We start from the raw sequence: 57,671 nt of genomic DNA, 5'->3' as shown, positions 1-57,671 counted from the left end.
AAACAGCACTGAGCAATGGTTGCTTGATACGGTTAAACGTTATGCGAAACAAGCGAATATTGGCATGCCCGAAGTCGCGATTTTTGAATCGCCAGACATGAACGCCTTTGCAACCGGCGCTAGTAAAAATAATGCTCTTGTTGCTGTAAGTACTGGCTTGTTACATCACATGACACAAGATGAAGCTGAAGCGGTAATTGGTCATGAAATCAGTCATATTGCTAATGGTGATATGGTGACCTTAACTTTAGTACAAGGTGTGGTGAATACCTTTGTTATTTTCTTAGCGCGTGTTATTGCTGGTATTATTGATAATGCTACTCGCAGTAATAATTCAAATGGTGGTGGCTTAGGTGGTATTGCTTATTTTGCTATTGTCTTTGTCTTAGAAATGATCCTTGGTGTGCTTGCTAGTATTATTGTTGCTTGGTTCTCTCGTAAAAGAGAATACCGAGCTGACAGCGGCGGCGCGGCTTTAGCTGGCAAAGCGGCAATGATTGGAGCCTTAGAGCGCTTAAAGCGTAGTCAAGAAAGCCAATTAGAAGGTACTATGATGGCATTTGGTATTAACAACAAAGCAAAATTTATGAGCTTGTTTGCTACCCACCCTCCGCTAGAAGATCGTATTCAAGCGCTAAAAAATAGTTAAACGAGAATTTTTCACTCGTGTTAATCATAAACGCTATTAATTACTTAAATTAATAGCGTTTTTTTATAGAAAATAGCAATGTTGGTATTATCTGCCATAATGATTTTTAAGTTTAATCATTAAGTTAGCTTAAATTAAGTGTCAAAATTATTTACAGAAATGCCATGCTTGAAAATTATTAACCCGTCAGACAGCTGTTCTTATAGGCTTTTTACTTCATGGCTTATATATTGCATTTTAATTACATTATGGGTTTATAGAGTAGTACCATGCATTCATCAGCGGTAGATTATACAAATATGGAAAGACGCCAGAGTTCTTTATCTTCATCTCAATTATGGGGTCGATTAACTTTATCTCAGCAGTTTTCTGCGAGCAGTTTAAATCAATATGGTTATGATTTAGCTTTTATTCGCAATACTGAAAGTGGTCCACTGGCTGTACTTTTGTGTGATGATAATGCGGCAACTATTGATAACCACGGTGAAATCAATACCTCACCTGATATTGTCATTAGATAAAAATATCTGGTTCAAAAAAAGCATAACAGCCTTGTTGTTATGCTTTTTTTTGTCTAAATTTTCTATTATCCCTTGCCGCCTTAAGTTAAACTCTACCTACTTCTGTTTTCTATTTTTATTATGGGTTTGAGCACATGAGCAGTTTGCTTACTTCAGCTGAATATCAAAACATTCTTAATTATGATGCTGAGCAGCGCTTACGTTATAGCCTTGAAAAAATTATTGAACATCAAACCCTTTGGATCCTGATTGATGAGCATGGCTCTGTTATGCTAAATACGGATGATGAAGATTGTGTACCAGTATGGCCTTTAAAAGAGTTTGCTGAAGCTTGGGCGACGGGCGAGTGGCAAAATTGCCAAGCTGAAGCGATTTCATTCGCTAAGTGGAAAAGCCGCTGGACACCAGGACTAATAGAAGATGATTTATCGTTAGTGATTTTTCCCAATGAGCAAGAAGAAGGCTTAGTGTTATTTCCTGATGAATTTGAACAAGAATTAACGAAAAAAGCGACTAAATTCACTAAAGTTAAAACCAAACGTCTATAAATCACCTCTGTAACCAGCTATTACCTACAATATGACGGTTGCCTAATTATGAGTCATAAAAAACCGTTTATTTCATAAAGATCTATTTTGGCGCATAGCTGCATCAAAACAAGACAAATTATCTAATGCGCACTTTCGTTTAAATACCTAACTTATTGTTTTTATTTAATTAACACCTTTGGCATAGTCCTTGTTAGTAACTGTAGTAATTAACTATAATTATTTAACTCTTGGTGTCTTTCGTTATTATGAAGCAAACCAAAAACATCACAGCTAATACGAAATTGAATGTTTTGTTAGTGGAAAATGACCATCAAAAAGCTGAAGAACTATCGGCGGCGCTGGATCATTCTAATTATCAAATTGAGCATGTTTCTCATTCTGGTATTTCATTATTAAAACAAGTAGAAAAAATTAAGCCTGATGTCATTATCATTGATATTGAATCGCCTGATCGTGACATGTTGGAAAGTTTAAATCGAATTTCTCGTTCATCGCCCAGACCGATAGTTATGTTTGCTGAGCATGAAGAAGATACCGATACTATTAATCAATTAGTCAAATATGGCGTTAGTGCGTACGTTGTTGGTGATGTTAACAAGGTTAGGGTTAAGTCCGTATTAGATATTGCGATGGCGCGTTTTAATGAGCACCAAGGGCTAAAAAAAGAGTTAGAAGTTACTAAGCAAAAATTAACTAGCCAAAAAAATGTTGAAAAAGCGAAACGTTGGTTAATGGAAACAAAAAATATTTCCGAAACTGAGGCTTATCACTCTATTCGAAAAATGGCGATGGATAATAGTCAAAAAATGGATGATGTCGCTAAAAATATCTTGTCACTCGCTGCTGTTTTAGAAGTTTAATATGACTACACATTTCAATATTGAAAAATCAGATTTAGATATCGGTTTTATGCCGTTAACCGATTGTGCGCCTGTGGTGATCGCCAAAGAAATGGGCTTTTTTGAACGCTGGGGTTTAAATGTTACTTTACATAAACAAAACTCTTGGGCGGCCTTGCGCGATAAATTACATATTGGCTCTTTAGATGCCGCGCAAATGTTAGCACCCATGCCATTAGCCAGTACTTTAGGAATTGGCAGTGTTAAGGCAAATGTTATTACTCCTTTTGTGTTAAGTCGAAATGGTAACGCCATTACTTTATCAAATCAGCTGTACCATAACATTTTGGAACAGTATCAGGTTAGTTTGCTAAGTTTACCGTTATCGTCAAGTATGCTCAAAAAAACCATTGAGCAACGCCGCGAGCAAAATAGCAAATTACGTTTTGCCACCGTATTTCCACATAGTTGTCATTATTATCAATTATTAACCTGGTTCGAACGCTGTGATATTTCATTGGATGATGTCGAAATTATTATTCTGCCACCATCTAATATGGTACCAGCGTTAAATGCTGGCGATATTGATGGTTTTTGTGTTGGTGGTCCGTGGAATGCAAAAGCTGTGCGTGAAGGGGTTGGTTTAACTTGTGCTACATCTTCCGATATCTGGCCTGATTCACCAGAAAAAGTATTAGGCTTGTTAGCTGATTGGCAAATTAAATATCCAGAAACGACCATGGCGTTAGTGGCTGCATTACAAGAAGCTTGTTGTTGGTTGGAGAATATTCCTAACCGTTTTGAAGCGGCGAGAATTTTAGCCACCTCACAATATTTAGATACCAATATTGATGTAATTGCGCCGTCTTTATTAGGTAGTTGTTTGGTTTATCATGATAAAGCTCCGCGTATCGTGCCAAGTTATAACCAGTTTACGGCGATAGGTAAAAAGTCGAGTAATAGCCCTGATATTGCTTATGGTGAATATTTACTGGAGCATATGATTAATGCTAATCATATTAATGAGCAACAAGCGCGTGAGCTATTTGTTGGTTCGGTATTTCGTGATGATATTTATCAAGCGGTTACCGATATTATTCAACCGCAGTATGATCGCCATGTTTCATTAACCTTGGCCAGCTCATTTTAACTAACCTGAACTCGGTTTAATGGGTTTTGTAACAGTCTGATTTATAATAAATAATTTAACAGTTTACGTACTTATTTTGTTGCACCTAGTTTATCTTAGACTCAATGATGAAATTTAAGTGGATATCAAGACGTTTTTTCGTACTAATAGCTGGCTATTAGAAGGAAAAATAACGTAGATAGACGCTTAAATAGCGTTATTGAGCAAAATGGCTTAAACCGAATTCAGGTTAACTACTTTTACATGACATTGGCTGGTATCAAATTATTGGCTAATAAAACCGACAATTTCGGCTTGAGTATCTAATAAATTAGCATCATTTGGTGCTAATTTTAGCGCTTGTTCAATCATCGTTTTTGCTAGGTGTTTTTGGTTGTTTTTAAATAAAGCATAAGCGTAATTATTCAGGTAATTTGTTTCTGTTAACGCTAAGGGTAAACCTTGCTCAAACCAATTCACCGAGCGCGTAATATCATGGGTTAAATAATAATTACCCAGCAAAAAATAACTTAACCACTGCTCAGGCCAAAGCTGAGTTGCCTTTTCTAAATGCGCAATGCCGGCATGTGTTTGTCCAACCAATAATAAATCTTGCGCAGCTTTTAGATAATTAAAAGCATTAAGTTCTTTGAGTGAATGCTGTGTTGGTAAAGCGATAACCGACCAAAAATTTGCCCGTTGCCAAGTTCGTTCAAATAAGGCTAAGTCTACCCGTCGATTAGCGGTATCTGCTGAATGTAAGATAATTTCTTGCGTGTTGAGGTCGTAGCCTTTCACGACCGCGTAATGCCATAACGGATACCAATCTAAGCCTAAGTTTTGTAAAACGATGATCGGTATGTTTAAATTAACCAGTGTTATCAGTTGTTCTAAATGGCTCCTTTCACTATAAGCAAGCAGACCTTGCTGCCTTATCGCTGCTATCATTTCAAGTTGTAAACTGCCTTTGCGACCAGGGATAAAAAGTTGTGGCGCTATCTCTTCAGGTGACAGTTTAATACCATTAAATTCGAATATTTCAGCAAGTGTTGTTGGCCCACAATAATAAGCTTGCTGCGGATAGAAAGGCAGATTATTGATATTAGCGCTAGCTGGTAAATGCGGCGGTGGACTGTTTAATAAGTGTTGGGTTTGTGGTGGTGTGGCACAACCGCATAACATAAAAAAGCTGACAATAATGCCAGCTTTTAAGATGCTTTTTTTCATTATAATACCCACGATTGGATAGACTGATTAATGGCAATATCGGTTAAATAGGTTCGATAAAAGTATAAGCGTCAGTAATACCTAATAAATCTAATACTGCAACAACAACTAAAACGGTAACTATGGTGCCAACAATACCACTACCGGCTGGTGCATCATTTATTTGCTGGTTTAACTGGGCTAATTCAACGTCAGTTAAGTTATTAATACGTGCTTTTGCATCTGCTGCATTAACACCTAATTCAACCAGTTTTTTTTGTACTTCAGCGCTATCAATCATCGCTAGGATGTTTTGTTTATTAATCGTTGATAATTGTTGCTCAATTACAGTTGTTGAACTGACAACACCGGCAAGAGAGGTGAATGGGATAGTGCATGTTAAAAGTGTTCCGAAAACTAATGTCGATTTTTTCATAACTGCTCCTTTTTTTATTGTCAGTATTCATCATAAAGCAAAAAGCTGTTTTACTCTATTTTGTTTTGATAATCGTATTAGGTGAGAAAAATATCAAGACGATAACGTAATGGCTCTTAATATCGACTAATCCAAAATACTATGCACCAAAATAGTAAGTACGAATAACGCTGGGGCAACTTATTTGCACCGATATTGTGTATTTAAGTGGTGTAATCATTTAACTTATTGTTTTGTAATGGTTATTTAAACTTGGCATCAATTCTGTATTATACTATACGAACAAAATTCATTATTAACCCAACAGCGGGATAATAAGAAAAATGAGAAAACCGATAAGCTGAGCTTATCAACACAATTTAACTTTATTAAAACTAATCGAACTGCAAAGACGTAGTAATTTATTAGTTTGGCATTGAAGCCCACAGTAACTGGAAAATTTTTTCAGGGTTGCTGTGGGCTTTTTTATTTGGAGAAAAAAATGCTTAAGAAACATTTCAACAAAATAAATAAACACGTATGTCATGCCTTAATTGCAGGTGCTTGTTTTACTACTTCATTAATTTCAGGTGCTGTAACAGCCGCGGAATTAGGTTACCCAGAAAAAGAAGAATTAAAATTCGGCTTTATTAAATTAACTGATATGGCACCAATCGCGGTTGCTTATGAAAATGGTTATTTTGAAGACGAGGGGTTATACGTAACTATTGAAGCGCAAGCCAACTGGAAAGTTTTATTAGATGGCGTAATTGATGGTCGTTTAGATGGCGCTCACATGTTAGCAGGCCAACCTATTGCTGCGACGATTGGTTACGGTACAAAAGCTGAAATCGTGACGCCATTTTCAATGGATTTAAATGGTAATGCGATTACCGTATCAAATGATGTTTGGAAAGAAATGAAGCCAAACATTCCTAAAATGGCAGATGGACGCCCAGTTCACCCAATAAAAGCAGACTCGTTAAAACCTGTTATTGAAAAATATGCGGATGCCGGTAAGCCATTTAATATGGGCATGGTATTCCCAGTATCTACGCATAACTATGAATTACGTTATTGGTTAGCGGCTGGTGGTATTCACCCAGGTTACTATGCACCTCATAAAGGGGATACCTCAGGTAAAATTGATGCGCAAGCGTTACTGTCTGTAACTCCACCACCACAAATGCCGGCAACCTTAGAAGCAGGCACCATTTATGGATATTGTGTAGGTGAACCTTGGAACCAACAAGCGGTATTTAAAGGTATTGGTGTACCTGTAGTTACCGATTACGAAATTTGGAAAGATAACCCTGAAAAAGTGTTTGGTTTATCAAAAGAATTTACTGAAAAATACCCAAATACCACTATTCGTTTAACACGTGCACTTATCCGTGCGGCTAAATGGTTAGATGAAAAGAACAACAAAAACCGTCCTGCGGCAGTAAAAATCTTATCACAATCTAACTATGTTGGTGCTGATTATGACGTTATTGCTAACTCAATGACAGGTACCTTTGAATACGAAAAAGGTGATAAACGAGAAGTACCAGATTTCAACGTATTCTTCCGTTACAACGCCACTTTCCCTTATTACTCTGATGCGATTTGGTATTTAACACAAATGCGTCGTTGGGGACAAATTAGCGATGACATGCCTGATTCTTGGTACAAAGATGTGGCGAAAAAAGTTTACCGTCCTGACATTTATTTAGCCGCTGCTAAGTCATTAGTTGAAGATAAATTAATGCCGGCAAGTGATTTTATTGAAGTGATGGATGAAGACGGTTACCGCGAACCACAAACACACTTTATTGACAACATTGTTTATGACGGTAACAAACCAAACGAGTATATCAACAAATTTGCTATCGGCTTAAAAGCAGGCGACAAGCTTTAATAGAAATACTTTAGTAATCCCAGTAATTAAGAGAATAAGTAGTACTGCGTAGTGTAATGCTGCGCATAAGGAACATAGTGATGACCACATTGATCAACAAACTAATCGCAGGAGGTTCTGATATGAGCCTAGCTAAAGGACTGATGAGTTTTTACACCAATAATGCCAAACCGGTATTGTTACCATTAATAGGAATTGCAGTTTTTCTATTCTTATGGACATTAACCGCAAGCAGTATTGATACCTCATTAGGTAAATTCCCAGGACCATCTGCGGTAGCATCTCAAATGGTCAATCTTTATGACGAACATGTAGCAGAGCGCGAAAAAGCAGACGCTTTTTATATTCGCCAAGAAGAGCGTAATGCTAAACGTATGGCTAAAGACCCTGATTATGTTCCTAAAGAGCGTACTTATACTGGTAAAGAAACATTTTTAGATCAGATCTTTACCAGCTTAATTACCGTGACTAGTGGTTTTATTGTTGCTGCTATTATCGCCATTCCGTTAGGCATAGCGGTAGGCTTAAGTAAAAATTTGAACACGGCTATTAACCCCATTATTCAGGTATTTAAACCGGTTTCACCGTTAGCTTGGTTACCTTTAGTGACTATGGTGGTGAGTGCTGTTTATACCTCAGATGACCCAATGTTTGCTAAATCGTTTGTTAACTCAATGATCACGGTAACTCTGTGTTGTTTGTGGCCAATGGTAATTAATACTTCTGTTGGTGTTGCTGCTATTAATCAGGATTGGGTGAATGTAAGCCAAGTATTACGTTTACCACGCTTAAAGCATGTACAAAAAATTGTGTTACCAGCTGCAATTCCAGCCATTTTTACCGGTATGCGTTTATCACTGGGTATTGCATGGATGGTGTTAATTGCCGCGGAAATGCTAGCGCAAAATCCAGGTTTAGGGAAGTTCGTTTGGGATGAATTCCAAAACGGTAGTTCAGATTCGTTAAGTCGCATTATGACCGCTGTAGTTGTGATTGGTTTTATCGGTTTTATGCTTGACCGCTTAATGCAAAAAATTCAAATGTTTGTCTCTTGGGACAAAGCTAGTGCAGAAAGATAATCTTAGGATATAAGGACAAAACAATGAGTACATTATTAAACATTAGTAAAATAGACATGGTTTTCCCAACCCCTAAGGGAGACTTTACCGCACTAAAAAATGTTGACTTACAAATTAAAAAAGGTGAGTTCATTTCATTAATTGGTCATTCAGGTTGTGGTAAATCTACCGTGCTAAATGTGGTTGCCGGCTTATATCAAGCAACCAAAGGTGGCGTGTTATTAAATAACAAGGAAGTAACAGAGCCAGGCCCAGAGCGAGCGGTTGTGTTCCAAAACCATTCGTTATTACCTTGGTTAACTTCTTATCAAAATGTGGAATTAGCAGTTGATCAAGTTTTTGCGAAAACCATGAATGCTAGCGAAAAGAAAGAGTGGATTGAACACAACTTACGTTTGGTACATATGGAACATGCAATGCACAAGCGTCCTGATGAAATTTCAGGCGGTATGAAACAACGTATTGGTATTGCTCGTGCTTTAGCAATGCAACCAGAAATATTATTAATGGATGAACCTTTTGGTGCATTAGATGCGTTAACCCGTGCTCATATGCAAGATTCTTTAATGGAAATACAAGATGAGCTTAACAATACCGTCATCATGATCACCCATGATGTAGATGAAGCGGTATTGTTATCCGATCGTATTGTCATGATGACTAATGGCCCAGCAGCAACAATTGGTGAAATCATGGAAGTTAATTTACCGCGTCCTCGAAACCGTATTACGCTTGCTAAAGATCCTCAATATAACGAGTACCGTTCAGGGGTATTAGAGTTTTTATATGAAAAACAACGCAAAGTAGAAATTATTTCGCCAAAAGATAAAAAAAAAGTGACCCAGAGCAAAGAAAAGTCGTCTGAAGTCGCTTAACGTAACCTTATTGAATTATTTAACAAAACCAAATTTTAAAACTTTAAAAATAGAAAAACAGGAAAATTAAACATGAAAACTAAAACTTTCTCATTATCAAAAATTGCTATGGCTACTTTATGTTTAGCAGGTGCTGCGGTTACCGTACAAGCAGAAGAAAACGCAGCCAAAGCAACGTTAGATATGAACTTACGTTATGAAAATGTTGATCAGGGTGCTAAAGATGCTGATGCATTAACATTACGTACACGTTTAACATACCAAACGGCTACGGTAGATAACTTTTCTGCTGTTATTGAATTTGAAGATTCACGTGTTGTAGCGGGTATGGATGACTATAAATTTGGCCCTATGGATTCAGGTAACACAACTGATTCAGTGATTTTAGATCCAGAAACAACAGAGTTAGATCAAGCGTTTGTACAATACAAAAAAGACAAATTTACTGCCAAAGTTGGTCGCCAAGTAATTACCTTAGATGGTCACCGTTTTGTTGGTCACGTTGGCTGGAGACAAGATCGCCAAACCTTTGATGCAGCAACATTTTCGTATGCGGCAAGTGATAAATTAAACGCCAGTTATTCATATATTAGTAAACGTAACCGTATTTTAGGTGAGCTTGCGGATGCCGATTCAAGTGATCACTTAATTAATGTTTCGTATAAAACATCAGTTGGTAAATTAGTCGGTTACAGCTACTTATTAGACCAAGATGGTGGTGCTGAAATTGACACTTATGGCGTTAGCTTAACTGGCGCTAAAGATAAATTATCATATGCTTTTGAGTACGCAACCCAAGAAAATGGCGACTACGATGCTGATTATATAAAACTAGAAGGTGCTTATAGCTTTGATAAAGTTAAAGCTATTTTAGGTTATGAATTATTAGGTAGTGATAACGGTATGTATGGCTTCCAAACACCATTAGCAACAGCTCATAAATTTAATGGCTTTGCTGATGTATTTGCTGCAAGCACACCAACATCAGGTTTAGAAGATATTTATGTAACAGTTGCAGGTAAGGCTGCTGGTGGTAAATGGGCGGTTACTTATCATGATTTTTCAGCCGACGAAGGTAGTGCTGATTTAGGCAGTGAAATTGACGCGGTATACGGAAAATCATTTAACAAAAACTATTCAGGTGGTATTAAGTTAGCTATGTACTCTGCCGGTGATAGTGGTGTTGATACCGATAAAATTTGGTTATGGGTTGGTGCTAAGTTCTAATTTATACCCTTAAATTGAATGTCACTATACACACTTAGTTTGTGAGAGAGAAAACCTTGGTTGCTTAACAGCACCAAGGTTTTTTATTTTAGTGAAAGTTGGTCTCGGAACGATTTTGCCAAATCAACAGTAAAATTTAGTGATTTAATTATTTACATGTATACTTGCGACCACGATTTTTTCTAGGATGTTATTTTGATCGCTTTTTTCCGTATCATCATTGTATTTATTGTTTTTCTCTTGATCACTACCGGCGCGTGTATTTTTTCTCTTTTTCGCCTACGTAGTACCAATAATGTGTATTACACCTCTTTATTTATGGGGCGTGTATCAAAGTTATTAGGTTTAGACATAGAAGTTAGAATTCCAGATGAAGTGAAAAAATTAGGTTCAGCGGTATATGTTGCCAATCATCAGAATACTTATGATATTTTTACTATTAGTTCCGCTGTGCGTCCGCATACCGTCAGTGTCGGTAAAAAAAGTTTACAGTGGATCCCATTCTTTGGCCCTATGTATAAGATGACAGGTAATATCCTGATTGATCGTAAAAACACCTCAAAAGCGATGGACACCATCGCGATCACAGCAAAAAACATTAAAGACAAAAACATGTCTGTGTGGTTGTTTCCGGAAGGGACCCGTAGTAATGGTCATGGTTTACAGCCATTTAAAACCGGAGCTTTTAGAACGGCTGCTATCGCCGATGTGCCGATTGTGCCGATTTGTTTAAGTAATATTCATAACAAAATTAAATTAAATCGTTGGAATAACGGTAAATTAATTATTGAATTTTTACCGCCGATTTATATTACGGATGCTAACCGTGATAACATTCGAAAATTAACCAATGAAACCCATGATCAGATGTTAGAAAAAATTAATCAGATCAGTATCGAAACGGGTGATCCTTACCCTCCTTATAAAAAAATTGTTAAAAAGAAGAAATAGAGCCGCTCATGATTGATGAAGAATTAAAACATTGGTTAGCCCACAGTGACGAGTTAATCGAAGAATTACTTGAAGATGGTAGTAATGAAGAAGTTGACCACACCATAGAGCATCATTTTGCTAGCCCTGATTTTGACTTGTTAGAAAAAGCGGCAATTACGGCTTTTAAAATGGGTTATGAAGTTGAAGAGCCAGAAGAAGCTGAATTAGAAAACGGTGATAAAGTATTTGCTTTTGATATTGTAACCGAGCAGCCGTTAGATAATGAAATTTTAGCGGATGAAACGACAAAAATGTATGAGCTAGCCAAACAATGCCAAGTAGATTATGACGGCTGGGGCACATATTTCGAAGAATAGCTGCTATAATGAACAAGGAACACCGAACAAGATCATTATGAAGACAATTTAAAAGGATTTTTACCATGGAATGGTTATCAAAAATTTTAGACCCTATGATGCTAACGATAATATCTGTTGGCATTCCTACCATTATTATTGTGGCAATATTTGCTTATGCCGCACATAAAGCTCACCTAAAACATATTGAACGGATTAATAAAATTAAGCAGGGTTATTTTTTATCTGAAGAAGAATAAATTTATGCCTGATAATTACCAATACTTTATTATATAAATGGCTTATTAAGTGTGTTTGATAGTATTAAATTAATCAAAAAAATGACAATATAGGAATAGTTTATTTTAGTCATTAATCGATAATTTATTATATGTCTCAATCAAAAGCATGGACGTTAAAAAGTATTGCTAAGGAGCTTGGTGTTTCAAATGCTACCGTTTCTAATGCCTTTAACCGTCCTGATCAATTATCCGAAAAGCGCCGCAATGATATACTTGCCGCTTGCCAAAAGTTAGGCTATAGCGGCCCGAATAAAGCGGCGCAATCTTTACGTCGTGGTAAATTTAATATTGTTGCCTTAGTGTTACCTGATAGCGTTGAATATATGGTGTCAGACCCAGTAGCTAGCAAGTTTATGAAAGGGGTTTCTTCCATTTTAGAAAAAAACAATATTAACTTATTGTTATTTTCAGGTAAGGCCGAAAATATTAATGCGGTTGCCGATTTTGTTGATGGCTTTATTTGTTATGGTAGCCCACGTAATACTCGATTAATTGAGCAACTTAAAACGACCACAAAAAAAGTAGTGACTATTGATTTTGATATTGCGCGTAATGCTTCAGTTAATGTCGATAATGAAAACGCGGCCTATGAAATTGCTAACTTAGCAATAAAATCAGCCCAAGATCATGTTGCTATCTTAGGTTTACGTTTACTTGATACAGATTTAACTTGCCGTGTTTATGACACACCGACTATGGATGTACATTGTTCGATAGCCCATCAACGATTAACGGGTTATATGCGTGCAATTGACAACAAGGGGGTTGAACTTAATCATGATCGTATCTGGAATATTCCAGAAAGTAGTCAACGCTTTGCTAGTATTGCAGCAAAAGAGGCGTTAACGTCGGTACCTCGACCAAATGTTTTATTATGCATGAGTGACTTAATCGCCCTAACCGCTATGCAAGAAGCCATCGATTTAGGCTTGAAAATCCCCGAAGATATTCGCATTGTTGGTTTTGATGGTATTGATGAAGCATCGCGATTTAATCCAAGGTTAACCACTATACATCAAAACAGTGAAGCAAAAGGAATAAAAGCCGCAGAGCTATTTATTGCCAATGCTCGTCATACCGAGCTTATTCCATACCAAATGGTTATGGGCAATAGCTGTTAGTTTACAAATAAAAAAGCCCATAACAAGGTGTTATGGGCTGCTAAAAGAGATTAATTTTTAAAATTAATTTTCTAGCAAGTGCTTAAGTTCTATCTTCTCTTCAATTCCTTGGCTGTTTAATATTATTTCAGCACTGCGGTTTGTTAAGTTTACGTTTAAAGTGGCGCTGCAGTCATTGTTATGCCATGCCATGGTTAAAACACCGGCCTCAGAATTGACACTAAATTCACCATTAAACGCATTACTTTGATTACGGATTTTAATTAACCTTAACAAAGCACGTGTTACCGGTTTAGTTAATAACGTATCAATTTTATCAAGATTTAAATAAGGGCGATTAATATCTCGGCCAACATTGGTTTGTTCAAGTAGTGCCATATCATTGGGATGACATAATAAACCCGCGTAATAAACTTGTGGTACGCCAGGAGCAAAAAATTGAATGGCTCTTGCGACTAAATAATCAAAATCAATTTGGCCTAGTGCATCATAATAAGTGCAGTTAACTTGGTACAAATCCACGTTGCTAGCAGCAGCGCCAGTTGCCTGTTTACTTTCTTCTTGGCTATTGAAATGAATTTTTTCAACTAAGGCATCAATTTCATCATCGGTTAGTAGGCCAGCTTGGCCATTCATTGGGCCAACATCAATAATACCGATTCCATCATGAGTATCTAATACGGTAATACAGTTTCTTGGTGAAATACTGAGCCAGCGACTTAGCGCATCAAAATTTTGATTAAAAATACTATGCAATATTAATGGCGGTAAGGCAAAGTCATAAACCTGATCAACACGCTTGGCTATTTCTATTTGAGTTTTATAATAAGAATGAATTTCTACTAAGGTTTCAATGCCTAAGCTATTGGCTTTAACCGTTAAGTCGTTAATAAAATCAAAAGTATCTTCAGTCATAAAACAACTGGTGCCGGCTTTTTTAAGGGCGTAACCAGCGGCATCTAAGCGAATAATACTCACGTTGTTTTTTGAAAACGTTTGCAAAATATCGGTTAAGTATTGTTTGCCACGGGCAGAGTTAACATCAATATCAATTTGATTACTGGTGAAGGTTGTCCAAAATTCAACCGTGTTATTATCTGCTACTGTATAGTTAGAAAAACAACTTCCAGGACGAGGACGATAAATCTTTTCGCGATCTTCATCACTCAAACCATTCGGAAAAACTTTATCTTTAGTGAGGAATAAATCCCAATATTCAGATTGCTCACCTTTAGCTAAAACGTCCTGAAATTCAGGCGATTGAGCTGACATATGGTTAACAATTAGATCAGCCATAACATCATAATTTTCACCTAATTCTTGCACGTCTTGCCAAGTGCCTAGGCGTTCATCAACTAAGGTATGATCGATCGGATCAAAGCCTGCATCACTACCGTCAATGGGATAATAAAATGGCAATAGATGAATGCCAGAAAACAAGCCCTTTAATTGCTTATTTAAAAGTGTGTTTAATCCATTAATGTTAGATCCCGACAATCTGTCTACATAAGTAATTAATTGAATATTGTTTTTCATCGCATTCTCTTTAAAATTTTTTAAGTTGATACTTAATCGATTAAGTTATATATTCTACTACGATGAAAAGTTTTTCAAGTAATATTTAATTATTTTATTTAGTTCGCTATTTTTTGCTACGCTTTATTGGTAAAAATAGTAAGTAAAATTAGGTGTTTACTTGTTAGGTATTTAATTTACACGAGGTAAAACTTATGAATCCAGTCAATAATAATGTCGCAGAAACATCATTATTTCGTATTAAGTGGTTAACTTATATGATGTTTTTTGTTTTTGCTATGACATCAGATGCGGTCGGGGTGATTATTCCTGAATTGATCACAACTTATCAACTCAGCCTTACGCAAGCGAGTGCCTTTCATTATATCCCAATGATTTTTATTGCTTTTAGTGGTTTGTTTTTAGGTTATTTAGCGGATAAATTAGGGCGAAAAACAACAATTGTTATTGGTTTACTTATTTTTTCAGCGGCCAGTTTTTTATTTGCTGCCGGTAGCTCATTTTTTTATTTTCTTTTTTTACTTGGTTTAGTTGGCATTGCAGTTGGTTTGTTTAAAACCGGCGCGTTAGCTTTGATTGGTGACATTTCTACTACCAGTAAAGAACACACGGTTACGATGAATACGGTTGAAGGTTTTTTTGGTGTTGGTGCTATGGTTGGCCCAGCAATAGTAAGCTATTTGTTGGTTTCTGGCGTTTCGTGGAAGTATCTTTATATAGCGGCGGGCATTTTATGTGTGTTGTTATGTATCATCGCATTAAAAACCGATTATCCTGCTAGGCAATCAAAACTGGCAGATCAAATTAATTTAAAAAGTTCGCTAAAAGTGATGAAAGACCCTTATGCTATTGGCTTTTCATTAGCTGTTGCGCTTTATGTTGCTACTGAGGTGGCTATATATGTTTGGATGCCAACCTTATTAATGGATTATAACGGCTCGTTTATTTGGCTTGCCACTTATGCACTATCGGTGTTTTTTGCCTTACGTGCGGGTGGGCGTTTCTTAGGTGCTTGGGTATTAAAACATTTTAAATGGCAACAAGTGATGTTTTGGTTTTCGTTTGCTGTTTTTCTTTGTTATTTAGGTACCGCTATATATGGCGTAAAGGCTGCTGTTGTGTTGTTACCTTTATCTGGGTTGTTTATGTCAGTTATTTATCCAACCCTTAATTCTAAAGGGATCAGCTGCTTTCCAATGGAAAAACATGGCGCCGTAGCCGGTGTCATTTTATTTTTTACTGCCTTGTCTGCCGCTATAGCACCGCTATTAATGGGTATCATTAGTGATATTTTTGGTCATGTTTCTTATGGCTTTTATTTAGCGACTATTTTTGCCGGATTATTAGCTGTGCTGGCTAGTTACAATTTAATAAAAGATCCATCAGAGCTTCAAATTGCTCAACAAGAGTTACCGTAACGTAAAATATTGATGAAAAAATTTATATATTTATCAGTGTATTAACTTAAAAACATTAAATTTATTAAAAAAAAACACGAATAAAACTTGCAAAATTAGCTGTAATTATAAACAATTAACTTAATCGATTAAGTTTGGTTTTAAAAAAAGCATCTAACAATAGCTGTGAAATTTGGAACCTAGAGTCTATAAATAATATTAGTGAAAACGGGGTGTTAAAATGAAACAAGTTCAATATAAAAAATTTATGTTAAGCGCACTTGCTATGGCGGTATGTACTAATTTAAGTGCAGCGGAAACAACCGAAGAAAAAACCAGTGCAGAAAAAGGTTTAGACTTTGAGCGTATCGTTGTAACAGGTGTTCCTAAAGGAACCACTGTTATGGCTTCAAGCGTTTCAGTAAGTAGTTTGTCAATTGACCAGTTAGAAGTTACCACACCAAGAACAAGTGCAGAGGCATTACGTTCTATTCCTGGTATTCGTGCAGAAGCATCGGGTGGTGAAGGGAATGCGAATATTGCTGTCCGTGGTTTGCCAGTTGCCTCTGGTGGGGCAAAATTCTTACAGCTACAAGAAGATGGTTTACCTATTTTACAATTTGGTGATATTGCCTTTGGTAATGCGGATATCTTTTTACGCTTAGACAGTACTATGCAAACTATTGAATCAATTCGTGGTGGTTCTGCTTCTACCGTTGCTAGTAATGCGCCAGGTGGCATTATCAATGTTATTAGTAAAAATGGCTATTCTGAAGCGGGCAGTGTTTCAACAACTTTTGGTCTTGATTACGACAGCTTACGCACTGATTTTGAATATGGCGGTGAAATCAACAGCTCAACTTATTTTCATGTTGGTGGTTTTTTACGTCAAGGCGACGGTGGTAGAGATGTTGGTTATACCGCGAATAAAGGTGGCCAAATTAAAGCGAATTTAACCAAAGAATTTAACGATGGTTATGTTCGTCTGTACTACAAACATTTAGACGATAAGAGTATTGGTTATTTACCTATGCCAATGAAATCTGACGGTAGTTCATTACCGGGTTTTGATTCACAAAAAGATTCACCACATTCAGCAAACTTTTTATCAACACTTTCATTAGGGGCTGATGGCGAACGACGTCGTGGTGATATGCGTGATGGCATGAACCCTATGGTTGACTCGTTTGGTGTTGAAGCGGTATTTGACTTAGGTAATGATTGGGAAGTAGAAAACCGTTTTAGAATTTCAAACGTGAGCGGTAATTTTATCGCTCCGTTTCCTGCTGAAGTTGGCAGTGCTAGTGATATTGCTGAAAGTATTGCTGGCGATGGTGCTACTTTAAGTTACGCAAACGGTGCTTCTTCAGGTGATAGTTTTAACGGTAATGTGATGAGAATTCATACCTTTGATGTTGAAATGAACGATTTTGGTTCGTTAGTTAATGACATGAAATTAACTAAAACTCTTGATAATACCGTGATCACCGCTGGTTATTATAAAGCATCACAAACCATTGATATGTCATGGCTTTGGAACTCTTATTTAATGGAAGTAAAAGGTGACAATGCCGCTTTATTAAATGTTGCAGCCGCTGATGGCACGAGTTTTTCTGACAATGGTTTATACGCTTACGGTACGCCTGCTTGGGGAAATTGTTGTCAACGTAACTACAATGCTGAATATGATATTAGCGCACCTTATCTTGCTATTTCGTCAGTGTTTGATGATTTTACCGTTGATTTAAGTTTACGCCATGATAGCGGTGAAGCGACAGGTTATTATGCTGGCGCGGTAACCAGTGAGGTTGATATGAATCTTGATGGCGTTATTTCAGAGCCTGAAAAGAATGTTGCAGTTGCTGATAACGCAAATCAATCAATTATTAATTATGATTGGAGCTACACCTCATATTCAATTGGTGCTAACTATCAAATTGATAATGATTTAGCGATGTTTGCCCGTTTGAGCCATGGTGGTCGTGCTAATGCGGATCGCTTATTATTTGGTAAAGTTAGAGCTGATGGTTCAGTTGCGAAGCAAGATTCTGTTGATGAAGTGGATCAATTCGAATTAGGTGTTAAATATCGTCATGACAACATGTCTATATTTGCCACTTTGTTTACGGCTGAAACAGAAGAACAAAACTTTGAAGCAACTAGCCAAAAGTTTTTTGATCGCCAATATGAAGCTACAGGTATTGAACTTGAAGGTACTTATTATTTAGGTGATTTTGATATTCGCGGTAACTTTACTTGGACTGATGCTGAAATTACTAAAGATGCCGTTAACCCAGATGTTGTTGGTAACACGCCAAGAAGACAAGCAGATTTTGTTTATTCATTAATTGCTCGTTATAACTTTGACCAAGGATCAACAGGGGTAAGTTTAATTGGTACTACCGATGCTTACGCGCAAGATAACAACGACTTAAAGTTTGATGGTTACACTCAAGTGAATGCCTTTGCTTCTTATTTGTTGTCTGATAACTTCACTGTGTCACTTAATGTTAATAACCTTTTTGATACAGTTGGTATTACCGAAGCAGAAGAAGGCTCAATACCAGCTAATGATATTATCAGAGCAAGAACTATTAATGGTCGTACTACATCAATGACCTTTAGATACGACTTTTAAATTGTCCTGATTTCTTGTTAATACAAGCCCATTTCGGTGGGCTTTTTTGTAAGGTTAATTTATGAATAAACTATTATGTTATGGTGAAGTGTTGGTTGACTTTATTCCTGCAGATAGCGAAGCATCTTTGTATCGTCCAATGGCGGGTGGCGCACCAGCTAATGTGGCCGTAGCTTTTGCCAAACTTGGAGGGGAAAGTTACTTTGCGGGTGGTTTAAGTGAAGATAACTTTGGTCAATTTCTACGAACGTCTTTAGTTAACGAAGGGGTTAATCTTGACTATGCTGTGACGGTTGCCAAAGCAAATACCGCAGTGGTTTTGGTTACTTTAGATAAGGACGGTGAAAGGTCATTTAACTTTTATCGTGAAAATACCGCTGATTGCCAATATAGCGAAGCGGATAGTGAAAATATTGATTGGCCTGGGTTAAGTATTTTTCATTTTTGTTCTAATACCTTAACAACAAAAGCCATGCATGATAATACCTTAGCAGCGCTTGAGCTTGCTAAGAAAAATAAGCTGCTAGTTAGCTTTGATGTCAATTTACGTCAACAGTTATGGCAGGATGTTAGTGACTTACCTGCTCGGGTAGAGCAATGTTTAATGGTTAGCGACTTAGTCAAATTAAGTAAAGATGAAGCGCTATATTTAGCGGAAAAAAATAAGATGAGTTATCAGGAATATTTAACTTATCTTGTCGCCTTAGGGATTAAACTTGTGTTGATCACTGACGGCGCCAATCAAATACAAATGCTGTGCTCGCACTATTGTGAATTTAGTACAGTACCTAGTATTACGGCAGTTGATACCACAGCCGCAGGCGATAGTTTTCTGGCCGGGTTTTTGTGGCATTTTAGTCAAAATGTCGAAAAACATGAGTTAGAGTATGGTCTTCAACATGCAGAAAAAGTTAAACAGGCGGTACAATTTGCTAGTCAATGTGGCGCCTTTACCTGCCAACAAAAAGGGGCTTTTGCGGCCTTGCCTACACTTTCAGATCTTGATTAGTGTAAACGGCAACTCAGCCATCAGCTCAGTTGCCGTTTAATTGTTTTTATACCAAGGTTGTTTGTTTACTTTGCTCAAAGGCATTGCGCTGGCTAAATAATGAAAACGCGACCGGCACAAAAATAAAAGACAGTAGAGTCGTCAAGACAGTACCGCCAGCCACAGCGACGGCAAACGGTGGCCAAAAACCTCCGCCGGCGAGTACTAAAGGTAAAAAGCCTCCGACAGTAGTTATGGTGGTTGAGCTAATATGGCGAGTACAGCTTTGTACGCAGTTTATAATTGCTTTGCTATCACCGGTTACGGCATTAACATCAGATTTTAATTCAGCAATGATCACAATCGCGGCATTAATCGCTAAGCCCATTAACCCTAATAAACCAATGATCACGGTAAAGCCAAAAGGGTAATCAAACAGGTAAATGGTTAATAAGCCTAAGCCGACGGATTGTATTGCTGATAAAAAGATAATAATACTTAAGCGGAACGAGTTAAACGACAGTACCACCACAGTAATTAACAAAGTAAAAATAATACCAACACTGGCTAATAATTTACCAACAGCTTGATCACGTTCCGCCGACTCACCACCAATTTCGAGATGATAGCCGGCAGGTAATTGATAGTTTTCTTGTGTTAATAAATCCGTGACGCGATTTAGTACAATCGAAGGTAATACACCTGAGCGAATATAACCTTCAATAACGTTAACTCTAACCCCATCACGATGGGGAATGGCACCTCGGCTCGGTTTTATTGTTAAGTTGGCAATAGCACTTAAGGGAATTGGATCGCTAGCTTGAGGGCTAATAATATTGATATTAGCAAGCTTGCTTAATTCGTTACTGTCGCTGTTAGCAAGACGTACACGGACAGGAATTGACTCGGTTGCTTCGATAATAGAACCGTTTGTTAGGCCTGTTAAGCGGCTATTTAGCTGGTTTGAAATATCGGTTAAGGTTAGCCCCGCTAAGGCAGCCATCGACTCATCAGCTTCTACCCAAACTTTTGGCGTACCTGGTTGCAAAGTTGCGCGGGTATGCATGATATCTTCGGTTAAACTCATGTAGCGGCGAATGTCATCACCAATTTCTTTTAAGGTATCTAGGTTTGAACCATAAATACGTAATTCAACGGGCGCATTAAAAGGCGGGCCCTGTTCAAGTTTACGCACTAATATTTGGGCATGAGGCATTTGGTCATCAAGCGCTTTTTGAATGTCAGGAATTAACCTATTTGCCGTAGCAAAGTCGCTTGCGGTTACCATGGCTTGGGCATAATTTTTACTGCCGTCTTTGGTTGGCATTAAATTGTAATAAAATGACGGGGTATTTTTACCGATTAACCAGCGTACTTTTTCAATGCCCTGTTGTTGATATAAAAATTGGCTAATATCATGGCTGACTTTTTCAGTGGCTAAAATACTACTTTGTGCCGGCATAAAAAGTTCAATTTGAAACATGTCACGATCTGACGGTGGAAAAAACTGCTCGGTTAAATGTTTGGCTAAAATAAAACCAGATAAAGGTAAGCAAAAAAGAGTAATTAAAACGGTTTTACGATGGCGCAAACTCAGTGTTAATACTTGGCTAAAAGCTTTAGCTAATTTCGGCATCGCGATACCTGTATTATACCAGTGGCTTGAACTAGGAGAGCCTTTGGGTAAAAAACGTCCAGCTAAACCGGCAACAATGGTATGAGAGATAATATAAGAGCCAACTAACGAAAAAATTACACTTAACGCGATACCACCAACAAATTCACCAGCCGGCCCAGGCATCACGACAATTGGCATAAACGCTAAAATGGTGGTGATAGTGGAGCCTAATAATGGCACCCATAAGTGTTTGACGGCAAAGCTAACTGAATCGAGCCTGCGCATACCCAGTTGCCGCTGTTTTTGAATAGTGTCTGTCATGACAATGGCGTTATCTACCATAATGCCAAGCGCAACTACTAAACCAGTGACTGACATTTGGTGGATAGGCAAACCATAAATATTCATCACGGCTAAGGTAAACAGTACGGTTAAGGGTAACGAAATCGCGACAATGGCGGCACTTCGCCATCCAAGGGTAAGTAATAACACCACAGAGATCAGGATAAAACCTAGGGTAATATTTGATAATAAATCGCCTAAACGCGCTTCGGTATAACTGTTTTGATCAAATAAAACTTCGAGCTCAATATGATCAGGTAATTGCTTTTTAAAATCAGCAATAGCGGCTTGAACTTGCACTGTCCATTTGTCTATTCGCAAACTGGGTAACATGCGAGTACCGACAATAACTGAAGCTTGATCATTCACTAACGCTATTTCGCTAGCCGGCCAAGTCAGTGTTTTTTCAACGTTGGCAATGTCACCTAAAGTTAATAACGAGTTCGATGAATTCGTTTTTACTGGAATATTGCGAATGCGTTGAACATTATCAAAGGCACCTGTTAATTCTACTTGCATTTGATTATCAGCATTGATCAATTGGCCAGCAGATACTTTCGCATCGGCTTGGGCAATTAATTGTGAAATAGTGCCAGCGGACAGCTGTAACTGATCACTTAAGCTAGGATCTATTTCTACTAATACTTCTTCTTGGCCATGACCATAGATCGAGACGATTTCAGTCCCTGAAACTTGCTTTAATTGGTTTTGTAACTCATTGGCGTAGCGGCCTAACATGGCAATATCAACGGCGCTATTGGCCTGCCAACTTAACGATAATAATTGGGTATAAGCGTAACCACGATCATCTTCTAATACAGGTGAAATAGTGCCTTGTGGAAAGCTTGGGGTCACATCATTTAATAAGTCACGTACGCGAGACCATATAGGCTTAGTATCAACAACTTCATCATGTAATTTAATTTGCACAACCGAAATATTTGGTCGTGATACTGAGGTGATCAAGTCTATTTCAGGTAATTTCCGTAATTTTTGTTCTATTTTTTCGGTGATTAATACCTCAATACGCTCAGCACTTGCACCCGGTAATTGGGTGATCGCCGTGGCAATACGGTTGGTAATATGGGGATCTTCAGTTCGCGGTAAAGTTGAAATAGCAGCAAAACCAGAAACAACCAATAAAGCGATCATCAACGACATTAATCGGCCATTTTTAACAAATGAGCGGATCATTATTGTTGCTCCTCACTGCGGGCGTTTTGGCTCAGTTGTGCTTTTCTGACCAGTTGTCCGGCAACTAAACGCTGTAAACCACTAGCAACAATTTGTTGTGGCTGTGCTGGTAAACCGGTAACAAAGGCTTGTTGTTTATTACTGTATAAAACATTCACGGTATGTTTATGAATTTCAAATAAATCGGGTTGCTCGGTGCCAATAACCGTAAATATATTCCACTGGCCACGAATACCGTCGGTTAACGCACTTAATGGCAGCCAAAAACCGACTTGCTCTAAGGTTTCGTTAATGTTCACTTTAGCAAGTTGGCCATTAAAAAATGCGATGTTTTGCTCAGGTAATAAACGAATATTGACGGTGCGATTTTGAGGATTAATTTGCTGACCAATCGCTAAAATAGTAGCTTCAATTTGTTGGTTATTAAGCTCAAGCTGTAAGGTTTCATTAAGCTTTAAGCTATTGGCAAGTTTACTTGGAATGCCTAAGTTGATTTGTTCATCATTACTTTTTATCAGTTGATAAACAGGACTGCCGGCGGGAGCTAATTCACCAATATTAAAAAAACGTTTAGTAATGGTGCCGTTAAATGGCGCAATAATATTGCTTTGTGATAATTGATATTCCGCACTCGCTAGTACTGACTTTAACTTTGTTATGGTGGCAGTTAACACCGTTTTTTCGGTGTTTAATTCATCTAAACTTTGCTCAGAAGCAAAGCCTTTTTTATCAAGAGCATTTAAGCGCTTAAGGTTGGCTTGGTTTAAGTTGAGTTGCGCTTGTGTTTGGTTAATTTCAGCTTCAATTTCGGCTTTTTTAAGTTCTAATAAATTAGTGTTTAGTGTTGCTAAGCTTTGGCCTTGCTTCACCTGATCACCATTGTCTACATGTAAGCTTTCAACCTTCCCACCAAACTCAAAACTTAATCCGGTACTTTGTTTGCTGGTGATTTCACCTATGTATTGGCGAGTAATTTGGTAGTTTTCTACCGGTGTTATCGTGATAATTTCGGCCGCATGGTGATAGCTGACTTTTTCAGCCTCGGCTTGTTTAGAGCAAGCCGATAAAGTGAATGTTGCGACAGCCAGAAGTGAGAGAAAAAAAAGCGAAGTTGGCTGCTTGGTAAAAATAAAAGTCATAAATATTATTGCCTAAATATTAACTAGACTTAGCAGTCTATTTTAGTCAAACTAGACTGTCCAGTTTATTTTGTTAGAATGAGTAGCTTTGCTGGTTGTGATGACTTTATATCCATGTTACTACCAACAAAATAATCTAAGTAATAGTGAAGTCCAAGTATGACCAGAACGCGAACAAAAAATGAAACTAAGCGTAAACAAATTCTTGATGCGGCTACGCAGCTTTTTACTGAGCAAGGCTACGCTGCTACCAGCATGGATTTAATTGCTAAAATTTCTGATGTTTCTAAACAAACCGTTTATAGCCATTTTGGTAATAAAGAAGAGTTGTTTTCTGCCGCTATTACTCAAAAGTGCCATGAAAATCAATTTGATGTTTTATCTGAGGTTGACTTAACTAATCCTTATGAAACCTTACTTACGATAGCACAGCGATTTTTCGCTTTAATTTCTTCCAAAGAAGCTTTAGCGGTACATCGTATTTGTGCCTTTGAGTCTAAAACCTATCCGCAGTTATCGGCGTTGTTTTATCAAGCGGGGCCTGAAAAACTTATTGGGGAAATGACCAAGTTAATGGTGAGAATTTCCGACTTAGCTGAGTACCAAATTGCCAACCCTAATCATGCGGCAGTCCAGTTTGTTAGTATGATTAAAGGTGAAGCTTGGTGTCGTTTAGAATTGAATTTAGCGGAAACATTATCTAGCCAAGAAGTAGCTGAGTATTTAGAAAATAGTGTGCAGTTTTTTTTACGGGGTTATCGGGCGTAATTTATCAAGAGTGTCTTTCTTATCATCACTGTTTAGCTGTTTCGGGTGATGATAAGAAAGTAATAAAGTTATTAGCTTTGATTAATAACCAGCGCTTTCATGCTTTTGTTTCGCGGCATCGGCCAATTCTTTTGGCATATAGTTTTCATCATGTTTGGCTAATACTTCACTCGCTTCAATAAAACCACCTTCTTGCAGTACACCGTTTGCCACTATGCCTTGGCCTTCACGAAATAGATCCGGCAAAATGCCGTCATATTTAACTGTCACGGTTATATCATCGTCATGAAACTCAATCGGCATTCTCATGTCTGCTAATTTAAAATTCACTTTTAAACTGTCTTCATCACGGTGAACACTGCCTGGTACCACTAAGCCACCAATACGAATACGCTGGCCAATTAATGGCTTAATGCCGCTATCGTCTTTGCCTTGATAGATTTCAGTAGGTTTAAAAAACACATCAATATTTTGACTCAGTGCATATAGCAACAAGCCAATAACTAGGCCTAAGCCAGCTAAAATACTAATGACAATGGTTAAGCGTTTTTTTCGTCTAGGGTTCATAATTCAGTCTCTAGCGGGTTATTTTCAAGATCTTGCTGTTTCTGATGTGCTTGCTTGAGTTTTTCTTCACGTTTTAATTTCTTGCGGATGTTGTCACGTACTAACTTATTACTGCGTAATGAAAAAAACACTAATAATAATAAACTGAGTAAGCTAAAACCGTAAGAAATCCACACATATAGGCCATGGCCACCCATGGCGATAAAGTCACTAAAAGAGTTAAATTGCATTATTTAAGCCCCTTTGATACTAAGTTGATAACCCAAGGCCGCATGCTATTGCGTGCTAACACCTCATTTTGAAAACGAACACAAGTAATGGCGGCAACTAAAAAAGTGAAACCAAAAAAGCAAATGATAAATGGCCAGTACATATCTGGTGTGATCGATGGTTTACCCATTTGTGAGACGGTAGAACCTTGATGCAAAGTATTCCACCACTCAACAGAGTATTTGATGATGGGTAAGTTAATAACGCCTACAAGCGCTAAAATGCCTGCGGCTTTGCCTGCTTGGGTTTTATCATCAAAGGCATTGTGTAATGCCATTACTCCTAAATATAAAAATAATAAAATTAATTCTGAGGTTAAACGAGCATCCCATATCCACCATGTGCCCCACGTTGGTCGGCCCCAAGCAGCGCCTGTTACTAGTGCAATAGCAGTAAAGACAGCACCAATAGGTGCTAATGCGGCTGATGAAGCATCAGCTAAACGCACTTGCCATACTAAACTGGTTAAAGCGGCTATCGCCATACCCCAATAAATTCCTTGCGATAAAATAGCGCTAGGCACATGCAAATAAAATATTCTAAAACTATTACCTTGTTGGTAATCAGCAGGGGCAAATAATAATCCCCAAACAATGCCAATAGCTAAACAAATAGCAGCTAGGCCGAAACACCAAGGTTTTAAGGTTTTGGCGAAGTTATATGACACTTCAGGATTAGCGTAAGGATGTAACCATTTCCACATTTTAGTTGGTACTCACTTTCAAGGCTGAACTTACAGCAAAAGGGGCTAAGGTTAGCGCCAGAACAAAAATCGCCGCAATTATAGCAAGTTGCCCACCATAGGGTAAGTACATTGCGGCGGTGTCGATAGCGCTAGTGGCAAAAATCAATACTGGAATATATAGCGGTAAAATAATCAAACTTAATAATACGCCGCCTTTTTTTATGCCGACGGTTAATGCGGCACCTATCGCACCGATAAAGCTCAATATTGGTGTGCCAATTAATAACGTTACAAACAAGGCAAAATAACTGGCTTCATGTAAATGTAATAAAACCGCGAGTAAAGGAGCGATAATAATTAGGGGTAAGCCGGTGATCAGCCAGTGGGCAATAATTTTGGCTAATACCAAAATAAACACGGGCTGTGGACTTAACAACATTTGCTCTAAAGAACCGTCGTTGTGATCACTTTTAAACAAACGATCAAGCGATAATAATGACGATAATAACGCCGCAACCCAAATTATTCCGGGAGCAATTCGAGATAAGGTATTTGCTTCTGGCCCGATACCAAGCGGAAATAAAGTTACCACAATAACAAAAAATAATAACGGATTAAGCATGTCGTCTTTATGGCGAATAGCGATCATTAAATCGCGCTTTAAAAACAGCATAAAGGCTTTGCGATAAGGCAAGTTTGATGAATTCAGCTCAGTAAGGTTAGGCATGGTTTTGGACATATTAATAAAACCTATATGCGAGTTGAATTTTTCTAAAATTAGCTGCGCTAATTGTTAAATCTTGATGGCTGGTTAAAATTACACAACCACCACGTTGAGCATGTTCAACAAAAAGTGATTCAAGGTTTTTTACCCCTTGTTTATCAATGGCGGTAAAGGGCTCATCTAAAATCCAAATTGGCGTTTTACTTTGCCATAAACGGGCAAGCGCAATGCGGCGGTGCTGACCAGCACTTAAGTGTGAAGCTAAACTATCTTCAAAAGCCGTTAGGTTCACTTTATCTAAGGTGCTTTCGGTTTTTTGACTATCTAAGCCGTGTAACGATAAATAAAACTCAAGGTTTTCTTGTGCGCTCATTTCACCTTTGATGCCAGGATTATGGCCAATATAAGTGAGCTGTTGGTGAAACTCTTCTCGACATGCTCTGATATTTTTTGGTTGCGGCGCTTGGTTTAATAATACTTGGCCAGAATAAGGGGCAGAAAGCCCGGCCAGTATTCTTAATAAACTGGTTTTTCCGGCACCATTTTGACCTTCAATTTGCACGATATCACCAGCACAGATGTCGAAAGAGAGCTCATCAAATAAGATCCGCTCCTCTCGAATACAGGTTAATTTATCAGCACTTAATAAGGCATTACTCGGCTTTAACAAAAAATGATCACTTCTAAAAATTTCAGTCGGCAGACTATAGCAAAAAATACAATAAAATCGTTAACAAAGCTGCCTGTTAAGGCAAATTATAACGGTTTGTTACAATAAATTTGAGCGCGTTAACTAGGTTAAGCAAAGGCTAGCAAAAATTTTTTATGATTTTATTGATACAGATAAACATAATACTATAAAGGTTTTGCGCCTTCACATGAATATTAACCTTGCTGTTATTTGCTTATTTTAAATCAACTTTCTTATTAATAACGTTTAAAAACCCTGATTCAGTTAATGATTAATATGACAACTTAGTGATAGAATCATGCGCAATAAAACTAGGGAAATGAAACGGTAAATACGCTGTTATTAGTAAGATAATAGCTCATTTTCTTAGTCAGTTTTGTGGTTAAGCGTATCGCGGCTACTCAACATCTTTACATACGTTTTCGGAGAACTTCATGATCCCTGAGTTAGGGCACTTTGCGCTTATTGTTGCCACAGCTTTTGCTGTTTGCTTAAGTATTATTCCGCTGATTGGTGTTTATAGCCAAAATTCCAAATTAACCGCTTATGCTAAACCACTCACGTTTGGTATGTTTGCTTTTACGGCAATGAGTTTAGTGATTTTAGCTTATAGCTTTGTTGAAGATGACTTTTCCGTTAAATATATTGCCGGCCATTCAAATAGCTTATTACCTTATTATTTTAAAATTAGCGCCGTTTGGGGCGGACACGAAGGTTCATTATTGCTCTGGGTGTTTTCGTTAACCGCATGGACTTTTGCTGTCGCTAAATTTAGTAAGGGAATTGAACAAGAATTTGTTGCCCGAGTACTGGCAATTATGGGCATGGTAGCGCTAGGTTTTATGCTATTTACCTTATTAACCTCTAACCCTTTTGAACGTTTGTGGCCTATGGTGCCAGCTGAAGGGCGCGACTTAAATCCACTGTTACAAGATATTGGCTTAATTATTCACCCACCTATGTTGTACATGGGCTATGTTGGTTTTTCTGTGGCGTTTGCATTTGCTGTTGCTGCCTTAATGTGTGGCAAGTTAGATGCGGCTTGGGCTAGGTGGTCACGTCCTTGGACAGTAGCGGCATGGATATTCTTAACTTTAGGGATTGCGCTTGGTAGTTGGTGGGCATATTACGAACTTGGCTGGGGCGGTTGGTGGTTCTGGGATCCCGTTGAAAACGCTTCATTTATGCCATGGCTTGTAGGCACAGCATTAATTCATTCTTTAGCGGTAACTGAAAAACGCGGCACATTTAGAAATTGGACCGTATTATTAGCGATATTTGCTTTTAGTTTGAGTTTATTAGGTACCTTTTTAGTACGCTCTGGGGTGATTACCTCTGTGCATTCGTTTGCGGCTGATCCATCGCGAGGTGTTTTCATCTTGTTATTATTGGGCATTGCTGTTGGCGGCTCGTTAACCTTATTTGCTTTTAGAGCAAGAAGCGTAGCCAGTTTTAGCCGTTTTTCTCTGTATTCACGTGAAGCGGCATTATTAGTTTGTAATATTATTTTAGTGGTTGCTGCAGTGAGTGTTTTACTGGGCACACTCTACCCACTATTTGTTGACGCCTTAGGGCTAGGTAAAATGTCTGTGGGACCGCCTTATTTTAATGCTGTTTTTGTGCCAATTATGAGCATTTTGTTTGTAGTGATGGGGATTGGACCATTAATTCGTTGGAAAAAAGCCAAGCAAGGTGAATTACGCAAGCAACTGAGTAAAGTGTCTATTGCTAGTGTGATTTTTGGTTTGTTATTTCCATTAGCTTATGGTGGTGAGTTTGATTTATTAGTGTCGATGGGCATGATCTTAGCTACTTGGGTTGCGTTAGTGGTGCTAAAAGATGTCCACAATTTAGCCACTAACAATCAAAGCCAAGCCTTTAACTTTTCTCGTGTTGGTATTAGCCATTTAGGTATGACATTTGCACACTTTGGTATCGCAATTACTATTGTTGGTGTTACGTTAGTGTCGTCTTATGAGCAAGAAATTAATGTCAGAATGGCGGTGGGTGAGTCAATTAACGTTGAAGGCTACGACATTCAATTTAATGGTATTAAAAATGTTCAAGGGCCTAATTACAGTGCAGAGCAAGGTCAAATTGAAGTGTCAGAACAAGGTGATTTTATTGCCCTGTTAACACCAGAGCGTCGTACTTATTTAGTGCAAACCATGGGCATGACAGAAGCCGGTATTGATGCGGGCTTTTTACGTGATATTTATGTTGCCTTGGGCGATCCACTTAACGACGGTGCTTGGGCGGTAAGGGTTCATTATAAACCTTTTATCCGTTGGGTTTGGTTAGGCGCAATTTTCATGGGCTTTGGTGGCTTTTTAGCGATTTTAGATAAACGTTACCGTCGTAGAAAAGCCGTAAAAAGTTCATCAACTAGCAGTGAAACATCCGCTGTTAAAGTTTAATTAAATAGAAAATTTTAGGTAGTTGTGATGAATAAAATCATTCGTTTTATCCCGCTTGTTTTGTTTGTTGTTTTAGCGGTGGTGTTATATCGAGGTTTGTTTTTAAACCCACAAGCGATGCCATCGGCATTGGTGGGTAAAAAATTACCAAGCTTTAATTTAAGCGAAGTGCATAGTGAAACGCATTTAGTGACCGAAGCCGATCTAGCTGAGGGAATTTTATTATTTAATGTTTGGGGTACTTGGTGTCCAACGTGTCGTTACGAGCACCCATTTTTTATCAAACTTGCGAAAGAAGGTCGGGTAAAAATTTATGGTGTGAATTATCAAGATGATCGCGAACTTGCAATTAACTGGTTAAAAACGTTAGGTAATCCGTATGAATTTTCTGTGTTTGATCCTCTAGGCCAATTAAGCCGAGATTTAGGGGTAACTGGCGCACCAGAAACCTTTGTGGTTGATCACAACAAAGTTATTCGTAAACGGTTTCAAGGTGCGGTCACGGAAGAGGTTTGGCAAACAGAATTTGAACCTTTGATTCAGTTAATAGAACAAGAGCAACGTGCACAGAAAGGGCAAGGATAAAAGATGAAAAAATCACTATTAGCCTTATTTTTTGGCTGTTTAGCTAGCTGGTTAGTTGTTGCTAGCCCAGTTGATACTTACGAGTTTAAAGATCAGGTAACAAAAGATCGCTATCAAGCTTTAGTTAAAGAGTTACGTTGCCCTAAATGTCAAAATCAAAACTTAGCCGATTCTAATTCACAAATTGCTATCGATCTAAGAGCACAAGTTTATACCATGCTTAATGAAGGCAAGGCTGATAGTGAAATTGTTAATTACATGGTGGCACGTTATGGCGATTTTGTTTTATATCGTCCGCAAGTGTCGTCGTTAACTTATATTCTTTGGTATGGACCAATTGGCTTATTGTTAATTGGTGGTGTCGTCATGTTTTTAGTGTTACGTAAAAAACCGGAAGCCATTGAAGAAAAACAATTATCTGCCCAGCAACAGCAAAAACTTCAACAATTTTTAAAAGACAAATAAATCATGGCCGTTATTATTACCCTCGTTGTATTTATTCTCCTGATCTTACTGATTATTTGGGGGCATTATCTTAGCCAAGTTAAAAAAGATGATATTGACCAAGACAGTCGCGATCACACCAACAAAACACTTTATCACGAACATAAAGCAGAAATTGAAAGTGATTTTCTGCAAGAAAAAATCGATCAAGAAAATTATCAATATTTAGTTGCTGAGCTAGATAAAAGCTTTTTACAAGACATGGAAGAAAACCAAGCACATAGCAATACGGTAAAAATGAAGCAGCAAATTTCGGTAATTTGGCCAAGTGTTATTTCGGTTTTTGTTTTAGTGTTTAGTGTTGTGGTTTATCAAAAAATTGGTGCCTTTGAGCAGCTTTCACAACCACAAATTCAGCAAGATCAACATGCGAATTTAGCCCCAGAGCAGCAAGAAAGCATCAATCGAATTGAACAACTAAAAGCACAACTTAGTGCTACACCAGACAACTCAGAGCTTTGGTATGCGCTTGGCCAAGAATTAGTGGCTTTAGGTAGTTTTGAAAATGCGATGACCGCCTTTGATAAATCTATTGAAATTGAAGGTGTTGTTGCCGATTTAGTGGGGGCAAAAGCGCAAGCGGCTTATTATAAGCATGGGCAAAAATTAACACCGGAAGTTAATGCTTTAATTGAGCAAGCTTTAGCTTTAGATCCGACGGACGCCTCAACAAACATTTTGTTAGGCATGCATGCCTTTAGTGAAGCGGATTATCAAGCCGCGGTTGATTATTGGCAAATTGTGCTTGAGGCAAATAAGTCAGTTAATACGGTTGCGATCACGCAGGCAATTAATGAAGCGAAAAGCCGTTTGGCTCAAGGTAGTGGTGTTGCATCACCACAAGAACAAGCGCCAAGTTCAGGGGAAGAAGTTGTTGGCTTAACCGTTAATGTGGCGATATCAGAAAAAATACACAATAAACTGATCGAACAAGGCGATAAGACCGTATTCATTTATGCTATTCCTGCTGATGGTCCAAGAATGCCGGTAGCCGCGGTTAAAATGATGGCGAGTGATTTACCTACACGTATTGTGTTAGATGATAGCCGCGCGATGAACCCACAAGTGAAAATTAGTAATTTTGAACAGGTTCATTTGTTTGCGGTTATTTCGCAGCAAGGTACACCAGGAATTAAACCGGGTGATTATCAAGGGCGATTAAATAACATAGCGGTAAACACCAGTACGCCAATTGATATTGTTATTGACACTATTGTTGAATAATTAGTGCGTGTTGCTGGTTGGATTGAATTCTACTTACAGCTGCTGTATCGCTTGGTGCTTTGTTAAACCTAATTATTATTTGAAAAGGAAAAGATCATGACAATTAAATTAGTACACGGGTTAGTTATTAGTATATGTTTTTCATGGTCAACAGCTTTTGCTGCGGAGCCCGAACATAGCGCACCAACAAGTGCAGCGATTACACAAAAACCAGCCAGTTGCCCTGCATTTTTTCAACAAACGATGCGCAAGTTACATTCATCTGAACGCGTTGATTTATGCACGTTAACCGCAGGTAAAACGGTATTAGCGGTAAATACGGCGTCAAATTGTGGTTTTACGCCACAGTTTAAAAGTTTAGAAGCCTTACATAAAAAGTATCAGAACCAAGGTTTAGTGGTTATAGGTTTTCCATCAGGTGATTTTTTTCAAGAAGAAGATGATGAAAAAGACACCGCCGAAGTGTGTTTTGTTAACTACGGCGTAACCTTTACCATGCTTGAAACAAGTGCTGTGCGAGGTGATGATGCTAATCCGGTATTTGCTCATTTAGCAGAGCAAACGACAGCACCAAAATGGAATTTTTATAAATATTTAATTTCTGCTGACGGACAAAAAGTACAACACTTTAATAGTAAAGTTAAGCCATCAGATGATGCATTTATAGCAGCAGTAGAAAGCGCACTAATTAGTAAATAATACCTTAAGGATGTCGTGTAAATGTCTCGATTTGTTGGCCAAGATGAAAGTATTCATCAACAAACCCGTGAACAATCACCTAAAAAAATTGGTGTCTTATTAACAAATTTAGGCACCCCTGATGCGCCTACAACTAGTGCATTAAAACGTTATTTACGTGAATTTTTATCTGACCCTCGCGTGGTTGAAATTCCCCGGTTAGTTTGGCTGGTGATTTTACACGGTATTATTTTACGCGTTCGCCCAGCAAAATCGGCAAAGCTTTATCAAAGTATTTGGACCGATCAAGGTTCACCATTAATGGTGCATAGCCTTGCGCAAAAAAACAAAGTTGCCGAAAAATTAACAGCACAATATGGCGAGCATGTTTTAGTTGATGTTGCTATGCGTTATGGCAAACCAAGTATTAAACACGCTTTGCAAAAGTTTCAGCAAGCGGCGGTGAGTAAAATTGTTATTTTACCTTTATATCCACAATATGCAGGTCCAACTACCGCTTCAACTTTTGATGCAGTAGTGAAAGAAGTTCAACAATGGCGCTGGATCCCAAGTATTAACTTTATTAGTTCTTACCATGACCAAGCTGACTATATTCAAGCATTGGCCAATTCAATTACTGAGCATATTGCCGAACATGGCAAGCCAGATAAATTAGTACTTTCGTATCATGGTATGCCGGAGTTATTTTTAAAAAATGGTGATCCTTATTACTGTTTTTGCCATAAAACCACCCGATTATTAGCTGAAAACTTAGGATTGAATGAAGATGACTTTGTGATGACGTTTCAATCTCGTTTTGGTAAAGCGGAATGGTTAAAGCCTTACACTGATGCCACGTTAGCTGAATTAGCTAAAGCGGGTAACAAACATGTGGCCATTATTAGCCCAGCTTTTAGTGCCGACTGTTTAGAAACCTTAGAGGAATTGGTTGCTGAAAACCGTGAGGTATTTATTGAAGCGGGCGGGGAAGTTTATCATTATATTGCTTGCTTAAATGACCGCGATGACCACATTAATGCTATTACTCGCTTAATTGAACCAAGCTTGAAGTAGAGCATTTAACCTCTATAGTCCTAATGAATATCGGGTTGTGAAGCCTGTATCGTGAAAAATCACGATACAGACCAAGTTTTGAAGTTACTTTATTAACTTTAGAGTTGCCGTTAAGTTTGTGCCATGTTGAACAAACTAAACGGCTGTTATATGAAAAAGTTAATTAGCGGTCCATTTGATTTGTGTTTTTTCAAATGAGAATAGCGGTAAAACAGAGCTAATATTTACCTGTGATCCTGATTTATCGTCAGTTCGAGCAACTGTAGTTGCACTTTGCCATTCTGTCCAAGCCATTGGTTTTGGATTTTGATAACTTTCCCAATGTGTAGTACCTGTTTCGTTCAATACAATGTTTGGTGCGCCATACTTGTTATAATAATTTGCATCTGTTTTTAACCAGCTATCAGCTGAAGGTTGTTTCATAAAATTATAAAAAGCATGATTTTCAGGTGCAGCGAGTATTTTACGGTAATAAAAGGTTGTTCCTACGGGTTTATCAACATTAAAAGCAAGCTTAACGTCACGGTCATTTTCTGCTTCTAAGTTTTTTGGATCATAGTGGTAGGTTACCGCTTCGATATTATTATCGTTTAAGTCAGCAACAATAATAGAACCTACGGTTTCGGTATTAACTTCGGCACTGATCCTAGGTTTACCAAACATGGTCGCAAAAACTTCCACTGGCCAAGGTTTATCACCATTACGTAAACCCCATTGAAATACTTGGTTAACGTTATTTTGATAGAATTCATCGGTTAAAGCGACATTAAAAGTGTCAGCTTGTGGTGAATCTGAAGTAATGTAAGCATAAATTGGTGCCACAAATCCCATTCGGGTAATAACACTATATTCTTCAATATCAATAGTGGTACCCGCTTGCCATTTTGGATGATCAACTAAAGGTTTAAAAAAATCATCGTATTTTGTTTTTGGATCACGCGTACTCGCATTGGTAATAAATGGATAATCACTTAAGCCCCAAAAATCATATTTAATATTGTTGTCAGCACAATAGGTAATTAAGGCGTCAGCAAAAGATTTGATTTTCTCGCCTTTATAATTTGTCACGGTACCGTTTTTGTAAACAAAGTTAGGAGAACGTGTATGTAAGCCAATTTTGGCATTAGGCAATACCGCACGTATGGCATTTACTGAGTTTGCAAAATGTTCGATAAAGTCTTGCTCTGTGCCATACCAATGATCCGGTGTTTCAATTTCAGTACCAATTCTAAAGCGCCATGAGAGTACAGTACTTTCCCCGTAAACAGAAATTAAGTGATTCATTGTTGCTTGTAAAAACTGGTTATAAGCAACCTTGTCTTTTGGTGGTAATGAGTTACCGTAATGTGATACTCGTTGGCTTTCTTTAAAACTAACCCCGTCGTATGGCTGCTCATCTGGAATAAAAGAATGGCCGTGTTGGAACGCCCAAGGTGGCTGATCTAACACTATTTGATGTAAGTTTTTACCCTTGTTAACAATAGCATCGATACGATCAGTTAATGGTTGGAAATTATATTCGTATTGGCTAGTTTGTTCATTATAAGTGGCAATATCATAATCTAAGTCTGGTACATTTTTGCCATCAACTTTTTTATTTATCCCGCCTAACATACGAACAACATTTACTTTTAAACCGTCAATATTAGTAACACCAGTTTTGGGTGCTATTCGGTTAATTGTGCTCCACATATCATGTAGGTCAGCTTTGTGGCTGTTAAGATCTGTGATGTCTGCTTTAACAACTACATCAACATTATTATCGACTACGGGTTTAGTTCTACTATCAACAAAATCGTTATAGGTAGTTGCAGCTTCCGTTACTGTAATTGAAAAGGTGTTTGGCGTAATGCCGCTAGGGTTTGGAATAGTATGACCTTCATATTGAATAGGATCATCAACTAATTGAGATTCATCTTGAATATCTTGACCACCCAAGCAGTTTAAAACCAGTTTATAACTTCCAGTGTCAATATTTTCAAAACGGTATTCTCCACTTGTTGATATGGTACTTGTACTTAGTGGCGCCGTACCGGTAATTGGAGAGGATGGTAAGTTGAAATTGGCATGATTTTGATCAAAGGCATCAGCAAAGTTTGTTACATCGCTACCGTATAGATAAAGTTGGCAAACGTTAATATCTGTTACTTCAGAGCTCACTGTGCCGGCAATATGTCCAACTGGTGCAGTATTATCACCGCCAGTATTGTCGCCGCCAGTATTGTCACCGCCAGTATTGTCACCGCCAGTGTTGTCGCCACCAGTATTGTCGCCGCCAGTATTGTCGCCGCCAGTATTGTCACCGCCAGTATTGTCACCACCAGTATTGTCACCGCCAGTATTGTCACCGCCAGTATTGTCGCCGCCAGTGTTGTCGCCGCCAGTATTGTCGCCGCCAGTATTGTCGCCGCCAGTATTGTCGCCGCCAGTGTTGTCACCGCCAGTGTTGTCACCGCCAGTGCTTCCTTGTTCTTCACTAGCTGGTGTTGATCCCCCGCCGCCACAGGCGGTAAGTCCTACCATTGACCAAAGGCAAATGGTAGTTGCTAATATTGTTTTAATATTCATTGGTTGTTCTCAGTTTTAAATTATTATAAAAACAGGTAAATAAGATTACTTATGATTTTTTATGTAAGCGATAAAGATCACTTGGTATCATATTAAATCATTTTTGATCTGTATTCATCACATTGCTACTGTTTATGATAATAAACGTGATGTAATAAACTGTTTTTTGGACGAATTTTTATCTGATTTTTTGATAATAATTTGATTTATGTGCGGTATTTAAGGGAGGGTTGAGGGATTGATCAGGTAATAATTTTATCCGTTAACTTAACTTAACTTAAATTGAATTGAAGTTAGTGAATAATAATAAAATAAGCAGAATTGAGCTTAGAACAATGCTCTGTTCTGCTTAAATTATCGTCACCTAAATATTAATGAGTATGTTTAGTACTTAGCATTTATTTGGTTTATAGAGCATTAAATAAACACAGGGTAATACAAACAAAGTTAATATCAAGGCACTGAGCATACCGCCAACCATAGGCGCGGCAATTCTACTCATAATTTCTGAACCTGTACCCTCGCTGGTTAATATGGGGATTAAGCCTATGATTATGGTGGTAACTGTCATGAGAATTGCTCGAATGCGTTTTGCTGCGCCGTTAGTTATTGCTTGTCTTAAGTCGGCTGAGTTTAACCTTACTAGTTCACTGTTTTGGTTTGGCTTAAGGTCTTGCTGAGCATCAATAATTGCCTGTTTTAAATAGACGATCATGATCACTCCTAGCTCGATAGCCACACCAGCAAGAGCAATAAATCCAACTGCGACCGCAATTGAAAATTTAAAATCTAATAAGTACATCAACCAAAAGCCGCCAATGAGGGCAAAAGGTAAGGTGGTTAAAATCAGCAGCACATCACGCATTTTTTTAAAATTAAGGTAAAGTAAAATCACAATTAATATTAATGTTAGTGGGATCACCAATTGTAATTTATTCGCAACTCGTTGTTGATACTCATATTGTCCCGCCCATTGGTAATTATAGCCAGCAGGCAAAGTGATGTGCTCGCTAATGTGTTGCTCAATCTGTTCAATATAAGCGCTTATATCGTCATGGTTTGGCTCGATCAATAAGGTTGCTGTTAAGCGCGCATTTTCGCTCTTGATCATGGCTGGGCCTTGTTTTATCGCAATGGTTGCAATATCGGCTAATTGAATAATATCGCCTTTTGATGAGGTAAAAAACAATTGTTCAATGGCTTCTGGTGATGAACGGAAATCTTGATAAAAACGCAGAGAAATAGGGTATCTTGCTAAGCCTTCAACGGTTTGAGTTAGCACATTACCACCAATGGCATGAGCAATAACTTGCTGTACTTCTTGCGCATTAATCCCATAATTCGCCAATTTTATATCATCAAGTGAAATGTCAAGATAACGACCGCTAACGGTTTGTTCAGCATAAACTGAACGGGTGCTTGGCTCTTGTAATAACAATTGTTCAATTTGCTCAGACAAGGTGTTTAAAACACTTAGATCCTCCCCTAATAATCGTAAACCTAATGAGGTTTTAATACCGGTGGCTAACATATCAATGCGGGTTTTTATTGGCATTACCCAAGCATTACTAAGGCCTGGAAACTTAATTAATTGTTCAAGTTCCGCCATAAGTTTCTGTTTTGTCATGCCTTCGCGCCATTGAGATTGTGGCTTTAAATGAATAAAACTTTCGATCATGGTTAAAGGGGCGGGATCGGTTGCAGTTTCTGCACGGCCAATTTTTCCTAATACAGTTTCAACTTCAGGAATAGTTTTTATCAATTTATTGGTTTGTTGTAGCAGTTCTTGTGCTTTAGCAATAGAAATAGCAGGGTAAGTAGTTGGCATATACATAATATCGCCTTCGTCTAATTCTGGCATAAATTCATTGCTTAACTTGTTTAGCGGATAATAACTGACCAAAACTAAGATGATGGCAGTACCGATGACGGTTTTAGGCATCCGCAAACATAAACCTAATAATGGCTGATAAAGTGCAATAAAGGCTTGGTTGATGGGGTTTTGTTTTTCAGAGCGAATTTTCCCTCTGATCAAGTAGCCCATTAATACGGGGATCAAACTAATGGCTAAACCTGCTGAAGCTGCCATAGCAAAAGTTTTGGTATAAGCGAGTGGGGCAAACAAGCGACCTTCTTGTGCTTCTAACATAAACACAGGTAAAAAACTGATCGTGATAATCAGCAAACTGAAAAATAACGCTGGGCCAACTTCTTGAGTTGAGGTTAACAACAACTGCCAACGCTTTTCTTCTTCGAGCTTGTTATTAGGATGGCTTTCGTTAAAGCGACTTAAGTGTTTATGGTAATTTTCGATCATCACAATCGCACCGTCGGTCATTGCACCAATGGCAATGGCAATACCGGCTAATGACATAATGTTGGCGTTAATACCTTGCCACTGCATGATAATAAAAGCACTGAGAATACCAAGAGGTAAGCTGACTACGGCAACGATGGCAGAAGGTAAATGCCAAAGAAATAATAAACACACCAAGCTAACAATAAATAATTCTTCACTGAGCTTGTCGGTTAAGTTATTGATCGCATTATCAATTAAATTAGCGCGATTATATACAGTAACTAGCTCAACTCCGTCAGGTAAGCCTTGTTTTAATTTTGCTAATTTAGCTTCAACATTTTTAATGACTTGCTGAGCATTTTCACCAAAGCGCATCACAACAATGCCAGCAACAGCTTCACCTAAACCGTTAAATTCAGCAATGCCACGGCGCATTTGGTTAGTTAATTTAACTTCGGCAATATCTTTTAGAAAAATAGCTGTGGTGCTAGTACTGGTGGTGTTGGTGTTAGTTCTACTGATACCAATGGCGATATTTTGAATGTCTTCAATACTTGCGAGGTAATGTTCACTGGTGACAATATATTCGGCTTCAGCCATTTCAACTACGGCAGCACCAATGGTTTGATTGCTTTGCTTGATTGCATTGATGACATGGCTTAGCGGAACTTGATATTGTCGAAGTTTAAAGGGATCAATCGTTACCTGATATTGTTTTGCCATGCCTCCTAAAGTTGCTATTTCGGAAACTCCAGCAACTGACTGTAATTCAGGTTTTAAATACCAATTTTGTAAGCTAGTAAGTTCACTTAAATCGTGTTGTTTTAATTCTGATTCGGCAGAGTCACTCACGGTATTTTTATTGATTAAAGCATATAAATAAACCCAGCCCACTCCCGTCGCATCAGGTCCTAAACTTGATTTAGCGCTACTAGGTAGTTGGCTATTAACTTGGTTCAGATATTCTAAAACGCGGCTTCTTGCCCAATACATGTCGGTGTCATCTTCAAAAATAATATAAATGTAAGAATCACCAAAAAATGAAAACCCTCGCACGGTTTTCGTTTTGGGTACTGACAACATGGCATTGGTTAATGGGTAAGTAACTTGCTGCTCAACCACTTCAGCTGATTGCCCTGGGTAAGAGGTTTTAATGATAACCTGTACGTCAGATAAATCGGGTATTGCATCAACGGCAGTATTTTTTAATGAGACTAATCCCGCAGCGGTCAGTAATACGCTAAGTAAAATCACTAAAACCCGATTATGAACAGACCATGCAATAATACGATTAATCATGATCATGCCCACCGTTGGCTAAACGTATTTCTTCAATCACAAAATAGTTATCGTGTCGGGTAAAGGTAAAGCTGATTTGGTTATTGACTTGATAGTTGGCAATAGCATCTTGTTGGTGTAATTGATGCGATAAGCTAAATGTCATGGTCATTGCTGGTTGTTGCCATTGTTCAATAGCTTGGTGTGAAATGGTTAGCTGGTTATTTTCATGATCAAGCTCGGTGATAACACCCGTAACCCAAGGCAAAGCATTTTTTTCAGGGGTATGACTCATTTCATGCTCAAGGGAATTGTTGGCCGGCTCTAAACGGTTTAACGACTGCTCGATATTGGCTTGACTATCAATTAAGAATTGGCCGGAGGTGACAATAATTTCATCTCCTGTTAACCCTGAAATGACTTTTGCTAACCCTTGGTGATAGCTGGCGACCTTAATGTTTTTGCTAATAAATTGCTGATCATCGGCTTGGATCACAATGCGTTCGCTGTTACCCGTGCGGATAACACTGTTGGCAGGCACCACTAAACTTGGTTGCTGGTCTTGTTGAATGAAATTAACTTTGGCTTGCATGTTTGGTCGGAACAACTCGGCTGTGTTATCAACTCGTAACCTAACTTTAGCTAAACGATTATTACTTAATAAACTTGGGTAAACGTAATCTACCCTTGTATTAAACACTTGTTGCGGGTAACCGTCTAAGGTGAAACTTGCTGGCATGCCAAGGCTGATTTTTTCTATTTGGCTTTCAAATACTTCAGCTATTAACCATAAAGAATCCATTGCGCTGATTGATAACATTTGAGTTTCAGGCTTTACGTACATACCTTGTCGAATGTTGAGGTGCTCAACATAGCCTGAGCTTGGCGCATAATACGTGATCACCGCTAACACTTTTTTATGCTTTTTAATATTATCTATATTTACTTGCGGTACATATAGCGACTTTAACTTTTTTTCAGCGCCTTGGATCAAGCGTTGATCTTGGCTTTTAAGCGCGAGTACTAATTCTTCTTGGGCATGGGCTAATTCAGGTGAGTAAAAAGTATATAAAGGCTCACCAGCACGCACCTTTTGGCCTTGGCTTTTTACATACAAGGTTTCTATCCAACCGGCGACTCGGCTATGTAAATGCACCATTTTTTCTTCATCATAGGTTAATTGCGCAAAACTTGTGATCGACTCTTGCCACCGCATATGTTGCACCTGTGTTGTTTTTACATTGAGTTGGCTGCTAACTTGTGCGGAGATGTTAACGGCACCGTCAATTTGTTCAGGCGTATTTTTTTCTTCTTTATAAACCGGCACAAGCTCCATCCCCATAGGCGATAGCCCCGGCTGGTCACGGCGAAAATTGGGATCCATCGGGGCAACCCAATATAACGGCTGTTTTTCTTGCTCAGTTTGTTGAGTGGTGGATGATGTTTGTTGTGCTGATAAAAAATAATAACTACCGAATGCCCCAAGGCATAAGGCAAATAAAGTCATTATAACGACAGTGAATGTTTTCACGACGATAACCTCTACTTAAAAAACGATAAATGTAATCAAATTGGCATCATTACCAATTTTTAGACGGATCTATGCTAAGAAGTGTAGAGTGATATCGGAGGGCGGTATAAGCTACTGAGTGCAGCTGGTAACAATAGTGGTTTAACAAAAGAGTTAATATTTTGCTCGCGTAAATGGCTGTTTATTTCGAGCGTGAATAAAGGATTGTGGGAAAATAAAACATGGCAACACTGACAGTTATCGCATTGTGTATTATTTTCTGAATCGTTAGCCATTGGCATTGTGTCAGTTTGCATTTGATGACAGGGCATAACATCAAAGTCGACTGTTGTTTGAGGACTGGAAAAATGCTGCATAGCACAAGGGGTAACAGCATTAATTGCTTGTACAGAAAAGCACAGCAATAAAGCGGTTAACAACCAAGTTTTAATGAATAGCAAGCGAAGTTTTCTCAATGAAAGTCCTAATTAGTAGCTAGGTAAACGAATCATATTAGTAGAGTGTAGCGGAAAAACAGGTATTAATTAAGGTTTGATTGAGCAGCTTATATAGAATTTTGTAAAAATTTATAGCGAGAATATGGCTTTAGCGTGGATGTTGATTTGATATTGATAAAAATTAGAGATAAAAAAAGAGGACATAAAGTCCTCTTTCTCACTAATAGTTAAAAACTATTATAAAGCTGTTACGTTTTCAGCTTCAGGACCTTTTTGGCCTTGCTTAACTGAAAAAGATACTGCTTGACCGTCTGTTAAAGTACGGAAACCAGCACCAGTAATTGCAGAGAAGTGAACGAAAACGTCAGGGCCGTTTTCTTGCTCGATGAAACCAAAACCTTTAGATTCGTTGAAAAATTTTACTTTACCATTAACTGTATCAGACATTACATTTATCCATATATCTTAAATTTAAATTGCGGCCTAATTTTCTAAATGAAAATAAGTACCATTGTTTTTCACGGAGTAAATGCCCTCTACCCAAAAGTACAGACAGAGGAAGGTATCCAATAACACTAGCGCGTAAGGGGTGGTCAACAAGTTGACTAGACCTTCATCCGAAACGCAAAAACTCAACGCGAAGCTAGATTACCACACAAATAATCTAGATGCTCTCTTTTTAACAATTATTTATTACATATTTCTTAAATTTATAAAAAAAGCAGCTAGAAGCTGCTTTTTATCAGGTTTGCTTGATATTTAATCTACTTTTGTTTTAAAAGTGTACTTGTAAGTTATAAAGCCGCAATTTGTGCTTTTTGTTCAATCATTTTAGTTAATGTTGATTGAGCTTCTGCTAATTTCGCTTTTTCTTTATCAATTACCGCCGCAGGTGCTTTACTAACAAATTTTTCGTTACTTAATTTACCTTCAGTACGCTGTACATCTTTTTCAAGTTTTTCAATGGCTTTAGATAAACGAGCAAGTTCCGCGTCTTTATCAATTAAACCGGCCATTGGAATAAGTACCGACATATCACCAATAACGGCCGTGGCTGAGGCAGGACCTTCTTCGTTATCGGCTAATACACTTATTGCTTCAAGTTTTGCTAAGGCACTTAAAAACTGCTCGTTGTCAGCTAAACGACGTTTATCTTCATCAGAAACATTTTTTAGCAACACTGGTAATGGTTTACTTGGGGCAATATCCATTTCACCACGGATATTACGAATAGCAATAATAAATTGTTTTACCCATTCCAAATCATTAATCGCGGTTTGATCAACTTGTTCGGCATTATATTGTGGAAAGCTTTGGATCATAATGCTGTCGCCGTTTTTCTCAAACGAGGTTAACGGTACAACACGTTGCCAAATGGTTTCGGTAATGTATGGCATGATTGGATGCATTAAACGTAATAACGCTTCTAACGTTGATACTAGGGTGTAACGTGTGCCACGCTGTTGCGCTTCATTACCTTTAAATAATACCGGCTTAGTTAATTCTAAATACCAGTCACAGAATTGATTCCAGGTAAACTCATATAAAGCTTGTGAGGCTAAATCAAAACGGAAGTTAGCAAATGATTCATGTACGGTTTTTACGGTTTTTTGGAACTGTGCTTGGATCCAGCGATCTGCTAATGAAAATTCTAGTTCGCCGCCACTTTCTTTCGATGAAGAGCGGCCACAATCTTGATCTTCAGTGTTCATTAATACATAACGACTCGCATTCCATAGCTTGTTACAGAAATTACGATAGCCGTCTAAGCGTTTCATATCCCAACTAACATCACGGCCAGTTGAGGCTAATGCTGAAAGGGTAAAGCGCAGAGCGTCAGTACCATGTGCTTCAATACCTTCAGGAAATTCTTTTTTGGTTAATTTAGTAATTTTGGCCGCCAATTGTGGCTGCATCATATTACCAGTACGTTTTTCTAATAAATCGTCTAATGAAATACCATCAATCATATCTAATGGGTCAATAACATTACCCTTAGATTTTGACATTTTATCGCCATTTTCATCACGAATTAGTCCGGTAACATACACTTGTTTGAATGGTACTTGCGGTTTGCCATTTTCATCTTTAATGAAATGCATGGTCATCATGATCATACGAGCAACCCAGAAGAAAATAATATCAAAACCCGTTACTAACACGTCAGTAGAATGGAATTTTTTCATCATTTCTTCTTCATTAGGCCAGCCTAATGTTGAGAATGTCCAAAGGGCAGACGAAAACCATGTATCGAGTACATCTTCATCTTGACGAAGTGGCATGTCGGCAGGAATGTCATTATTAGCACGAACTTCTTCTTCAGTTCTGCCAACAAAAACGTTACCGTTTTCGTCATACCAAGCCGGAATACGATGTCCCCACCAAAGTTGACGAGAAATACACCAGTCTTGCACGTCACGCATCCAAGCAAAGTACATGTTTTCATATTGTTTTGGTACAAACTCAATATCGCCATTTTCAACGGCTTCAATGGCAGGTTTAGCTAACTTTTCAACTCTTACATACCATTGGTCGGTTAATAGTGGCTCAATGATCACACCAGATCTGTCACCATAAGGTGCTACTAAATCATGATCTTTTACTTCAACTAATAAGCCAGCTTGGTCAAATTGTTCAACAATGGCTTTACGAGCGTCAAAGCGATCAAGCCCTACTAAATCAGCAGGTAAGCTAGCATCATAAACATCTGATGGTTCACCATTAGTGGTGTAAACTTCCGCTTGCGCTAAAATAGCAGCGTCTTGATCGAAAATATTGATCATTGGTAAACCACAGCGTTTACCTACTTCGTTATCGTTGAAGTCGTGAGCAGGGGTGATTTTTACACAACCTGTGCCTTTTTCCATATCGGCATGTTCATCACCAACAATAGGAATTAAACGATTAACTAAAGGTAATAAAATATTTTTACCAATTAAGTCTTTATAACGAGGGTCTTCAGGGTTAACGGCAACGCCGGTATCGCCTAACATGGTTTCTGGGCGAGTCGTGGCAACCACTAAATAGTCTTTGCCTTCAGCAGTTTTTGCACCATCAGCTAGCGGATAGCGTAAGTGCCACATGTGACCCTTTTTGTCTTTGTTTTCAACTTCTAGATCAGAAATAGCGGTATGGAATTTAGGATCCCAGTTAACTAAACGCTTGCCGCGATAAATTAAGTCATCTTCAAATAACCGTACAAACACTTCTTGTACTGCGGCCGACATGCCGTCATCCATAGTAAAGCGTTCACGCGACCAATCAATTGAGTTACCCAAGCGGCGCATTTGTTTACCAATAGCACCACCTGATTCTTCTTTCCATTCCCATACTTTGTCGATAAAAGCATCACGACCATAATCATGGCGAGTTTTGTCTTCTTCAGCAGCAATTTTACGTTCAACCACCATTTGAGTGGCAATACCTGCGTGATCGGTACCGGTTTGCCACAGCGTACTTTTACCTTGCATACGTTGATAACGAATTAAGGTGTCCATAATGGTTTGTTGAAAAGCATGTCCCATATGCAAGCTACCAGTCACATTCGGTGGTGGAATAGCAATACAGTAGCCGTCACCGTCGCCAGTTGGGCTAAAGTAACCTTTTTCTTCCCACGTTTGGTAAAGAGAGTTTTCGATGTCAGAAGGATTAAATGTTTTTTCCATGGGTACTTACTTATGGTTGCTCAGTAGATGTTGTTTTCGCTGTTTCAATTGCTTGAGTTTCGATATGAAAACCGGCTTGTCGGTATTGCTTAAAGCGCTCACGAGCTTGCTGTTTTAATAACGTTTCAGCGGGCACAAAATCTATAATATGTGAATAATTACCAGCAAAACTTGGTATTTGGCTGGCTAAATTAATAAGGAATGGACGGCGGTTTTTTGGTATTTGGTAGCCAATTTCAACCGGTGCCCCCTGTGTTGGGCCTTCACCTACTAAATTGTGAGGCACAAAACTGTCAGGTTCAAAGCCCCATAACATTTCATCAATGGCATGGGCACTTTGTTGATCATCCGTGTGAATATAAACACGTTGATTGTTGCGATAACAAACACTGGCGTGCAAACAAGCTTGAAACAAATGAGCAGTTGCCATTGTTTCTTCGCTAGACTCTTCGGGTAATAAGTAGAACATTACCTGTGTTTGCATGTGTTTAATTACCTAGTGTCAATAAATATTAGGTTAGGCTTCGCCTTGCTCAACGCCTGAACGATTCAGTAAAAACTGCGTTAACATACTAACCGGACGGCCAGTTGAACCTTTGGTTTTACCACCACTACGCCACGCTGTACCGGCAATATCTAAATGCGCCCAGTGATATTTTTTAGTAAAACGAGATAAAAAGGCAGCAGCAGTAATAGTGCCAGCACCTTTACCACCTAAGTTAGTAAAGTCTGCAAATGGGCTTTCAAGCTGCTCTTGATATTCTTCCCATAACGGTAAGCGCCATGCTCTGTCGCCACTTTGCTCTGAAGCATTTAATAACTCATGAGCAAGTGGGTTATGTGTGCTCATTAAACCTGAGGCATGACTACCTAAAGCAACAATACAAGCGCCAGTTAAAGTAGCAACATCAATAACGGATTCTGGTTCAAAACGTTCAACATAAGTTAACGCATCACATAATACTAAACGGCCTTCAGCGTCGGTATTTAATACTTCAACCGTTTGTCCTGACATCGTGGTTAAGATATCACCTGGGCGATACGCTTTACTACTAGGCATGTTTTCACACCCAGCTAAAACACCAATCACATTAACCGGTAATTGTAATTCTGCTAAGGCATGCATAGCACCTAAAACACTAGCTGCACCACCCATGTCGTATTTCATTTCGTCCATGCCAGCGCCGGGTTTTAATGAAATACCACCACTGTCGAAGGTTAAACCTTTACCAACTAGAACAATGGGGGCGCTGTCGTTGTTAGCACCGTTATACTTAATAATGCTCATCATAGATTCATTCGCTGAACCACGACCGACCGCTAAATAGGAACCCATATTAAGGGCTTCCATTTCGTTTTCACCTAAAACTTCGGTGCTAATGTTTTCATATTCATCCGCTAATATTTTGGCTTGCTCTGCTAAATAGGCCGGATTACAAATGTTAGGTGGCATGTTAGCTACGTTTTTACAGGTAGTAATGCCTTCAGATACTGCTAACCCATGAGCGATAGCACGTTCACCAATAGGTAATTCACGGCGAGTAGGTACGTTTAATACCATTTTTCGTAATGGGCGGCGCGGCTCTTGTTTGCGGGTTTTTAAACTGTTGAAACTATATAAACAGTCGTGCGTTGCTTCTACGGCTTGACGCACTTTCCAATAAGTATCACGGCCTTTAACATGTAATTCAGACAGAAAACAAACCGCTTCCATTGAGCCGGTTTCATTTAAGGTATTGATAGTTTTGCTGATAATTTGGCGATATTGACGTTCATCTAATTCACGTTCTTTGCCACAGCCAACTAATAACACACGTTCACTTAAAATATTAGGAACATGATGCAAAAGTAACATTTGCCCTGATTTACCTTCTAAGTCACCACGACGTAAAAGGTTACTAATATAACCACCACTGATTTCATCTAATTGCTCAGCAATTGCTGATAGACGACGAGGTTCAAAAACCCCAACTACAATGCAGGCGCTTCTTTGTTTTTCTGGGCTGCCACTTTTTACACTGAACTCCATGAGCTCTCCTATTGCAATAAACGGTACTTTTTCTGACGTAAGCTTGGTAAAATAATTAAATTATCGATATGCTTAGTAGCATACATTCAACGCTAAAGGCTATAATTATAGCCGTATTCGTTTAGATTACCTATGGGCTTTACATTTTATTTATGTATAAAAATGACCAGTTTACTCAAAAATCAGCCTTATACCAGAAAAAAACTATGTTTTGTGTAATCTATCTACGAATTCTTTCGCTACAATTTTCTCAAAGTCTCCAAGGATATAATTCGTGATCCTCTCTCGCTATTTATTGTTAGAAGTAGCTAAAACACAGTTCGCCGTGTTTTTTGTTTTGATGACTATTTTTATTAGTCAGAAGTTTGTCAGTATTTTAGGTGATGCCTCAGAAGGTGGTATTCCCGGTAATTTAGTGATGGTGTTTATTGGCTTAAAAGCGCCTGAACTTGCTGGTATGTTAATGCCGTTAAGTATGTTTTTAGGGGTTTTATTAGCGTATGGCCGTATTTATGCCGATAGTGAAATGACGGTATTGCATGCTTGTGGTGTGAGTGAGTGGTACATCGTTCGGATCACCTTGATATTAAGTTTCCTAACCGCGCTTTTAACCGGATTATTTACTTTATATTTATCGCCATTAGCGGCTGATTATGAAGTACAAGTTAAAGCAGAATTGGCGGCTGACTCTGGGTTAAGCTCTTTAGTTGCAGGTAGGTTTCAAAAAACCGGTAATGATAAAGCGGTGGTTTTTGTTCATGACAAAACTCGAAATACCAATGAATTATCAAAAGTATTTGTTGCCCAGTTACCTGATCGCGATGGTAATGAACAGTCAGTGATTAATTCAAGCTTAGTATATGCTGAAAAAGGGCAAGTAAAAGAAGATGAATCTGGCGCACAAAAACTAACTATGGAAAATGGCTACCGTTATCAAAGTGATGCCAGTAATGGTGAATTTAGAGCGGTGTCGTTTGGCAAATATCATATTGAAATACAAGAAAAGAAAGTCGAACATACGCGCCGTAAATTAAGTGCATTACCTACGGAACAGCTATTTAACGAAGATTTACCCGAATCACGTGCAGCTATTCATTGGCGTTTTGCTTTTCCAATTGCTTGTTTAATTCTAACCTTAATTGCAGTGCCGTTAAGTGTGGTGAACCCACGCCAAGGTAAGTTTGCCAAAATGTTACCCGCATTATTGTTATTTTTAGGTTATTTTTTATTACTTACCGCCATGCGCTCAAGTATTGAAAGTGGTGCGGTGCCAAGTGGTGTAGGCTTATGGCCGATTCATTTTGTTGCGTTAGTGTTAGGGATTACTTTAATAATGCAAGAACGTAGCAGTGGTAAAAAAATTAAAGCGAAAGTTAAACGTAAAAAAGGTGACAACACGTGAAGATTCTTGACTTATACATTGGCAGAATTTTAGCGTCGACAACCTTTATTACCTTAGCGGTATTTGTCAGCGTTAGCGGTATTATTAAGTTTGTTGAACAAATGAAAACGGTTGGCCGTGGCAGTTATGAATTAAGCCATGCGGCGCTTTATGTGTTTTATGCTATTCCGCGTGATATTGAAATATTCTTTCCTATGGCAGCCTTAATAGGTGGCTTAATTGGCTTAGGCATGATGGCCAGTAATAGCGAATTAGTGGTAATGCAAGCGGCGGGGTTGTCACGTTTAAATATTATTAAATCGGTGATGAAAACATCCGTAGTGTTAATTATCTTTAGCATGATTATTGGCGAATGGTTTGCACCGGTAGGCGAAGAAAAAGCCCGAGAAATTCGTGCCCAAGCTATTTCAGGCGGTAGCTTAATTTCTTCTGATAGTGGGGTGTGGGCAAAAGATGGTGACTACTTTGTTCACATTGGCGAAGTAAAATCGAAAGGTGCTTTGATTGATGTGCAAATTTATCGCTTTGATCAAAACCTCAAACTTGCCAGTTGGACTTCTGCCAGTGAAGCTAAGTATTTAGGCAATACTTGGCAAATTTATGATGTGGTAAATACAGAAATCACTGAGCAGCAAATAATTAAATCAGAAGTTGATGTACAATTGTGGGCTTCTTCTTTAACACCAGACAAATTAGGTGTGGTAACCGTTAAGCCAGAGTCACTGTCAATTGCTGGTTTAATTGATTATTTAGATTATTTAAAAGCAAATGAACAAGACCCAAGCCGTTATTTGTTAGCCTTTTGGCGTAAGGTAATGCAGCCGATCACCGTTGCTGTGATGTTATTGTTAGCCTTGTCGTTTATTTTTGGGCCATTACGGTCAATGTCAATGGGCGCTAGAATCATGATGGGGGTAGTAACTGGCTTAGGTTTTCATATATTAAACCAAGCCATGGGCTCAATGAGCTTGGTTTATCAATTACCACCGGTTCTAGGAGCGATAATGCCGAGTGTGTTAGTGGTGGCTATTGCACTTTATTTTATTAATAAACGTACAACTTAGCGAATTAGCCAAATAAAGCCGTTAATTTTTATCGGCTTTATTTATTCTCCGTTACTCCAGTTAGCACCTTTGTTCGCCTCTAACGATAACAACACCACTTCGGTATTCGTACATTTATCTTGTAAGCTCAGTTTGTTTTTTCGATCAAAAATCACCCATAAATTACCTAAACCTAACAAGGTTGGTAACAAACGTTTTATGCCCGTTTTTTTCGAAATTAAACCACCATTTTGGTTTTGAACTCTTAAGCGCCAAGCTCGCATTCCTAATGTTTGACCACTGCGTGCCCAAAAATAAACAAAGAAAAAACTTACCCAAGCTAGCTTCCAAGCTTCATTTAATGAAGTATAAAACCAAGAGTTTTGGAGAATAGAAATAACATGTTCTTCGCCATTGCGATTAACAATCCCTATATCAACAAGTAGTGCGAAAATAATAAAACTGACAGCACCGGCCGCCATATAAACCGCAATTGATAATAAAACATCATAAACCCAAGAACCAAAACGACGTCGAAAGCCTGCACGAGGAAAATTATCAGTCACAACTCTGTACCCTAAAATGAAATTGGCGCTAGTGTAACAAAGAATAAGATTAAATTAACTATTCCCCTTTAAAACGTAATGTTTTAGAGTTAATTGACATTAGGTGCTAATGTTAAACAACCTGAATTAGGGATAAATTTAAGGCGAAATACTGATGGCAAATTTGTCTTCTCATGGCAAACATAACATATGGTTAGATAATAATATTGTTTACGTGGAAAGCACGGGCCCCTGGAATATGGAGTACTTTCAACAATTGCATCTTGAGATGCCGAATCTAATAGCACAAATACCAAATCAGCGATATGTTGTTTGTTTAACTCTTATTGGCGATGCAATACCGGTAAAAGAAGCAATAGCGTTTCATACCGAGTATGCTAAAACAAGATCTGTACTGGCGATAGCGCTGGATATGTCAAAGTGCACAAGTAAGGTCATAACGCAGAAAATACTTTCGGACATCTATCGCTGCGCAAATATACAACATCAGTTTTTTGAAGATAGTGATACGGCGAAAGCTTGGTTAATTGAAGTTTTGCAGCGTAAAGTTGACTAAACATTCACCAGTTAAGTTTACAAGCTATAAAAGTTGTTGCTTAGCTGCGTTATTCTCGTATAATTCCAGCCACTTAATAAGCTTTAGCTTAATATTACAAATTCTGCCGGTGTGGTGAAATTGGTATACACGACGGATTCAAAATCCGTTGCAGCAATGCGTGGCGGTTCGAGTCCGCCCACCGGTACCATTCTTTTTATCCTTTTTGGTCAAAGGGTTAGAGGGAATTAAAACTAAAAAGTCTCTCAAAGTGTCGTGGTTATTCATAACTAATATGTGCAAATATGTGCAATAGGAGAATAACATGGCCTCTATACAAGTTCTAAACCGTCAATCCGGAAAGCGTTATCGTGTGCAATTCATGAAAAATGGAAAGCGCATAGGTAAAGTTTTTTCTCGCAAAAAAGAAGCTGAATTATTTTTAGCTCAATTAACTGTTAATGATAATTTATCAAATGCTTTAACAGATAACATACTTACCTCACATACTATTAAGCAATCAATTGAAGAGTTTATTACCCAATACCAAGGTAAATGTCCAAGCATGAAGCTTCGACTTAGTTTTTGGTTGGATAATTATGGCTCACTCACTGTCGGGAAGTTTAATCGTTCACATGTGAAAGCAGGAATGAATAAGTTAACCGCTAAAGGATACTCGCCAGCTTCACTTAATAGATATAAAGCAGCTATTAGCTCAGTGTATACATATTTAAGGGATCAATATGATATATCGCAAAACCCAGCTAGAGAGGTTAAGCAGCAAAGGGAAGATAATGCACGGTGTAGATATTTATCTCAAAAAGAAAGAATCGAATTATTAAAGGTTAGTAAAAAATCATATTGGAATAAGCTTTATTTGCTCGTTTTATTGGCTTTAACAACAGGAGCTAGGAGAGGAGATTTAATTAAGCTGAAGTGGTCAGATATTGATTTTAAAAATAATAATGCTCTTGTAGAAACTAGTAAAAATGGCGAACCTAGAGTTTTACCTTTAACTAATGATGTATTGAATGAATTACTAAAATTCAGAGAAGTTGGTTGTAATTATATATTTAACCACCCGTCAAAAATGAATGCCTATTTTAAAAATTTTGATGGAGCATGGAGACAAGCATTAAAACAAGCACAAATTGAAAATTTTAAGTTTCATGACTTACGACATACTGCTGCAAGTTATTTAGCAATGGCTAATGTGCAGATAGGACAAATTGCCGATATATTAGGTCATAAAACCTTAGACGTAACTAAACGCTATATTCACTTATCTACAGAGTATAAATCACAAGTTATTAATAATGTGATGGGAGGGATTAATTAATGGTCATGGAAAATATTAAACACAATGAATTTGTACTTATTTACAGCTGGAATGGCAAAAAATACACGCAAAGTTTCAGCTTTCACCCTGTTGATTTAGAAAATTCATTTGGTTCTAGGGATTTAAGTTCTTTAGAAATAATGAACATAAAAGCCAATATCGAAGGATTTACATATCAATCTTTAGATCATTTACCAAAAATATTTTTAATAACCCCCCCACAGTGGAGTAAGTTTTGGCTAGAAAATTTTTCAAAATCAGATGAGGAAATAGGAATTGGAGCATTTCAGGCTTTACAAAAAAAATACAAAAATCAGCATATGTTAGATGCGTTGGAAGCAATAAAACAAATAAAAAGTGGTAAAGAGACATTACAGAACATAATAGATAATGGTGAAGGGTACTTAACTGAAATTGAACCACTTAAGTCGTTTATAAACTCTAAAGAGGCGCGAAAATATTTATATACCCCCCCTAAAGGGGGCAGTATTGCATACTTTAGGGAAGAAGATTATGAAATATATAAACAAGTTTACCGTTTCATGGTTGATGATAAACTTAGTCGAGCTAAAGCAAGTAAAGTTGTGGCAAAAATTTATTTAGGAAAATATAAAACACAATATCATCATTTTGAAGATTTAGCTGAATACATAGAAAAAACATTAGTACCTAAATATGACAAAATTAAAGGGTTGAGCAGTAACGAAGCTAAGATTAGATAGTTTTTATTTGTGCGCTGGTTGATTATTGTACAGTCATTACTTTAGATAATAAAAATACAATAAGTAATTCTATCCTCGTTAACCCGCAAATAACTGCGATCACTTTAACGAGGCGACTATGACCAATATTGAACTCAAACTTAATGATTTTGACCTTACAAAATATGTTACTGATTTAAAAAACTGGAGACCATTAAAAGAATTACCCGAGAAATATGAACAATTCGATTATTCACAGCTTAAATACCTCATGTGGAAACGAGAAGAACATCAAGGTTTATCGCAATGCGTTCGCATTGTAGGTAAGCGAATGTATGTATGTGTTCCACTATTTGGCTTATGGCTTTCCAATTCACTCCCTGAACAAATAGTTTCCAGCAGTGTGACTAAGGGAGGTGAATAATGGAACTCATAGATGGTATTTCACTTAAAAAAATATCTCCCAAAAAACATCGACTGATAATTTTGGATTGTATACCTACGTTACTGGTGGTCAGAGGGAAATTAACTAGAGAATTTCTGCAGCTTGATAAAAATAGACTTAGTGCGATGCTATATTTTCTTCATCAAGCAGACTATCTGAATGTAAGTTCGCAACATCTTGTTAATTTGGTTAATAGTTATCAGGAGTTTTTGTTATTAAATCCTGAACAAGCCAAGATGAAAACTCCTGAAAATGCATCATTCGTAGATGCTAAACCATTCCTTGAATCCTTAAAATAAGCTGATTAGCACAAGCCATATTGTTAGATATGGCTTGTGTAAGCAAGATAAATAATATGAATAATTTTGATGAAAGTCAGGCTCGTCCGTTTATCAAGCTATTACATGGTGATGAAGAAGCTAACGTTTGTTGGCAAGTTTTCCATGATAGTCAAACGAGCGCTGATACTTATAATAACCCTGTAACTTTCCATGCACGATTACAAGATGCAATCGACTTTTTTAAAGGAGTTAAACCCTACAATTATGGTATTTACTGTACATTAAATAGAACCGATGGTAATGGCCGCGCATTAGAAAATATACGTGGTTATAGTTTCGTATTTGCCGACTTTGATAATACTGTTATCGGTGATTTACCACTTGAACCACATTTAATAACACAACGTGATGCAACACATTCACACTGTTATTGGCGCGTTAGCGGTATGGTTACTGATGACATATTTAAACGCTGTCAAAAACGTGCTGCTGTTTATTTAGGTACTGATAGACAAGTGTTCGATCCAAGTCGTGTTGTACGTGTTGCTGGTTCCTACAACTGTAAAAATCACCTCAACCCTATGATGTATAACATCGTTAAAATTGAAGCTGATAAACCTGCTTACACGGTTGACGAGTTTGAAACTGGTTTTAAATTATCAGGTGAAAAACTTACCGACTTTGATCAATGGTGTGAGACTAAATCAGCACTGATGGAAGGTGATGAATATAATGACTTACCTATCTATCGTGAGCGCTTTAAAACGTGGTTAAAGTTTCAGGCAGACCCTGCTGTAAAAGGTAATGGACGTTCATACGGTGTTTTACGTGCTGCTGCAATGGGTAAAGATTTAGGCATACCGTTAGCAGAAGCGCAGCAAATGATGTGGGAACATTATAATGACCGTATTCAACCACCTTATAGTGAGCAAGAACGCATATCTAAACTGTATAAATATACTGAGCGTGGTTATCGCTACGGTAATAACGCTGTTGGTTGTCGTACTGCTGCTGCATCATTTTTACGTGAATGTGGTGAAGTACCTGAACCAACTGGTGGTTGGGAACACAATCAATCATTAAAGTATAAACTCGCTAATAGGGTTGATACAGCCGTTAACATAAGCGAAGGGTTATTACCATTTGAAGGAGCTTATCCAACTTTTGATCTTGCTTTAAATGCATTAAAGGAGTCGCCAGATAATGATGAATTGTATAATTTATGTATAAAATTTATCAGCACATCATCTCACTTGAGTGTCGATAAATACAGGCGGTCATTAAGCCATTTAACAGGTATAACACTAACTGAAATCAAATCTCATGTAAGAGCTTTTAATAAAGCTAGTAAGCCTAAAGCTTTGACTCACGGAGATATGGCAAAGCTTTACACACATAACGCCCAAGAAAAAAACATAATTGCTGAGTACGGTAAATTATGGCTATATAGTAATGAAAAAGGGATTTTTGAGTCTAAAGATTTAAACAAAGTAAGCTTAGATATATCAAATCAGTTTAATGACGAAACACGATGTTCGCGAGTCTCGGACTATAAAGGTATAACAAGTATTTGTTATGACATTATTGAGCAACCATCATTTTTTGAAAAATCGACTAAAGGAATTGTTACATCTGAAGGTATTTATACCGTTAACAATAACAAAGTTGAATTACAAAAACCTAGCCCTGAAAACAGAATGAGATTCAGGTTAAAAGTTGTTCCTGATTTTGATTCCACTCCCTCTTTATTCTTATCAATGTTGAAACATACGTTCGGTGAAACTTATGATGATCAAATAAGGCAACTACAGCAGTTTTTTGGGTTAGCTGTTTTTGGCTTGCAATATAAAGAACAAAAAGCATGTTTTTTAAAAGGTGTTGCTGGAAGCGGTAAATCTACTGTTTTAAAGATATTAGAGAAAATTGTACCTAGACAGTATATATCAAATATTAGTCCTTTAGAGTTTGATGAAGATTACAAAAAAGCAGAGTTAGCCGGAAAGCTTTTAAATTTAGTACCTGAAATATCGAAAGATAAACCAATACCTTCAGATCATTTTAAAAGTATTATTGCTGGCGATACCATTAATGCTCGTGAACCTTACGGCAAAGTTTTTTCTTTTTCACCTGATTCTGGTAACTGGTTTAATGGTAATTTTTATATGACAACTAGAGATCAAACAGATGGGTTTTATAGGCGCTGGGCGATTATTGATTTTATACACGCAAAGTCACAACCAGAAAGAGATCCTAACTTAATTAGTAAGATTTGTGATAATGAATTGCCAGCTATTTTAGGCTGGTTAATTGATGGGGTTAAAGATTATCTAACTAATGGGCTTTACCTGAGTGATCAGCATAAAGTGTGCTTAAGAGAGTGGAAAAAAGAAAGTAATAGTGTGATTGGTTGGTTACATGATAATGATTCAATATTAACTATTCGGACAGATGTGAAAGATGATCCAATAAGAATTAGTGCTTCGTATGAACATTATTCTACGTGGTGCCTTAAAACAAAGCGTAAGCCGTATAGCAAGAAAGTCTTTAAAGGTTTTATGGCTGAACAGGGGCATAGTTCAAGTATGTATAATGGATATGAGGTTTATAAAGAATTAACCACAAGAGAACCAATAGCTATAAATTAATTATTTTAACCATAGTGGGAAAAGTGGGGTTTCTATAAAAAACAAAATAATTTATAATTTTTTAAATCCTAGTTAATTAGGTTAGGAATATTTTTTCATAAATAAAATTGTTTAAATAAAACTCCACTATTACCACTAAAGGTTAATGAATATGGTTATTGGATTTCATGTTCCAAATTTTATGCGTCAAAAAGACCCTGTAACACATTTTGTGTAACTGCCAAGTTTAAATAACATCTTTCAAACGGTCTTCGAATTCAATCATAAATCGATTCAAGGCCGTTTTCCAATTTCTTATCGGCATCGTCCATTTTTTAGATGCTTGCTCAATCGCCAAATAGATAACTTTCTTCGCTGAATCATCATGCGGAAATAACTTACGCTTTTTAATCGCTTTACGAATAACACTGTTCAGTGACTCAATAGCGTTCGTGGTATAAATTGCTTTGCGTATATCCTCAGGGTAATTAAATAGCGTACTGACGTTTTGCCAGTTGTTACGCCACGAGCGCGATATGTTGGGGTATTTGCTATCCCAGCACTGTTCAAATTGTTCAAGTGACAACAAAGCGTCATCTTCAGTGACGGATTGGTAAATACGTTTTAAATCAGCTGTGATAGCTTTGTAGTCTTTCCATGGCACAAACTTCAATGAATTACGCACCATATGGACAATGCAGAGCTGAATTTGCGTATCAGGGTAAACGGTATTAATCGCATCAGGAAATCCTTTTAGCCCATCAACACAAGCGATGAGGATATCTT

51 protein-coding genes and 1 tRNA gene (1 of these 52 running past the window's edge) are annotated in these 57,671 nt (G+C 37.9%); 32 read left to right on the top strand and 20 right to left on the bottom strand.

The window, feature by feature from the left end; translation table 11 throughout:
• The 5 genes from htpX to ACSLUO_RS12955 all read left to right on the top strand — a co-directional run.
• Positions 1-649 carry the 3' portion of a protease HtpX gene (gene htpX, locus ACSLUO_RS12975; protein WP_448249043.1) on the top strand. It extends 224 nt beyond the left edge of the window, so 649 of the gene's 873 nt are visible here — the last part of the coding sequence; its start codon lies beyond the left edge, outside the window; it ends in the stop codon at positions 647-649.
• A 299-nt stretch (positions 650-948) separates the two neighbouring features.
• Positions 949-1,170 (top strand): hypothetical protein, encoded by a 222-nt coding sequence (locus tag ACSLUO_RS12970; RefSeq protein ID WP_448249041.1) that lies wholly within the window; start codon positions 949-951, stop codon positions 1,168-1,170.
• 134 nt (positions 1,171-1,304) lie between these two features.
• The gene (locus ACSLUO_RS12965) at positions 1,305-1,718 is read left to right on the top strand and encodes a DUF2750 domain-containing protein (protein WP_448249039.1); all 414 of its coding nucleotides are present in this window, start codon (positions 1,305-1,307) and stop codon (positions 1,716-1,718) included.
• A 248-nt stretch (positions 1,719-1,966) separates the two neighbouring features.
• Entirely contained in the window at positions 1,967-2,581 is a 615-nt protein-coding gene (locus ACSLUO_RS12960) for an ANTAR domain-containing response regulator (RefSeq protein WP_448249037.1), read from the top strand.
• Between the two features lies 1 nt (position 2,582).
• A complete protein-coding gene (locus tag ACSLUO_RS12955) occupies positions 2,583-3,710 on the top strand; it encodes a CmpA/NrtA family ABC transporter substrate-binding protein (protein WP_448249035.1) in 1,128 nt (375 codons plus the stop codon).
• 264 nt (positions 3,711-3,974) lie between these two features.
• On the opposite strand, the gene ACSLUO_RS12950 is transcribed toward ACSLUO_RS12955, so the two are convergent.
• Together ACSLUO_RS12950 and ACSLUO_RS12945 are read right to left on the bottom strand one after the other, a co-directional pair.
• Positions 3,975-4,916, bottom strand: a complete 942-nt coding sequence (locus tag ACSLUO_RS12950) for a PA2778 family cysteine peptidase (RefSeq protein WP_448249033.1) — start codon at positions 4,914-4,916, stop codon at positions 3,975-3,977.
• 43 nt (positions 4,917-4,959) lie between these two features.
• Positions 4,960-5,331 carry a PA2779 family protein gene (locus ACSLUO_RS12945; protein ID WP_448249031.1) on the bottom strand — a complete coding sequence of 124 codons (372 nt, stop codon included), beginning with the start codon at positions 5,329-5,331 and terminating at the stop codon, positions 4,960-4,962.
• 481 nt (positions 5,332-5,812) lie between these two features.
• Between ACSLUO_RS12945 and ACSLUO_RS12940 the strand changes: the two genes are divergently transcribed.
• From ACSLUO_RS12940 to ACSLUO_RS12905, 8 genes are all read left to right on the top strand, one after another.
• Positions 5,813-7,210, top strand: coding sequence for a CmpA/NrtA family ABC transporter substrate-binding protein (locus ACSLUO_RS12940; protein ID WP_448249029.1), 1,398 nt, complete (start codon positions 5,813-5,815; stop codon positions 7,208-7,210).
• Between the two features lie 122 nt (positions 7,211-7,332).
• Positions 7,333-8,289, top strand: coding sequence for an ABC transporter permease (locus ACSLUO_RS12935; RefSeq protein ID WP_448249148.1), 957 nt, complete (start codon positions 7,333-7,335; stop codon positions 8,287-8,289).
• A gap of 23 nt (positions 8,290-8,312) precedes the next feature.
• Entirely contained in the window at positions 8,313-9,164 is an 852-nt protein-coding gene (locus tag ACSLUO_RS12930; RefSeq protein ID WP_448249027.1) for an ABC transporter ATP-binding protein, read from the top strand.
• 72 nt (positions 9,165-9,236) lie between these two features.
• On the top strand, positions 9,237-10,391 hold the full coding sequence (locus ACSLUO_RS12925; protein ID WP_448249025.1) for an alginate export family protein: 1,155 nt from the start codon (positions 9,237-9,239) through the stop codon (positions 10,389-10,391).
• 195 nt (positions 10,392-10,586) lie between these two features.
• On the top strand, positions 10,587-11,342 hold the full coding sequence (locus tag ACSLUO_RS12920) for a 1-acylglycerol-3-phosphate O-acyltransferase (protein ID WP_448249023.1): 756 nt from the start codon (positions 10,587-10,589) through the stop codon (positions 11,340-11,342).
• 8 nt (positions 11,343-11,350) lie between these two features.
• Complete coding sequence (gene rraB / locus ACSLUO_RS12915; protein WP_448249022.1) at positions 11,351-11,701, top strand: ribonuclease E inhibitor RraB; 351 nt, start codon at positions 11,351-11,353, stop codon at positions 11,699-11,701.
• 65 nt (positions 11,702-11,766) lie between these two features.
• Complete coding sequence (locus ACSLUO_RS12910) at positions 11,767-11,940, top strand: hypothetical protein (RefSeq protein WP_448249020.1); 174 nt, start codon at positions 11,767-11,769, stop codon at positions 11,938-11,940.
• A gap of 131 nt (positions 11,941-12,071) precedes the next feature.
• Positions 12,072-13,103, top strand: coding sequence for a LacI family DNA-binding transcriptional regulator (locus tag ACSLUO_RS12905; protein ID WP_448249018.1), 1,032 nt, complete (start codon positions 12,072-12,074; stop codon positions 13,101-13,103).
• Between the two features lie 63 nt (positions 13,104-13,166).
• Here the strand turns inward: ACSLUO_RS12905 and gtfA are convergent, their stop codons facing one another.
• On the bottom strand, positions 13,167-14,639 hold the full coding sequence (gene gtfA, locus ACSLUO_RS12900; protein WP_448249016.1) for a sucrose phosphorylase: 1,473 nt from the start codon (positions 14,637-14,639) through the stop codon (positions 13,167-13,169).
• A gap of 194 nt (positions 14,640-14,833) precedes the next feature.
• Between gtfA and ACSLUO_RS12895 the strand changes: the two genes are divergently transcribed.
• From ACSLUO_RS12895 to ACSLUO_RS12885, 3 genes are all read left to right on the top strand, one after another.
• Positions 14,834-16,057 carry an MFS transporter gene (locus ACSLUO_RS12895; protein WP_448249015.1) on the top strand — a complete coding sequence of 408 codons (1,224 nt, stop codon included), beginning with the start codon at positions 14,834-14,836 and terminating at the stop codon, positions 16,055-16,057.
• Positions 16,058-16,277: 220 nt separating this feature from the next.
• Positions 16,278-18,674 (top strand): TonB-dependent receptor domain-containing protein, encoded by a 2,397-nt coding sequence (locus ACSLUO_RS12890; protein WP_448249014.1) that lies wholly within the window; start codon positions 16,278-16,280, stop codon positions 18,672-18,674.
• Positions 18,675-18,735: 61 nt separating this feature from the next.
• Positions 18,736-19,683: a carbohydrate kinase family protein gene (locus tag ACSLUO_RS12885; protein WP_448249013.1), complete on the top strand. Its 948-nt coding sequence runs from the start codon at positions 18,736-18,738 to the stop codon at positions 19,681-19,683.
• Between the two features lie 46 nt (positions 19,684-19,729).
• Here the strand turns inward: ACSLUO_RS12885 and ACSLUO_RS12880 are convergent, their stop codons facing one another.
• Positions 19,730-22,816, bottom strand: a complete 3,087-nt coding sequence (locus ACSLUO_RS12880) for an efflux RND transporter permease subunit (protein ID WP_448249012.1) — start codon at positions 22,814-22,816, stop codon at positions 19,730-19,732.
• A complete protein-coding gene (locus tag ACSLUO_RS12875; protein WP_448249010.1) occupies positions 22,816-23,955 on the bottom strand; it encodes an efflux RND transporter periplasmic adaptor subunit in 1,140 nt (379 codons plus the stop codon). The genes ACSLUO_RS12880 and ACSLUO_RS12875 overlap by 1 nt, the downstream gene beginning before the upstream one ends.
• A 159-nt stretch (positions 23,956-24,114) precedes the next feature.
• Between ACSLUO_RS12875 and ACSLUO_RS12870 the strand changes: the two genes are divergently transcribed.
• Entirely contained in the window at positions 24,115-24,723 is a 609-nt protein-coding gene (locus ACSLUO_RS12870; RefSeq protein WP_448249009.1) for a TetR/AcrR family transcriptional regulator, read from the top strand.
• A gap of 81 nt (positions 24,724-24,804) precedes the next feature.
• Here ACSLUO_RS12870 and ccmE read toward each other — a convergent pair whose 3' ends face one another.
• From ccmE to ccmA, 5 genes are read right to left on the bottom strand one after another with little or no spacing between them, the layout of a single operon-like run.
• On the bottom strand, positions 24,805-25,290 hold the full coding sequence (gene ccmE / locus ACSLUO_RS12865; protein WP_448249008.1) for a cytochrome c maturation protein CcmE: 486 nt from the start codon (positions 25,288-25,290) through the stop codon (positions 24,805-24,807).
• The gene (gene ccmD / locus ACSLUO_RS12860) at positions 25,287-25,520 is read right to left on the bottom strand and encodes a heme exporter protein CcmD (protein WP_448249007.1); all 234 of its coding nucleotides are present in this window, start codon (positions 25,518-25,520) and stop codon (positions 25,287-25,289) included. The genes ccmE and ccmD overlap by 4 nt, the downstream gene beginning before the upstream one ends.
• Complete coding sequence (locus tag ACSLUO_RS12855) at positions 25,520-26,263, bottom strand: heme ABC transporter permease (RefSeq protein WP_448249006.1); 744 nt, start codon at positions 26,261-26,263, stop codon at positions 25,520-25,522. The genes ccmD and ACSLUO_RS12855 overlap by 1 nt, the downstream gene beginning before the upstream one ends.
• 1 nt (position 26,264) lies before the next feature.
• Complete coding sequence (gene ccmB, locus ACSLUO_RS12850; protein ID WP_448249005.1) at positions 26,265-26,984, bottom strand: heme exporter protein CcmB; 720 nt, start codon at positions 26,982-26,984, stop codon at positions 26,265-26,267.
• A 1-nt stretch (position 26,985) separates the two neighbouring features.
• A complete protein-coding gene (gene ccmA / locus ACSLUO_RS12845) occupies positions 26,986-27,639 on the bottom strand; it encodes a cytochrome c biogenesis heme-transporting ATPase CcmA (RefSeq protein WP_448249004.1) in 654 nt (217 codons plus the stop codon).
• 455 nt (positions 27,640-28,094) lie between these two features.
• Between ccmA and ACSLUO_RS12840 the strand changes: the two genes are divergently transcribed.
• The 6 genes from ACSLUO_RS12840 (at position 28,095) to hemH (ending at position 34,142) form a co-directional block, all read left to right on the top strand.
• A complete protein-coding gene (locus tag ACSLUO_RS12840; protein ID WP_448249003.1) occupies positions 28,095-30,077 on the top strand; it encodes a heme lyase CcmF/NrfE family subunit in 1,983 nt (660 codons plus the stop codon).
• A 27-nt stretch (positions 30,078-30,104) separates the two neighbouring features.
• Positions 30,105-30,662 (top strand): DsbE family thiol:disulfide interchange protein, encoded by a 558-nt coding sequence (locus ACSLUO_RS12835; RefSeq protein ID WP_448249002.1) that lies wholly within the window; start codon positions 30,105-30,107, stop codon positions 30,660-30,662.
• A gap of 3 nt (positions 30,663-30,665) precedes the next feature.
• Positions 30,666-31,127, top strand: a complete 462-nt coding sequence (locus tag ACSLUO_RS12830; RefSeq protein ID WP_448249000.1) for a cytochrome c-type biogenesis protein — start codon at positions 30,666-30,668, stop codon at positions 31,125-31,127.
• A 3-nt stretch (positions 31,128-31,130) separates the two neighbouring features.
• The gene (ccmI, locus tag ACSLUO_RS12825) at positions 31,131-32,390 is read left to right on the top strand and encodes a c-type cytochrome biogenesis protein CcmI (RefSeq protein ID WP_448248999.1); all 1,260 of its coding nucleotides are present in this window, start codon (positions 31,131-31,133) and stop codon (positions 32,388-32,390) included.
• Between the two features lie 96 nt (positions 32,391-32,486).
• Complete coding sequence (locus ACSLUO_RS12820; protein ID WP_448248998.1) at positions 32,487-33,089, top strand: glutathione peroxidase; 603 nt, start codon at positions 32,487-32,489, stop codon at positions 33,087-33,089.
• A 21-nt stretch (positions 33,090-33,110) separates the two neighbouring features.
• Positions 33,111-34,142, top strand: a complete 1,032-nt coding sequence (gene hemH / locus ACSLUO_RS12815; protein WP_448248996.1) for a ferrochelatase — start codon at positions 33,111-33,113, stop codon at positions 34,140-34,142.
• 159 nt (positions 34,143-34,301) lie between these two features.
• Here the strand turns inward: hemH and ACSLUO_RS12810 are convergent, their stop codons facing one another.
• The 8 genes from ACSLUO_RS12810 to pepA form a co-directional block, all read right to left on the bottom strand.
• Positions 34,302-36,710 carry a GH39 family glycosyl hydrolase gene (locus tag ACSLUO_RS12810; protein ID WP_448248995.1) on the bottom strand — a complete coding sequence of 803 codons (2,409 nt, stop codon included), beginning with the start codon at positions 36,708-36,710 and terminating at the stop codon, positions 34,302-34,304.
• Positions 36,711-37,101: 391 nt separating this feature from the next.
• Positions 37,102-40,308: an efflux RND transporter permease subunit gene (locus ACSLUO_RS12805; RefSeq protein WP_448248993.1), complete on the bottom strand. Its 3,207-nt coding sequence runs from the start codon at positions 40,306-40,308 to the stop codon at positions 37,102-37,104.
• Positions 40,301-41,818 (bottom strand): efflux RND transporter periplasmic adaptor subunit, encoded by a 1,518-nt coding sequence (locus tag ACSLUO_RS12800; protein WP_448248991.1) that lies wholly within the window; start codon positions 41,816-41,818, stop codon positions 40,301-40,303. Before ACSLUO_RS12800 ends, ACSLUO_RS12805 begins: the two co-directional genes overlap by 8 nt.
• A gap of 74 nt (positions 41,819-41,892) precedes the next feature.
• Complete coding sequence (locus ACSLUO_RS12795) at positions 41,893-42,273, bottom strand: hypothetical protein (protein WP_448248989.1); 381 nt, start codon at positions 42,271-42,273, stop codon at positions 41,893-41,895.
• Positions 42,274-42,492: 219 nt separating this feature from the next.
• A complete protein-coding gene (locus ACSLUO_RS12790) occupies positions 42,493-42,702 on the bottom strand; it encodes a cold-shock protein (protein ID WP_448248987.1) in 210 nt (69 codons plus the stop codon).
• 347 nt (positions 42,703-43,049) lie between these two features.
• Complete coding sequence (locus ACSLUO_RS12785) at positions 43,050-45,920, bottom strand: valine--tRNA ligase (RefSeq protein ID WP_448248985.1); 2,871 nt, start codon at positions 45,918-45,920, stop codon at positions 43,050-43,052.
• Between the two features lie 10 nt (positions 45,921-45,930).
• Positions 45,931-46,404: a DNA polymerase III subunit chi gene (locus ACSLUO_RS12780; protein ID WP_448248983.1), complete on the bottom strand. Its 474-nt coding sequence runs from the start codon at positions 46,402-46,404 to the stop codon at positions 45,931-45,933.
• Positions 46,405-46,437: 33 nt separating this feature from the next.
• On the bottom strand, positions 46,438-47,949 hold the full coding sequence (gene pepA, locus ACSLUO_RS12775; protein WP_448248981.1) for a leucyl aminopeptidase: 1,512 nt from the start codon (positions 47,947-47,949) through the stop codon (positions 46,438-46,440).
• A 274-nt stretch (positions 47,950-48,223) separates the two neighbouring features.
• Between pepA and lptF the strand changes: the two genes are divergently transcribed.
• Together lptF and lptG are read left to right on the top strand one after the other, a co-directional pair.
• Entirely contained in the window at positions 48,224-49,351 is a 1,128-nt protein-coding gene (gene lptF / locus ACSLUO_RS12770) for an LPS export ABC transporter permease LptF (protein WP_448248979.1), read from the top strand.
• On the top strand, positions 49,348-50,415 hold the full coding sequence (gene lptG / locus ACSLUO_RS12765) for an LPS export ABC transporter permease LptG (protein ID WP_448248978.1): 1,068 nt from the start codon (positions 49,348-49,350) through the stop codon (positions 50,413-50,415). The genes lptF and lptG overlap by 4 nt, the downstream gene beginning before the upstream one ends.
• Before the next feature lie 41 nt (positions 50,416-50,456).
• On the opposite strand, the gene ACSLUO_RS12760 is transcribed toward lptG, so the two are convergent.
• Entirely contained in the window at positions 50,457-50,960 is a 504-nt protein-coding gene (locus ACSLUO_RS12760) for an RDD family protein (RefSeq protein ID WP_448248977.1), read from the bottom strand.
• 154 nt (positions 50,961-51,114) lie between these two features.
• Here ACSLUO_RS12760 and ACSLUO_RS12755 point away from each other — a divergent pair, with 154 nt between their 5' ends.
• From ACSLUO_RS12755 to ACSLUO_RS12725, 7 genes are all read left to right on the top strand, one after another.
• Positions 51,115-51,516, top strand: a complete 402-nt coding sequence (locus ACSLUO_RS12755) for a hypothetical protein (RefSeq protein ID WP_448248975.1) — start codon at positions 51,115-51,117, stop codon at positions 51,514-51,516.
• Between the two features lie 105 nt (positions 51,517-51,621).
• A tRNA-Leu gene (locus ACSLUO_RS12750) sits at positions 51,622-51,706 on the top strand.
• 114 nt (positions 51,707-51,820) lie between these two features.
• Complete coding sequence (locus ACSLUO_RS12745) at positions 51,821-52,834, top strand: tyrosine-type recombinase/integrase (protein ID WP_448248973.1); 1,014 nt, start codon at positions 51,821-51,823, stop codon at positions 52,832-52,834.
• A gap of 5 nt (positions 52,835-52,839) precedes the next feature.
• Positions 52,840-53,556, top strand: coding sequence for a hypothetical protein (locus ACSLUO_RS12740; RefSeq protein ID WP_448248971.1), 717 nt, complete (start codon positions 52,840-52,842; stop codon positions 53,554-53,556).
• Between the two features lie 118 nt (positions 53,557-53,674).
• Positions 53,675-53,959, top strand: coding sequence for a hypothetical protein (locus tag ACSLUO_RS12735; RefSeq protein WP_448248969.1), 285 nt, complete (start codon positions 53,675-53,677; stop codon positions 53,957-53,959).
• On the top strand, positions 53,959-54,279 hold the full coding sequence (locus ACSLUO_RS12730) for a hypothetical protein (RefSeq protein WP_448248967.1): 321 nt from the start codon (positions 53,959-53,961) through the stop codon (positions 54,277-54,279). Before ACSLUO_RS12735 ends, ACSLUO_RS12730 begins: the two co-directional genes overlap by 1 nt.
• 56 nt (positions 54,280-54,335) lie before the next feature.
• Positions 54,336-56,906: a DNA primase family protein gene (locus ACSLUO_RS12725; protein WP_448248966.1), complete on the top strand. Its 2,571-nt coding sequence runs from the start codon at positions 54,336-54,338 to the stop codon at positions 56,904-56,906.
• A 226-nt stretch (positions 56,907-57,132) separates the two neighbouring features.
• On the opposite strand, the gene ACSLUO_RS12720 is transcribed toward ACSLUO_RS12725, so the two are convergent.
• Positions 57,133-57,671: IS256 family transposase (locus tag ACSLUO_RS12720; RefSeq protein WP_448248965.1), on the bottom strand; the 539-nt coding region annotated here is incomplete at its 5' end.

The organism is Thalassotalea agariperforans, assembly GCF_053470345.1.
The sequence above is the reverse complement of the archived record's forward strand: the minus strand, read 5'-3'. Positions and strand labels throughout refer to the sequence as shown.

What these genes read in the sequence shown, in the direction of transcription:
- ACSLUO_RS12970 (WP_448249041.1), top strand. Translation starts at nt 949, where the DNA reads ATGGAAAGACGCCAGAGTTCTTTATCTTCATCTCAATTATGGGGTCGA.
- ACSLUO_RS12965 (WP_448249039.1), top strand. Translation starts at nt 1,305, where the DNA reads ATGAGCAGTTTGCTTACTTCAGCTGAATATCAAAACATTCTTAATTAT.
- ACSLUO_RS12960 (WP_448249037.1), top strand. Translation starts at nt 1,967, where the DNA reads ATGAAGCAAACCAAAAACATCACAGCTAATACGAAATTGAATGTTTTG.
- ACSLUO_RS12955 (WP_448249035.1), top strand. Translation starts at nt 2,583, where the DNA reads ATGACTACACATTTCAATATTGAAAAATCAGATTTAGATATCGGTTTT.
- ACSLUO_RS12950 (WP_448249033.1), bottom strand. Translation starts at nt 4,916, where the DNA reads ATGAAAAAAAGCATCTTAAAAGCTGGCATTATTGTCAGCTTTTTTATG.
- ACSLUO_RS12945 (WP_448249031.1), bottom strand. Translation starts at nt 5,331, where the DNA reads ATGAAAAAATCGACATTAGTTTTCGGAACACTTTTAACATGCACTATC.
- ACSLUO_RS12940 (WP_448249029.1), top strand. Translation starts at nt 5,813, where the DNA reads ATGCTTAAGAAACATTTCAACAAAATAAATAAACACGTATGTCATGCC.
- ACSLUO_RS12935 (WP_448249148.1), top strand. Translation starts at nt 7,333, where the DNA reads ATGAGCCTAGCTAAAGGACTGATGAGTTTTTACACCAATAATGCCAAA.
- ACSLUO_RS12930 (WP_448249027.1), top strand. Translation starts at nt 8,313, where the DNA reads ATGAGTACATTATTAAACATTAGTAAAATAGACATGGTTTTCCCAACC.
- ACSLUO_RS12925 (WP_448249025.1), top strand. Translation starts at nt 9,237, where the DNA reads ATGAAAACTAAAACTTTCTCATTATCAAAAATTGCTATGGCTACTTTA.
- rraB (WP_448249022.1), top strand. Translation starts at nt 11,351, where the DNA reads ATGATTGATGAAGAATTAAAACATTGGTTAGCCCACAGTGACGAGTTA.
- ACSLUO_RS12910 (WP_448249020.1), top strand. Translation starts at nt 11,767, where the DNA reads ATGGAATGGTTATCAAAAATTTTAGACCCTATGATGCTAACGATAATA.
- ACSLUO_RS12905 (WP_448249018.1), top strand. Translation starts at nt 12,072, where the DNA reads ATGTCTCAATCAAAAGCATGGACGTTAAAAAGTATTGCTAAGGAGCTT.
- gtfA (WP_448249016.1), bottom strand. Translation starts at nt 14,639, where the DNA reads ATGAAAAACAATATTCAATTAATTACTTATGTAGACAGATTGTCGGGA.
- ACSLUO_RS12895 (WP_448249015.1), top strand. Translation starts at nt 14,834, where the DNA reads ATGAATCCAGTCAATAATAATGTCGCAGAAACATCATTATTTCGTATT.
- ACSLUO_RS12890 (WP_448249014.1), top strand. Translation starts at nt 16,278, where the DNA reads ATGAAACAAGTTCAATATAAAAAATTTATGTTAAGCGCACTTGCTATG.
- ACSLUO_RS12885 (WP_448249013.1), top strand. Translation starts at nt 18,736, where the DNA reads ATGAATAAACTATTATGTTATGGTGAAGTGTTGGTTGACTTTATTCCT.
- ACSLUO_RS12880 (WP_448249012.1), bottom strand. Translation starts at nt 22,816, where the DNA reads ATGATCCGCTCATTTGTTAAAAATGGCCGATTAATGTCGTTGATGATC.
- ACSLUO_RS12875 (WP_448249010.1), bottom strand. Translation starts at nt 23,955, where the DNA reads ATGACTTTTATTTTTACCAAGCAGCCAACTTCGCTTTTTTTTCTCTCA.
- ACSLUO_RS12870 (WP_448249009.1), top strand. Translation starts at nt 24,115, where the DNA reads ATGACCAGAACGCGAACAAAAAATGAAACTAAGCGTAAACAAATTCTT.
- ccmE (WP_448249008.1), bottom strand. Translation starts at nt 25,290, where the DNA reads ATGAACCCTAGACGAAAAAAACGCTTAACCATTGTCATTAGTATTTTA.
- ccmD (WP_448249007.1), bottom strand. Translation starts at nt 25,520, where the DNA reads ATGCAATTTAACTCTTTTAGTGACTTTATCGCCATGGGTGGCCATGGC.
- ACSLUO_RS12855 (WP_448249006.1), bottom strand. Translation starts at nt 26,263, where the DNA reads ATGTGGAAATGGTTACATCCTTACGCTAATCCTGAAGTGTCATATAAC.
- ccmB (WP_448249005.1), bottom strand. Translation starts at nt 26,984, where the DNA reads ATGTCCAAAACCATGCCTAACCTTACTGAGCTGAATTCATCAAACTTG.
- ACSLUO_RS12840 (WP_448249003.1), top strand. Translation starts at nt 28,095, where the DNA reads ATGATCCCTGAGTTAGGGCACTTTGCGCTTATTGTTGCCACAGCTTTT.
- ACSLUO_RS12835 (WP_448249002.1), top strand. Translation starts at nt 30,105, where the DNA reads ATGAATAAAATCATTCGTTTTATCCCGCTTGTTTTGTTTGTTGTTTTA.
- ACSLUO_RS12830 (WP_448249000.1), top strand. Translation starts at nt 30,666, where the DNA reads ATGAAAAAATCACTATTAGCCTTATTTTTTGGCTGTTTAGCTAGCTGG.
- ccmI (WP_448248999.1), top strand. Translation starts at nt 31,131, where the DNA reads ATGGCCGTTATTATTACCCTCGTTGTATTTATTCTCCTGATCTTACTG.
- ACSLUO_RS12820 (WP_448248998.1), top strand. Translation starts at nt 32,487, where the DNA reads ATGACAATTAAATTAGTACACGGGTTAGTTATTAGTATATGTTTTTCA.
- hemH (WP_448248996.1), top strand. Translation starts at nt 33,111, where the DNA reads ATGTCTCGATTTGTTGGCCAAGATGAAAGTATTCATCAACAAACCCGT.
- ACSLUO_RS12810 (WP_448248995.1), bottom strand. Translation starts at nt 36,710, where the DNA reads ATGAATATTAAAACAATATTAGCAACTACCATTTGCCTTTGGTCAATG.
- ACSLUO_RS12805 (WP_448248993.1), bottom strand. Translation starts at nt 40,308, where the DNA reads ATGATTAATCGTATTATTGCATGGTCTGTTCATAATCGGGTTTTAGTG.
- ACSLUO_RS12790 (WP_448248987.1), bottom strand. Translation starts at nt 42,702, where the DNA reads ATGTCTGATACAGTTAATGGTAAAGTAAAATTTTTCAACGAATCTAAA.
- ACSLUO_RS12785 (WP_448248985.1), bottom strand. Translation starts at nt 45,920, where the DNA reads ATGGAAAAAACATTTAATCCTTCTGACATCGAAAACTCTCTTTACCAA.
- ACSLUO_RS12780 (WP_448248983.1), bottom strand. Translation starts at nt 46,404, where the DNA reads ATGCAAACACAGGTAATGTTCTACTTATTACCCGAAGAGTCTAGCGAA.
- pepA (WP_448248981.1), bottom strand. Translation starts at nt 47,949, where the DNA reads ATGGAGTTCAGTGTAAAAAGTGGCAGCCCAGAAAAACAAAGAAGCGCC.
- ACSLUO_RS12755 (WP_448248975.1), top strand. Translation starts at nt 51,115, where the DNA reads ATGGCAAATTTGTCTTCTCATGGCAAACATAACATATGGTTAGATAAT.
- ACSLUO_RS12745 (WP_448248973.1), top strand. Translation starts at nt 51,821, where the DNA reads ATGGCCTCTATACAAGTTCTAAACCGTCAATCCGGAAAGCGTTATCGT.
- ACSLUO_RS12740 (WP_448248971.1), top strand. Translation starts at nt 52,840, where the DNA reads ATGGAAAATATTAAACACAATGAATTTGTACTTATTTACAGCTGGAAT.
- ACSLUO_RS12735 (WP_448248969.1), top strand. Translation starts at nt 53,675, where the DNA reads ATGACCAATATTGAACTCAAACTTAATGATTTTGACCTTACAAAATAT.
- ACSLUO_RS12730 (WP_448248967.1), top strand. Translation starts at nt 53,959, where the DNA reads ATGGAACTCATAGATGGTATTTCACTTAAAAAAATATCTCCCAAAAAA.
- ACSLUO_RS12725 (WP_448248966.1), top strand. Translation starts at nt 54,336, where the DNA reads ATGAATAATTTTGATGAAAGTCAGGCTCGTCCGTTTATCAAGCTATTA.